This window comes from Sphingomonas flavalba (assembly GCF_047553045.1).
In the GTDB taxonomy this organism is placed as follows: domain Bacteria; phylum Pseudomonadota; class Alphaproteobacteria; order Sphingomonadales; family Sphingomonadaceae; genus Sphingomonas_L; species Sphingomonas_L flavalba_A.
In genome coordinates, this window is record NZ_CP180208.1 from 1 (window position 1) to 54234 (window position 54234).

The window sequence follows — 54234 nt, forward strand, 5'->3', positions numbered from 1 at the left end:
CGGCGAAGAAGCGAGCCAGGTCGGCGATCCACGTCGCGAAGTCCTCGACATGGCCGACCATCGGATCGGCCGACAGCCGACCGGACCCGCCCTGACCGCGCCAGTCGAATGATTCTATACCCCATCCGGCGGCGTGCCAGCGCGCGAACGCCTCGAAATATTTCTCCGGAATGTCGCCGCGACCGCCCTGAAACAGGATCGACCCGCGCGGCGGCACGGCGTTTGAATCCCAGCGGAAATGGCGCAGCGGCCAGCCGTCGGCGGCCGCCCACGGCGCCAGCGTCGCTCCTTCCGGAAGGCGTCGGCGGACTGAGTCGGACAGCGGAATCACCGGCGTTGGTTACGGTTTGGCAAGTCGTGGCGTCTAGAGCTTTAAGCATGTGGGGGGAATCACTGTCTCTGGCGCTTCTGGCCATCCTGGCGTTGCTGCTGCTGTGCGCGGCGGCCAACGACCTGCATGATCGGACGATCGCCAACGGCCTGAACATCGCGATTGCGCTGCTCGCGCCGGTCTACTGGTGGGCGTCCGGGCTGGCGCCCTGGCCCGACATGGCGATCCAGCTCGGGCTGGGCGCGGCGGTGTTCGCCATCTTCGCCATCGTCTTCATGCTCGGCGGCATGGGCGGCGGCGACGTCAAGCTGCTCGGCGCGCTGGCGCTGTGGCTGCCGTTGCTGTCCATCGTCCAGATGCTGATCGTCATGTCCATCGTCGGCGGCGTGCTCACTCTGGGCATGCTGGCGGTCCACAAGCTGCGGCGCGCAAGTACCGAACTTGAAATACCCTACGGCGTCGCAATTGCCGTCGCCGGGCTGTGGGTGATTACCGAACGATATTTTAACCAATTTACTTGATGAAACGTGCCGGGACCTTTGCGGTCCGCGCGGGAGGCGACTGAACGTCATGGATGGAAAGAAGATCGCTCTGCTGGTCGGTGCGCTTGTCATCGCGGTGATTACCGCCCTGATGGCACGCAGCCTGATGTCCGGCACCACGGCACCCACTGCTCAGGCAGCGGCGGTGCCCGATGATTCGCCGCAGGTTCTGGTGGCGACCAAGGCGTTGCCGATCGGTACGATCGTCGAACAGGACGCATTTCGCTATCAGCCCTGGCCGAAGGAGCTGATGCAGTCGGCCTACTTCGTCAAGGGCGAGGAAGGTGGCGATCCGCAGCAACTCGTCGGCCGTGTCGTTCGCTATGCGGTCACCGCCGGTCAGCCGCTGACTCAGGGCGCGCTGGTTAAGCCCGGCGATCGCGGCTTCCTGGCCGCGGCGCTTGGACCGGGCATGCGCGCGGTGACGGTGGCGGTGTCCGCGTCCAGCGGTGTCGCGGGCTTCGTGTTCCCTGGCGATCGCATCGATCTGGTGGTGACTCAGGAGGTGCGCGGCGGTGGCGATGGCCCGCCGCTCAAGACCTCGGAAACGTTCGTGCGCAATCTGCGCGTGCTCGCTACCGATCAGCGCACAGACAGCACCGACGAAGACGGCAAGACCAAGGTGCTCGCTTTCTCGACGGTTACGCTCGAGGCGACGCCGCGCATCGCGGAGAAGATCGCCGTCGCGCAGACGGTCGGCCAGCTGTCGCTGTCGCTGCGCTCGATCGCCGACAATGCTGCGGAGCTCGAGCGGGCGATCGCCGCCGGCGAGGTGACGGTGCCGGGCAACGGCGACCCGAAGGCGGAAAAGCAGATGCTGCTGCAGATCGCGTCGCGCCCGATCGAGTCCAATGACAGCTTCGTCACCGGCGCGGACGTGTCGCGGTTTCAACGCCGCACCGTACCGGCCAAGGAAAGCTCCGCCGGCAACGGCGCGGCGAACGGCGGCACCGGTATGATCGGTCCGCGCCCGGAAGGCCCGGTGGTCCGGGTGGCGCGCGGCAACACGATCACCGACGTCGCGGTGGGGGGTAAATAAGATGTTCGATCTGAAGACGCAGATGCGCCGCACCGTCGGTCCGGCGATTGCCGCCGCGCTGGCCGCCGCGACGATCGCGGCAAGCGCGCCGCTGTTCGCCGCGCCGACCACGCAGGCGCCGACCACCACCATGGACCTGTCGAAGGGCCGCGGCCGGCTGGTCAACCTGTCGGCGCCCATGAGCGACCTGTTCGTCGCCAACGACAAGGTGGCCGACGTCCAGGTCCGCTCGCCACGCCAGCTCTACATCTTCGGCAAGGATGCCGGCGAAACGACGATCTACGCGACGGCCAAGAACGGCGCGGTGGTTTTCTCGACCAACGTTCGCGTCGGCACCAACGTCGAGACGGTCGATCAGATGCTGTCGCTGGCCATGCCGGATGCCCGTATCGTCGTCACGCCGATGAACGGGCTGGTGCTGCTGACCGGCACCGTCGCCAACCCGGACGACGCGGCCGAGGCGGAACGCCTGGTCACCGCCTTCGTCGGCGAGGAAACGCAGGTGGTCAGCCGCCTGCGCAACGCGACGCCGCTGCAGGTCAACCTCCAGGTCCGCATCGCCGAGGTCAATCGCGATCTCGTCAAGGAAATCGGCGTCAATCTGCTCAGCCGCGACACGACCGGCGGGTTCCTGTTCGGCGTCGCCCAGGGGCGCAATTTTGGCTCGATCGGCAATACCGACCTGTCCGGCTTGCCGCAGCTCGACGCCTCGTCGATCTTCGGCCTGCCCAGCGGTTCGCTGAAGCTGCCGTTCGATCCGACGACCGGCCAGTTCATCACCAAGGCGGGCACTGCCTATGACATGGCGAAGCTCGGCCTTGGCGCTGGGAAAACCAGCATCGGCCTCGCCGGCCGGCTGTTCGGCCTCGACATCGCCTCGGCGCTGGACCTGGCCGAAACCGACGGCCTGGTGACAACGCTCGCCAACCCAAATCTGACGGCGCTGTCGGGTGAAACCGCCAGCTTCCTGGCCGGTGGCGAAATTCCGATCCCGATCAGCCAGGGGCTGAATCAGGTCACGATCGATTATAAGCAGTACGGTGTCAGCCTGGCGTTCACGCCAACGGTGCTGGCCGATGGTCGCATCTCCATGCGCGTCCGGCCGGAAGTGTCGCAGCTGACCAGCGCTGGCGCGGTGGTGCTGAACAGTTTCAGCGTGCCAGCCCTGACCACCCGTCGTGCCGAAACGACGGTCGAGCTGGGGTCCGGCCAGAGCTTCATGATCGGCGGGTTGCTTAGTGCCACGCACAACAACAGCGTCGATAAGGCGCCCGGGCTCGGCAACCTGCCGATCCTCGGTGCGCTGTTCCGTTCCACCCGCTTCCGGCGGCAGGAGACGGAACTGATGATCATCGTCACGCCCTATCTGGTCCGGCCGGTTTCGGCCAACCAGCTTGCGCTGCCGACCGACGGATACAAGGCGCCGACGGATGTCGAGCGCGTGCTGCTCGACAAGACATTCGACGGCAAGACCGGCGAGAAGCGGCCGGTGCCGACCATGGCGCCACCGACGACGTCCACCACCGTGCCGGCGCCGGTGCCCGCGCCGCAGGCGTCGGCCGCAGGCAGGGGCAAGCAGAACAGCCAGGCGGTGGCGCCCGGTTTCTCGTTCAAGTGATCCGCGGGGAGAACAGCATCATGCGTAGCCTTTCCACATCGACGCTGATCGTGCTCTCGCTCGGTCTTGGCGCCTGCGGCACCGGCAGCACCGGTTTCAACCAGGGGCTGGAGACCGTGCATCAGCCGGTGGTCAGCCGCACCGACTATGTCATCGACCTCGCCAGCGGCGGTGCCGGCCTGGCTCCGGGTGAGCGCGAACGGCTGGCTGGTTGGTTCGCTTCGATGCGGATCGGCTACGGCGATCGCATTTCGGTTGACGATCAGGCTGCCTATGGTGGCGCGAACGCGCGGGATGCGGTCGCCCAGCTTGCCGCCGAACAGGGATTGATGCTGGCCGACACCGCGCCGGTCACCGCGGGGGAAATCCCGCCGGGCGCCGTCCGTGTCGTTGTCAGCCGCACCCGTGCCGAAGTGCCGACCTGCCCCGACTGGGGCCGTGGTTCGACCGAGATGACTGGCTCAAACATGTCCAATTACGGTTGCTCGGTCAGCACCAACCTCGCCGCGATGGTCGCCAATCCGGAAGATCTGATCCACGGCCGTGATCCGGCCGGCGCCAATGACGCCAGCACCTCCGGCCGCGCGATCAAGCAGTATCGCGAACGCAAGCCAAGCGGCGACGGCGATCTGAAGTCCGAAACCACATCGAAAGGCAGCAACTGATGAACGCGCCCTGGAGTCCTTCGCGCGCGGGGAATTCGCGCGAACCGTTCATCGCCTTCGTCTGCGACGACGCTACCGCCGATCAGCTGCGGCCGATCGCGGTCGAACTCGGCTGGTCGGCCGACAAGGTCAACAAGGGCGGGCTACGCAACGCGGTGCAGACGCTGTCGGTGTCGGCTAGCCCGAGCGTGCTGTTCGTCGACCTGTCCGAATCGGGCGATCCGCTGAACGACATCAATGCGCTCGCCGAAGTGTGCGAGCCGGGCACGGTAGTGATTGCCGCCGGCCAGGTGAACGACGTGCGGCTTTACCGCGATCTCGTCGCCAGCGGCATTCAGGATTACCTGCTGAAACCGTTCAGCCCCGATCAGTTGCGCGACACCTTCGCGCAGGCGCAGGCGGCGTTCAATGCGCCGCGCAACGCCGAACCAGCGGCGGCTGAGCGTCCGCACCTGGTGGTTGCGGTCGTTGGTGCGCGTGGTGGTGTTGGTGCCTCGACGACGGCGACTTCGCTGGCCTGGCTGTTCGGCGAGAAGGGTGGTCGCTCGACCGCGCTGCTCGACCTTGACGTCCATTTCGGTACCGGTGCGCTAGCGCTTGACCTTGAGCCGGGCCGTGGCCTGACCGACGCGATCGAGAATCCAAGCCGTATCGACGGGCTGTTCATCGAACGTGCGATGGTAAAGTCGAACGAGAAGCTGGCGGTGCTGTCGGCGGAGGCGCCGATCCATCAGCCGATGGCGTCCGACGGCTCTGCGCTGTTCCAGTTGCAGGAAGAGATGAAGGCGGCGTTCGAATGCACCGTCGTCGATCTTCCGCGCCACATGCTGGTCCAGCATCCGCACTTGATCAGCGACATCAACAGCGTCGTCATCGTCACCGAACTGACGCTGGCGGCCGCGCGCGACGTCATTCGCCTGCTGGCCTGGTTGCGCGCCAACGCGCCGCAGGCGGTGCCGTTCGTGGTCGCAAACCGGGTGGCGGCGGCCGGTGTCGGCGAACTGGCGCGCAAGGACTTCGAAACCTCGATCGAGCGCAAGGTCGATTTCGTCGTCCCGTATGATGCCAAGGTCGCGGCCCAGGCGGCTAAGCTTGGTAAGCCGCTCGCTGAAGCGGGCAAGGGCGCGAAGGTCGGCCAGGCGCTGCAGGCGCTTGCCGCCCGGCTCGTCGCTTCGTTCGAGGATGGCGAGGAGAACGCGGCGCCTGAAGACGGCCGCAAGCCAAGCCTGCTCGGCAAGCTGGGTGGCCTGAAGGCGATGATGCCGAAGGCGAAGAAGAACTGAACCGTCGGGCGGCGCCACCGCGCCGCCGGGCGATAGCTTGGATGAATTGCTGATGGCCCTGCTTCCGCTGCTTCTGGTCCTGTTCGGCATGCTGTGCGTGTGCGCGATGCTGTTCGTCGCCTTCGCCGGGCCGTCGCTCGACAAGGTCCAGCGGCGGCGGATCGGCATGATCCGCGAACGGCACACCGGCAACGCCGGCGGCGTGGTAGAGGCGCAGATGCGCCGTATTCTTGCCGCACGAGAGACGCGGATGGACAGCGCGCTGGCCCGGTTCATTCCCAATCCGGAACTGCTGCGCAAACGGTTGGCGATGACCGGCAAGGACTGGAGCGTCGGCAAATATGCCCTCGCCTCGATCGGCCTGTTCGCGCTGGTTTTCCTGCTGCTCGAGTTGCGCGGTGCGCCGTTGCTGCTGGCGGTCGGGGTTGCGCTGTTTGTCGGTCTTGGCGTGCCGCATTTCGTCGTTGGCATGATGGTCAAGCGGCGGATCGGCAAATTCACCGCCCGCTTTCCCGATGCGATCGAACTGCTGGTCCGCGGCCTGCGCGCCGGCTTGCCGATCTCGGAAACGCTGACCGTGGTGTCGACCGAGGTGCCCGGCCCGGTTGGCGAGGAATTCCGCAACGTCAGCGACAAGATCAAGATCGGCCGGACGATGGACGCCGCACTGCAGGAAACGGCGGAACGCCTCGGCACGCCGGAATTCCAGTTTTTCGTCATTACCCTGGCGATCCAGCGCGAGACCGGCGGCAATCTGGCGGAAACCCTGTCCAACCTTGCCGACGTGCTGCGCAAGCGCGCACAGATGAAGCTGAAGATCCGGGCGATGTCGTCGGAATCGAAGGCGTCGGCCTATATCGTCGGCGCGCTGCCGTTCATCGTCTTCACGCTCGTCTACATCATGAACCCCAAATATCTTGGCGGCTTCTTCACCGACGAGCGGTTGATCATCGCTGGCTTGGGCGGGTTGGTATGGATGTCGATCGGCGGCTTCATCATGGCCAAGATGGTCAATTTCGAGATTTGAGCGGAGAAGGCGTTCATCATGGGTGAGATTCCTGCCGCTGGCCCGACGCTGCTGGGTGTCGACGTCCTCTGGGTCGCGACGCTGTTGTCGGCGGTCGCCACTTTCTTTGTGCTGGTCGCGCTCTATGCGGCGACGACGGTTCGCGATCCGATGGCCCGCCGGGTCAAGGCGCTGAACGACCGCCGCGAGCAGCTGAAGGCGGGCATTACCGCCCCGGCCTCCCGCCGCCGGGCGAAGCTCGGCGCCAAAAGCGCGACGACGCAGCGGATGCGTTCGTTCCTCGCCAGCCTGAAGGTGCTGCAGGACGAACAGTTGAAGGCAGCGCAGAAGAAGCTGATGCAGGCTGGCATCCGCTCCAAGGATGCGGCGGTCGCCGTCATCTTCGGCCGGCTGGTCATCCCGTTGCTCGCCGGTGGCTTCATCCTGCTGCTCGTCTACGGCATCGACTATTTCCCGACCTGGTCGCCGATGAAGAAGTTCCTGCTCGTCGCCGGCGTGCTGATCGGTTCGTACAAGGCGCCGGATATCTGGCTGAAGAACCAGATCGCCAAGCGCAGCACCGCGATCCGCAAGGGCCTGCCCGATGCGCTCGACCTGCTGGTGATCTGCGCCGAAGCCGGCCTGACCGTCGACGCGGCCTTCGGCCGGGTCGCGCGTGAGCTGGGGCGCGGCTATCCGGAACTGGGCGACGAATTCATGCTGACCTCGATCGAGCTCGGCTTCCTGACCGAACGCCGTCAGGCGTTCGAGAATCTTGCCAACCGCGTCGATCTGGAAGCGGTTCGCGGCGTCGTCACGACGATGATCCAGACCGAGAAATACGGCACGCCGCTCGCCTCGGCGCTGCGCGTGTTGTCCGCCGAATTCCGCAACGAGCGGATGATGCGGGCGGAGGAGAAGGCCGCGCGGCTGCCGGCGATCATGACCGTGCCGCTGATCTGCTTCATTCTGCCGGTGCTGTTCATCGTCATCCTCGGCCCGGCCGCCTGCTCGATCTCCGACTCGTTCCTGAACCAGCAATAGGGCGCGATACGGTCCCTGACGCGCGGGGGTGATACGGACGAGCTGCCTTTAACGATCCGAGTCGGGATGGGCTATTGCAGCCGCTCGACTTTCAGGCCTTTCGCTTTCAGCATTTCCAGCACCGAGTCCTTGCCGGCGAGGTGGCCGGCGCCAACGGCGACCATCACCGTGCCGGGTGTGGCGAGGCGCTGTTCGATCCATGCTGTCCACGCGGTATTGCGCTGGCGGATCAGGCGGTCCGCCAGGGTCAGCGACAGCTTCAGTTCCTCATCGAAGGTGACGGCGATGGTGCGAACATCACCCCGGCCCCAGGCCTTGATCATCCGGGTGACGTCGTCCGCCTCGCCCGAAGCCCCGTCGAGCATGCCGGTCAGCAGCTGGCGCTGCGCGTCTTCCGGCAGCGTGTCGAAATAGGCGAGTTGCTGCGCCGTCGTCTCCAGCCCCAATATCGGCTTGCCGGAATCGCCGAACAGCTTGCCGAGCTGCTTGTCGACGCCGTTGGCCGGGCTGGCCCCGGTCGCGGCGCTGCTCGCCCCGCCGATCGCCAGCGCCGCCGCCCAGGTCTTCAGCCGGTCGAGCTGCGCCGGCTTCAACCCGACTTTGTCGATCGCCGTCTGCAATGCGGCGCGCTTGTCTGCCGGCACCCGGTCCAGGATCGGTGGCAGGCCGGCGGCCGTCGCCACCGCGCGATAGGCCTCGGCATTGCCTGCGGCGTTGCTGACATCGGCGATCTCCATCACCAGCGTGTCGGAGCGGGCCAGCGCCGCGTCGAACTTCGCCGTGCGCCAGCGGTAATTCTTGGGCAGCATGTGGATGGTGCCGAACAGGTAGATCGTCGTGTCCGGATCGGACACGCGCCACAGGGCCGGACGGGCGTTTTCGGCCTGGCCGGAGCCGGCGCAGGCGGAAATCAGCAGCGCCGCGACCGGCGCGAGTAATCGGAACAGGCGGCTCATCTGCCCGTACGTAGCGCTACGAAGCTGAACCGCCGGCGACAACGCGCGGTTCAATCGCGCACCCGCGCCGTCATCATGCCGCGCGCGGCGAGCATCGTCTGCACGCTGTCCTTGCCGGCAAGATGCCCGGCACCGACCGCGACAAACACGGTGCCCGGCCGGCCGAGCCGCGCCTCGATCCAGCCTGCCCAGCGGGCATTGCGGTCGGTAAGCAGCCGCTTCGCGATCTCCGGATTCTCGGCCAGCGACTCGTTCATGATCGCGCCCAGCCGTTCCGAGTCGCCGGCCGCCCAGGCGTCGACCATCTTCGCCATTTCCTCTTTCAGCCGGGGCAGTTCCTCGACCGTGCTGTTCAGGAACGCGACCTGCAGCGGTTCCGGCAGCGAATCGAAATAGCCGAGCTGCTGGTCGAATGTCTCAAGCTCTCCGATCGGCTTGCCGGCGGCCCTGGCGGCGGCGGTCAGCGCCTTTTCAACCCCGGTTTCGGCCGAATAGCCAAGCGCCTGCAACGGCAGGATCGACAGGGTGGTGGCGACGAACCACGGCTCCATCCGCTCGAACGCCCCCGCCGGCACGCCAAGCGCGGCGAGCGCCGCCTGATAGGCCGGGCAGGCGACCGCCATCTTGGTGCAGAGCGGCGGACCGTCGGCATCGATCGCCCGCGCCAGCATCGTCCGTCCCGCGCTGCCGTCCTCCGGCGCGATCATCTCGATCACCAGCTCGTCGGCGGCGTCCAGGCCCGCCTTCACCTTACCGTGCAGCCAGTCGATGTCGGCGGGCAGGACATGGACGGTGCCGAACAGATAGATCGTCGTGTCCGCGTCCTTCACCACCCACAGCGCGGGGGTGGCGTTTCGCGCCGCCACCGGGGCGGCGAGCAGCATCAGCAGCAGGGCAAGAAGGCGTGTCATCGCCCCCGCCCATAGCCCGGCTTTGTCGCTTCGTCTTGCGCTTTGCTTGATTCCGCCGCCGCCATCCGCCAAAGCGGCGCCATATTTTGTGCGACCGCGAAAGAAACGATCTTGGCAGAGGCGAAGACGCCCAGTTTCCAGCAGATGATCCTGACGCTCCACGCTTATTGGAGCGCGCGCGGCTGCGTCATCCTCCAGCCTTACGACATGGAGATGGGCGCCGGCACCTTCCATCCGGCAACGACGCTGCGCGCGCTGGGGCCGGAACCGTGGAACGCCGCCTTCGTCCAGCCGAGTCGTCGCCCGACCGATGGTCGTTATGGCGAGAACCCCAACCGGCTGCAGCATTATTACCAGTATCAGGTGGTGTTGAAACCCAGCCCGCCCGATGTGCAGGATCTCTATCTCGGCAGCCTGGCGGCAATCGGCGTCGATGCCGCCGCCCACGACATCCGCTTCGTCGAGGATGACTGGGAAAGCCCGACACTCGGCGCCTGGGGGCTGGGCTGGGAAGTGTGGTGCGACGGCATGGAAGTGTCGCAGTTCACCTATTTCCAGCAGATGGGCGGTTTCGACTGCAAGCCGGTGGCGGCGGAGCTGACCTACGGGCTGGAACGGCTGGCGATGTACATTCAGGGCAAGGACAATGTCTACGACCTGGCGTTCAACGACACAGGCGTCACCTATGGCGACGTGTTCCTTGAGAATGAACGCCAGATGTCGACCTGGAATTTCGAGGTCGCCGATACCGACACGCTGTTCGACCTGTTCCGCAAGGCGGCGGCGGAGTGCGAGCGGTGCCTGGACGCGAAGCTGCCGATCCCGGCCTATGAGCAGGCGATCAAGGCCAGCCACGTCTTCAACCTGTTGAACGCCCGCGGCGTCATCTCCGTCGCCGAGCGGCAGGCCTATATCGGGCGCGTCCGCGACCTGACCAAGGGCAGCTGCGCCGGGTGGATGGAAAAACACGGGTGGGCGGCGTGACCGGTATCGGGCTGGTGCGTCCCTCGACTGCGCTCGGGATGGACGGGTCTTGGCTGATCCGATCAACCACAGCCGTTTCGCGCGCACCCCAACCGTCCATCCCGAGCGCAGTCGAGGGACGCACCCCGCCCCGCCAGCAGGAAGGCGCCCGTCATGGCTGATTTCCTGCTTGAGCTGCAGTCGGAGGAAATCCCCGCGCGGATGCAGGCGCGGGCGCGCGACGACCTTGCCCGTCTGTTCGCCGAGGAAGTCGGCAAGGCCGGGCTGGCCGCCGAGGCGATCGAGACCTTCGCCACCCCGCGCCGACTGGCGCTGATCGCGCGCGGCCTGCCGCTGGAAACGGCGGCGGTCAGCGAGGAATTGAAAGGCCCGCGCGTCGGCGCGCCGGATCAGGCGATCGACGGCTTCCTGCGCAAGACCGGGCTTGGCCGCGACGCGCTGGTCGAGCGCGACGGGGTGTGGTTCGCCCATGTCGAGACGCCCGGCCGCGCCACCGCGCAGGTGCTGGCGGAAGCGGTGCCGGCAATCGTCCGCGCATTCCCCTGGCCAAAATCGATGCGCTGGGGCACCGACTCGCTGTCGACCGAAAGCCTGCGCTGGGTGCGGCCGCTGCACGGCATCATCGCGCTGCTCGACGGCGCGGTGGTGCCGTTCGAGATCGCCGGGGTCGCCGCCGGCGACAGCACCGTCGGCCACCGGTTCCACAGCAGCGGCACGATCCGCATCGCCAGCGCCGCGACCTATGCCGATCAGCTGCGCGCCGCCCATGTCATCGTCGACGCCGGTGAGCGGGCGGCGATTATCGCGAAGGGCGCCGCCGCGCTGGCCGACGGTGCCGGGCTGAACCTGGTCGAGGACGCCGGGCTGCTCGCCGAAAATGCCGGGCTGACCGAATGGCCGGTGCCGCTGCTCGGCCGCTTCGACCCGGACTTCCTGACCGTGCCGCCGGAAGTGATCCAGCTCACCGCGCGGGTGAACCAGAAATATTTCGTTTGCCGCGACGCGGCGGGCACGCTGGCCAACGCCTTCATCTGCGTGGCGAATATCGAGGCGGCCGATGGCGGCGCCCGGATCGTCGAGGGCAACCGCAAGGTGCTCGCCGCCCGTCTGTCCGACGCGCGCTTCTTCTACGAGACCGACCTGAAGGTCCGGCTTGAGGATCAGTTGCCCAAGCTAGAAAAGATCGTCTTCCACGAAAAGCTCGGCACCGTCGCCGACAAGGTTGACCGGGTGGCGAAGCTCGCCCGCTGGCTGGTCGAGCAAGGCATCGTCGGCACATCCGCTCCGGCCAATTCCCCGCCCCCATCCGTCCATCCCGAGCGCAGTCGAGGGACGCAGGATGCCGGACTGGGTGCGTCCCTCGACTGCGCTCGGGATGGACGGGGACAGGCTGATTTGGCCGAGCGGGCGGCGCGGCTGTGCAAGGCCGATCTCGTCACCGGCATGGTCGGCGAGTTCCCGGAGTTGCAGGGCATCATGGGCGGCTACTACGCCGCCGCGCAGGGCGAGCCCGCCGAAGTCGCCGAAGCGATCCGCGACCACTACAAGCCGGTCGGTCAGGGTGACGCCGTGCCGACCGCGCCGGTGACGGTGGCGGTGAGCCTGGCGGATAAGCTGGATACACTATGCAGCTTCTTCGAGATCCAGGAGTACCCCACCGGCTCCAAAGATCCGTTCGCCCTAAGAAGGGCGGCGATCGCGATCATCAACCTTCTCGAGCGCAACGGGTTGAAGCTGCACATTGGCGAGGCGGTAAGGCAAGGTTGGCTGGGGCATTCGCCAGATAAGGCTTTGACTGACGCCGAGATTGCAAGGCGCGGAACAGCCATTCCCGTGACTGACTATCTCTGGAATTTCATGGTCGACCGCCTGAAGGTCCAGCAGAAGGAAGCCGGCGTCCGCCACGACCTGATCGACGCGGTGTTCGCGCTCGGCGGCGAGGACGATCTTGTCCGCCTGCTCGCCCGCGTCCATGCGCTCCAGGCCTTCGTCGCGACCGAGGACGGCGCCAACCTGCTCGCCGGTTATCGCCGCGCCGCCAACATCCTGAAGAAGGAAGGCGTCACCGACAGCGAATGGGCGGCACCCGACTATGCCACCGAGCCGGCGGAAGCGGCGCTGATCGCGGCACTCGATGCGGCCGAGCCACTGGCGGAGCGGGCGGTGGCGGCGGAGGATTTCGCCGGGGCGATGGCGGCGCTGGCCAGCCTGCGCGCGCCGATCGACGCCTTTTTCGACGCGGTGACGGTCAACGACGCCGATCCCGCGAAGCGTACCGCCCGGCTGGCGCTGCTCGCCCGCATCCGCGATGCGGTGCACCACGTCGCCGATTTCTCGCGGATCGAGAAATGAGCGCGCAGACATAACAATGACCGGGTAACCGGCGCGAAACCGCTTTTCGTATCGGCTTTGTTTGATTTCGCAGGGATGGGGTTGGAATGACGCAATATGTGTACCGCTTCGGCGGCGGTGTTTCGGACGGCGGCCAGGGCGACAAGAATCTGCTGGGCGGCAAGGGCGCCAACCTGGACGGCATGGCCTCGATCGGCCTGCCGGTGCCGCCGGGCTTCACCATCTCCACCGCGATGTGCACCCGTTATTATGAGGACGGACAGCACTTTCCCGACAGCCTGCGCGCGGAAGTCGCAGCCGGCCTGACCCATATCGAGGGGATCACCGGCAAGCGGTTCGGCGACGCGGCCGACCCGCTGCTGGTTTCCGTCCGTTCCGGCGCGCGGGTGTCGATGCCGGGGATGATGGACACTGTCCTGAACCTAGGCCTCAACGACCGGACGGTCGAGGGGCTGGCGGCGGTGTCTGGCGACGCGCGCTTCGCCTGGGACAGCTACCGCCGCTTCATCCAGATGTATTCGGATGTGGTGCTGGAACTGGACCACGGCGCGTTCGAGGAAGCACTTGAGGTGGCGAAGGAGGACAAGGGCCATTTCCTCGACACCGACATGACTGCCGATGACTGGCAGGCGCTGGTCGCCAGCTACAAGAAGATCGTCGAGCAGCAATGGGGCAAGCCGTTCCCGCAGGACGTGAACGACCAGCTGTGGGGTGCGATCGGCGCGGTGTTCGGGTCGTGGCAGTCGGAACGCGCCAAGGTCTACCGCCGGCTGAACGGCATCCCCGGCGACTGGGGCACCGCCGTCAACGTGCAGGCGATGGTGTTTGGCAACATGGGGGAAACGTCGGCGACCGGCGTCGCCTTCACCCGCGACCCGGCGACCGGCGAGCGCGCCTATTACGGCGAATTCCTGATCAACGCGCAGGGCGAGGACGTCGTCGCCGGCATCCGCACCCCGCAATATCTGACCCTGGCGGCGCGCGAGCGGGCCGGGGCCAAGGCGGCGTCGATGGAAGAAGCGATGCCGGAGACGTTTGCCGAGCTGGCCGGCGTCTTCGCGCTGCTCGAAGACCATTACCGCGACATGCAGGACATCGAGTTCACCGTCGAGCGCGGCAAGCTGTGGATGCTGCAGACCCGCAACGGCAAGCGCACCGCCGCCGCCGCGTTGAAGATTGCGGTCGACATGGCGAACGAGGGGCTGATCAGCCGCGACGAGGCGGTTGCCCGCGTCGACCCGGCGGCGCTCGACCAGTTACTCCACCCGACGCTGGACCCGGCGGCGCCGCGCGACGTGCTGACCAGTGGCCTGCCGGCCAGCCCCGGCGCCGCGTCCGGCACGGTGGTGTTCGACGCCGACACGGCGGAAAAGCACGCGGCGCAGGGCGAAGCGGTGATCCTTGTCCGTGTCGAAACCAGCCCGGAAGACATTCACGGCATGCACGCCGCCAAGGGTATCCTGACCGCGCGGGGCGGCATGACCAGCCACGCCGCCGTCGTCGCCCGCGGCATGGGCCGGCCCTGCGTCTCCGGCGCGGGTACGCTGGCGATCGACGCCAAGGCGCGGCTGTTCCGCGTCGGCGAGCGGACGATCAGGGAAGGCGAGACGATCACCATCGACGGCGCGTCCGGCGAGGTGATGGCCGGAGAAGTGGCGACGGTGCAGCCGGAGCTGGCCGGCGATTTCGGCACGCTGATGGCGTGGGCCGACGGCGCCCGCCGGCTGAAGGTGCGCACCAATGCGGAAACGCCGCATGACTGCCGCACCGCCCGCGATTTCGGTGCCGAAGGCGTCGGCCTGTGCCGGACCGAGCACATGTTCTTCGACGCCGGCCGGATCACCGCCGTGCGCCAGATGATCCTCGCCGACAGCGAGCAGGGCCGCCGCGCCGCGCTCGACAAGCTGCTGCCCGAACAGCGCGCCGACTTCACCGAGATTTTCGAGGTGATGACCAGCCTGCCGGTGACGATCCGCCTGCTCGACCCGCCGCTGCACGAATTCCTACCGCACGAGGAGGCGGAGTTCGCCGAGGTAGCGGAAGCAGCGTCGGTCGCCGTCGACGCGCTGAAGCGCCGCGCCGCCGAGCTGCACGAGGTCAATCCGATGCTCGGCCACCGCGGCTGCCGGCTGGGCGTGACCTATCCCGAAATCTACGAGATGCAGGCTCGCGCGATCTTCGAGGCGGCGTGCGATGTCGCCGCTAGGACCGGCAACGCGCCGATCCCGGAGGTGATGGTGCCGCTGGTCGCCACCCGGCGCGAGCTGGACCTGATGAAGGGGATCATCGACGACACCGCCAAGGCGGTGTTCGTCGAGAAGGGCCGCGAGATCGCCTATCTGGTCGGCACGATGATCGAGCTGCCGCGCGCGGCGCTGAAGGCGGGCGAGATCGCCGAGGTCGGCCAGTTCTTCAGCTTCGGCACCAACGACCTGACCCAGACGACGCTGGGCGTCAGCCGCGACGACGCCGGCCGATTCCTGACCAGCTATGTCGACAAGGGCATCTTCGCCCGCGACCCGTTCGTCAGCATCGACACCGAGGGCGTCGGCGAGCTGATCCGCATCGCGGTCGAGCGCGGCCGGGCGACCCGGCCGGATATCAAGCTCGGCATCTGCGGCGAACATGGCGGCGACCCGGCCTCGATCGCCTTCTGCGAAGGCGCCGGCCTCGACTACGTCAGCGCCTCGCCCTACCGCGTGCCGATCGCGCGGCTGGCGGCGGCACAGGCGGCACTGAAAAGCCGGGGCTGAACCGGCGTGTCCCGCCCGCCGCGGCCTCAGCCGTAGCGGGCGCGGACCTCGTCGATCTTGCCGGCGCGCAGCAATGCCGCCTGCTCGCGCCAATGCTCGTTCGCGATGCGGCCGGGCGCGAAGCCCAGCCGGCCTTCCAGCGCGGCTTCCTCCTCCGCCGACAGCGCCTCGATCGCACGGTAACTGTGGATGCCGGCCGCATTCAGCCGCGTCTCACCGGCTCGATCGATGTCGCGGATCAGGGTCAGGTCGTCGTGCCGCCCGGCCGCCGCCGCGCCGATCGCGCCGCCGGCGAGCGGATCGGCGCCGGGCACCTGCCGCTCCAGTTCGGCAATACGGGCATTGGCGGCGGCGATCCGCGCCTCATGGTCGGTACGCAACGCGGCATGCGCCTCCCGCTCCCGCGCCAGCGCCCGCTTCCACTTGCCCGATCCGCCGCGCACCAGCAGGCCGACGGCAAAGGCAAGCAGCAGCAGGAAGGTCACATAGACCCATTCGTCCGATGTCAGGCTCATCATCGCGCACTCTCCCTTCCGGAAGAGCGCGCGAGATGGCCGGACGTTCCCTTACCCGATCAGCGCGCGGCTATCAGGCCTGTTTGTCGCCCGGGGTCGGGGCGCCGGGCAGCGGCGGCACGGGGAGCGGGGGCGCGTCGGGGTCCAGTTCCGGCACGTCGGTGATACCACGGCCGACATAGCTGTGGCGGCGACTATAGCCGAAATAGATGAGCAGGCCGACAAGCCCCCACACCGGCAACACCAGAATCGCGACCAGCGGCAGCTTCACGTAAAGGCCAAGGCAACCGAAGATGGCGAGCGGCGCGACGAGGCCGATCAGCGGGGTACGGAACGGCCGGTGGCGATCCGGGTCGGTCTTGCGCAGCACCAGCACCGCGATCGCGACCATGGCGAAGGCGAACAGCGTGCCGGAATTGGAATAATCCGCCAGCTTGCCGACCGGCAGGAACGCCGCCGCGACCATCACGACGATGCCGGTGAAAATGGTGACGATATGGGGCGTGTGATACCGCGGGTGTACGCTGGCCAGCTTGGCTGGCAGCAGCCCGTCGCGCGCCATAACGAAGAACACGCGGGTCTGGCCGAACATCATCATCAGAACCACTGACGGCAGGGCGATAAAGGCGGCAAGACCGATCAGGTTGCCGACTTTTACCCAACCGGCGCTGCGCAGCACGTGGGCCAGTGCCTCCTTGGAGCAGGCGAGCGGTTCGTTCAGGCCGCTGGCGACGATCTGTGCGCAGCGCTGGGCCAGTTCCGGCGTGCCCGGCGACAATATCTCGCCACCAAGGCCGCGCACCGGCTGCGCGCCGATCGCGCCGATCGCGCCAGCTGACACCAGCAGGTAGAAGACGGTGCAGATCAGCAGGCTGCCGATCAGGCCGATCGGCACGTTGCGCTGCGGGTTCTTTGTTTCTTCCGCTGCGGTCGACACCGCGTCGAAGCCGACATACGCGAAGAAGATCGACGATGCCGCGCCGACGACGCCAATCGTCCCCCAGCCGTTCGGCAGGAATGGAATGAACTCGTCCTGCTTGATGACCGGAATGGTGAGGGCGATGAACAGTGCCAGCGCCGCGACCTTGATCGCGACCAGAACAGCGTTGACCCGCGCGCTTTCCGTTGTGCCGATGATAAGCAGCCAGGTGACGAGGCCGGCGATCACCACCGCCGGCAGGTTGATCATGCCGCCCTGGCTTGGCCCGACGGCCAGCGCTGCGGGAATGGTTATGCCAAAAGCGCTGTTCATCAACCCGACGAAATAGCCGGACCAGCCGACTGCGACCGCGCTGGCGCCCACCGCATATTCGAGGATCAGCGCCCAGCCGACCATCCACGCCATCAATTCGCCCATCACCGCATAGGTGTAGGTGTAGGCGGAGCCGGCAACCGGCACCATCGACGCCAGTTCGGAATAACACAGCGCCGCGACCGCGCAGACGAAGCCGGCGATGACGAAGCTGATCATCATCCCCGGCCCGGCCTTCTGCGCCGCTTCGGAGGTAAGGACAAAAATGCCGGTGCCGATGACCGCGCCGACGCCGAGCATGGTCAGCTGAAAGGCGCCGAGGCTCCGGCTCAGACCCTTCTTCTCGGCGGTCGCGAGAATGGCGTCGAGCGGTTTGACGCGTCCGAAGATCATTAAGTGGTTCCCCCATGAATGGCGGGGAACCCCCGCACAATTATGTTGCGCGGAAGCGTAGAGGCTAATCCGGCTGGCGCAATAGTCTTGAAGTTGTTTTCGTGGCCCGGGCCGGGCCTAGGGCGCCAGCATTGGCCCCAGTGGGCGCCCGCCGAAAAGGTGGACGTGCAGGTGCGGCACTTCCTGGTGACCGTGCTGGCCGACATTGGCGAGCAGGCGATAACCGGGCGCGACCAGGCCCTGTTCGCGTGCGACAAGCCCGACGGCGCGGATGAAGCCGGCGATCGCCGCATCGCTCGCCTGCGCGGAGAAATCGTCCCACGACACGTAGCGGCCCTTGGGGATCACCAGAATATGGGTCGGCGCCTGGGGATTGATGTCATGGAACGCCAGGGCGTGCTCATCCTCATAGACCCGGCGGCACGGCAGTTCGCCGCGCAGGATGCGGGCAAAGACGTTCGTATCGTCATAGGGTTGCGTCGCGTCGATCGGCATGGCTGTTCCCTTGCGTTTCAGCTCCGGCTCAGGCCTGTTTGCGGTGCTCGCCCTTGACCCAGCGGACCGTGCCCGAACTGGCGCGCATGACGACGCTCTCGGTGGTCATGACCCCGCCCTTCAACCGCTTCACCCCGTCGAGCAGCGACCCGTCGGTCACGCCGGTGGCGGCAAAGATGCAGTCGCCTTGCGCCAGATCGGTCAGGTCGTAGATCTTGTTGAGGTCGGTGATCCCCCATTTGCGCGCACGCGCCCTCTCATCGTCGTTGCGGAACAGCAGCCGCCCCTTGAACTGTCCGCCGACGCAGCGCAACGCCGCCGCGGCCAGCACGCCTTCCGGCGCGCCGCCGGAACCGATGTAGATGTCGATCGTCGTGTCAGGATTGGTGGTCGCGATCACGCCGGCAACGTCCCCGTCCGGGATCAACATGATGCCGCAACCAAGCGCACGCAGCTCGGCAATCAGTTTCTCGTGGCGGGGCCGGTCGAGCACGCAGGCGATGATTTCGCTCGGCGCGACGCCCTTGGCGGCGGCAACCGCGCGCACATTGTCCGACGCCGACTTGTCGAGGTCGATGACTCCGTCGGGATAGCCGGGGCCAACCGCCAGCTTCTCCATATACACGTCCGGCGCGTTCAGCAGGCAGCCTTCCTCGGCAATGGCCAGAACCGCCAGCGCGTTCGGCCCGGCCTTGGCGGTGATCGTCGTCCCTTCCAGCGGGTCGAGCGCGATATCGATGCATGGCCCCTTGCCGATCGCCGAACCGACCTTCTCGCCAATATAGAGCATTGGCGCCTCATCCCGCTCGCCCTCGCCGATCACCACGGTGCCATCCATGTACAGGCTGTTCAGTGCCTCGCGCATCGCCTCGACGGCGGCGGCGTCGGCGGCCTTCTCGTCGCCCCGGCCGACCAGCGTCGATGCCGCGATCGCCGCCGCCTCGGTGACGCGGACCATTTCCAGCACCAGCACCCGGTCGAGCACGTGACTGGCGGCGATTGAGGGGGGATTGGCCATTGTAAATTCCTCTTGGTTTTGCTGGGGCGATAGGCGAGCCTTGCGGCAATGTCGAGAATTGCGCTGCGGGTTCGCGATCGTGCCTGCCCTGTCCGTCCTCCCCGGTCGATGGCGCCAAATGTGCCGCACGCAGAAGGCACAAGCGCATCCGCCGCCCCGATTCGCCAGGGCTGCTGCGGCACGCTGGTCAGCAACCGCTGTCGCGGCGGACTTGCCTGTTTGCGCTCGCGTCAGCTGTCGTTCGGCGGGCGGGCCGTATCTACAACCCGGACGCGGCAGGTTCGCCGTCGATACCCCGCTGCGCTAAGGCGCGGGCGAATATATCCGCCGTTGGGGGTTCCACCGCCGCCCGGCTCTTGCCATGGGGGCATGATGACCGGGTCTGACGACACCAGAATGCCGCCGTTCGGCGAGTTTGTCGCGATCGTCGCCGCGTGCATGGCGATGACCGCGCTGTCGATCGATTCGATGATGGCGGCGTTGCCGGCGATCGGCGAGGCGCTGGCTGTGGAACAGCCCAACACCCGCCAATGGGTCATCGGCGCCTTCGTCCTGGGCATTGGTGTCGGCCAGATCATCCACGGGCCGCTGTCCGACCGCTTCGGCCGGCGGCGGGTGTTACGGGTCAATCTTGTTCTGGCCGCTCTGTTCAGCCTTCTGGCGGCGCTGGCGCAGGATTTCACGCTGCTTATCGTCGCGCGGGTGGCGGCAGGTGTCGCGGTCGCTGCCTGCCGGGTGCTGGCGATATCCATCGTCCGCGACCGGTTCAGCGGGCGCCAGATGGCCCGGGTGGTCAGCCTCGCCTACATCGTGTTCATGGCGGTGCCGATCCTGGCGCCGACGATCGGGCAACTGATCCTGCTCGTCGCCGAATGGCGGTGGATTTTCGCGGTGCTGGCGGTCGCGACTTTCGGCCTGTTCCTGTGGACCGGCCTGCGCCTGCCGGAAACCCTGCCCCCGGAACGACGGCTTGCGCTGTCTTTTCCGACGATCGCCGCTGGCTGGCGGACGGTGCTGAGCGAGCGGATGTCGGTCGGCTACACGCTGGCGCTCGCCCTGCTGTCCGGGGCGCTATTCGGCTTCATTAACTCGGTTCAGCAGATTTTCTCGGATACATTCGCGTCGCCACGCCTGCTCGGCCCTGTCTTCGCGGCAATGGCCGGGACGATGGCGGTAGCGGCGGTGTTCAATTCCCGCTTCGTCATCCGGATCGGCACACGCCGGATTTCGCACGGAGCACTGCTCGTCTTCATTGCGCTGGCGGCGCTGCACCTGGCGCTTGCCATGCTCGACCGGGAAACGCTGGTCAGCTTCGCGTTTGTCCAGGCTCTGATGATGGGGTGCTTCGGGCTGGCCAGCGCCAATTTCGGCGCGATGGCGATGGAACATATGGGCGGACTCGCCGGTACCGCAGCGAGCGTGCAGGGTTTTGTCGCAACGCTGGTCGGCGGTGCGATCGGCATCGCCATGGGGCAGGCGTTCGACGGCACCACCGTTCCGCTTGCGCTCGGCTTCCTGCTGTGCGGGGTCAGCGCATTCGTGGCGGTGTTCGTCACCGAACGTGGCCGGTTGTTCGAACCGCATATGGGCTGATCGCGTCGCCCCGGAACCGGTGGCTCGCGTTATCGTTTCAGCCCTGAAACAACAGGCGAGGCATGGTTATGGACAGGCTATTCGAGCGGCTGGCGACGATGGTGGCCGCCTGGGCCGGGCGGCCTGGGGCGTTCGTGATGGCGCTGTCGGTGGTTGTCGCCTGGGGAGCAAGCGGGCCGCTGTTCGGCTATTCCGACACTTGGCAGCTGGTGATCAATACCGGCACGACGATCGTCACCTTCCTGATGGTGTTTCTGATCCAGAACGCCCAGAACCGCGACGCCAGCGCGATCCAGGCCAAGCTCGACGAACTGATCCGCGCCGTCGAAGGCGCCCGCAACGCCTTCATCGGTATCGAACATCTCGGCGAGGCTGAACTGGAGGAGATTCGCCGCGACATTGAGCGGGCTTACGGCGCGGAAGACGCCGCGAGCCTCCATACCCGCACGCTGGAACGCCTGATCCGCCGGCGTTGAAACCGTGCCGGCCGGCGCCGGTCAGCGCAGCGTCGCGACGATGCGGTCGAACACCGCGATATGGATCGGCTTCTCGAAATGACAGCCGGTAACGACGCCGTCACTCCACGCCACTTTTGCAAATAGCGGGGCCAGCCCGGGCAGGATCAGCCACAGGTGGTCGCCGGTATGCAGGCGCGATACGAACTCGGTCCGAAACCCGGACGTCGACAGGTCGATCAGCCTCACGTCGATCGGCTTTCCGCCGGCCAGACGCAGTTTGACATCGGCCGACACGGCGGCCCTGTCGGTCACCCGGTTCTGCGTGTCGGCGGTGTCGCTTCCGTTATCCATCGTCAACGTCGGTCGGTCCCTGTCTGTGGTCTGGTCTGGATTGGCCGCATACTGCCACGGATCGTCCGCCGGAGCACTCTCGTTTACCCTTTTTCTACCATAATGCCGCGTTCGGCGGTCGCTCCGCCGTCACCTTACCGATCGTTCATTCTCCGGCCATCGGTCTCTCATCGGGCAAGCGCTAGATCGCACTGGTCGGACCAGTCTCCTCCAGTCGGTTCGATTGCCGCGGAACGGCACCCGGCACCCCCGTTTCCGGGTGCCGTTCCGCGCTACGGGGCGCGGCAAGATGACCAGGCCGATTTTCTTCGATGCGAGCGGCCGGCGTCGCAAATGGCTGCTGCGCGGCCTGTTCCTGCTTCTGCTGCTGATCGCCGCCGCCGCCGCCGTGCTCGGCGTGACCATCGCTGCGGTGCCGGTCCCCGATCCGCTGCCGCTGGGGGCGGAACGCCCGCAGCCCCGGCCGTTGCCCGCCCAGATCGCTCATATCCGCCGCCGGCTAACCCGCGGCGTCCACGCTGCCGGGCGCGGGCTTGGCCTGTGGCTGCCGGCGACTCCGCCGCCGCGTGCTGCCGGCAATCCGCTGACCGCGGCCTTCTATGTGTCGTGGGATGATGCCAGTCGCGCGTCGCTGCGCCACCATGTCGGCCAGCTCGACTGGGTGGTGCCGGGCCTCGCCTCCGTCACCGGCGCCGACCACCGGTTCGTCTACACCCATGATCGCGCCTTTTCGCGGATCATGGCCGGGCAGATCCACCGGCCGAAGGTGCTGCCGATGGTCCAGAACAGCGCCGCCGGCCATTGGGACGGGGCGGGCGCCGCCGCGCTGTTCGCCGATGCGGCAGCTCGTGCCCGCCTGCTGGATGGTGTCGCGGCGATGGTCGCGGCCGAGCACGGCGCCGGCATCGTCTTCGATTTTGAGGATCTGCCGCCGGCGGCGCAGCGCCCCTATCGCCGGTTCCTGGCCGAGGCGCGGGCGCGGTTCGCCCCGCAGGGGCTGATCGTTGCCGCGACCGTGCCGGTCGGCGACGCGGACTGGGACATCGCCGCCTATGCGCGGGTCGCCGACCGGCTGCTCGTCATGGATTATGACGAGCATTGGCTTGGCGGAACGGCGGGGCCGATCGCCTCCCAGCCGTGGTTCGTCGCCCAGTTGCGCGCGGCGATGCGCGCCGCCGGGCCAAAGGCGATTTTGGCGATCGGCAGCTACGCCTATGACTGGCACGGTACCGTCGATGCGCTGACCGTCGAGGAGGCATGGCTTGTCGCCCATGACAGCGGCGCCGCGATCGCGTTCGATCCGGCAAGCGGCAACCCGACCTTCGCCTATGCGGAAAGCGGCGTGCCGCACCGGGTGTGGATGTTGGATGCGGCAACCGTCTGGAACCAGCTCCGTGCCGCACGCGTCGCCGGGGTCGGCGGCGTCGCATTGTGGCGGCTCGGCAGCGAGGACCCCGGTGTCTGGCCCGCGCTTGCCGCCTACGGCCACGCCCGCCCGCCGGATCTGTCGGCGATCACCCCGGTCGGCAATGTCGATGTCGAGGGCAATGGCGAGATTGTCCACATCGACAGCGCGCCGACCACCGGTCATCGCACGGTGGTCAGCGATGCCGACGGCCTGATCCGCGACGAGCACTACGGCACGCTGCCTACGCCTTACGTGGTGCGCCGGACCGGCTACCGCCCCGGGGTGGTCGCGCTGACCTTCGATGACGGCCCCGATGCGGACTGGACGCCGAAGATTCTGGCCATCCTCAAGCAGAAGCAAGTGCCGGCGACCTTCTTCGTCATCGGCGAAAACGCGATGGAGCATCCGCTACTGCTCGGCGACATATTGGCGCAGGGCAGCGAGATCGGCAGCCACAGCTACACCCACCCCAACCTCGCGCTCGAATCGCCGCGCGGCATGCGGATCGAGCTGAACGCCACCCAGCGGCTGATCGAGGCCTATACCGGCCGGTCGATGCGGCTGTTCCGCGCCCCCTATTTCGGCGATGCCGAGCCGACGACGGCGGATGAGCTCGGCCCGGCGCTGCAGGCGCAGCAGGCCGGCTATGTCAATGTCGGCCTGCATGTCGATACGGAGGACTGGCGGACGCCCGGCGTCGCCGCGATCGTCCGCAATGCGATCGCTCAGGTGACGGCGGGCAATGACGAACGTTCCGGCCAGATCGTACTCCTCCATGACGGCGGCGGGGTGCGGGCGCAGACGGTGGCGGCGCTGCCGGCGATCATCGACGGCCTCAGGGCGCGCGGCTACCGCTTCGTTCCCGTCTCGGCGCTGGCCGGGTTGAGCGCGGCGCAGGCGATGCCGCCGGTCACCGGGTCCGACCTCGCCGCCGTTCGCGCCGACGTCGGCATCTTCCTGGCGGTCGCGGCGCTCGGCTGGCTGCTCAAATGGCTGTTCTTCGTAGCGATCACATTGGGCATCGGCCGGGCGGTGCTGATCGCGGTGCTGGCGGTGCGGTCCAACCTGCCCGGCAATCGGCGGGTGCCGCCGCCGGTCGATCCCGGCCGGTTCGTCTCGGTCATCATCCCCGCCTACAACGAAGCGCGGGTGATCGCCGCCTCGGTCCGGCGGGTGCTCGCCAGCCGCGATGTGCGGATCGAGGTGATCGTTGTCGACGACGGCTCGACCGACGGCACCAGCGCGATCGTCGCCACCGGCTTCGCCGATGAGCCGCGGGTGCGGCTGCTGGCGCTGGAGAATGGCGGCAAGGCGACCGCGCTCAACCGTGCGCTGGCGCTGGCGCAGGGGGAGATCGTCGTCGCCCTCGACGCCGATACCCAGTTCGAACCGGACACCATCGCCCGGCTCGTCCGCTGGTTCGCCGACCCGGCGATCGGCGCCGTCGCCGGCAACGCCAAGGTCGGCAACCGGGTCAACCTGGCGACCCGCTGGCAGTCGGTCGAATATGTCACCGCGCAGAATCTGGAACGCCGCGCGCTCGACCGCTTTGGCGCGATCACCGTCGTGCCGGGCGCGGTCGGGGCGTGGCGCCGCGCCGCGCTCGATGCGGTCGGTGGCTATCCGGTCGATACGCTGGCCGAGGATCAGGACCTGACCATCGCCATCCAGCGGATCGGCTGGACCGTCGCTTATGATGCCGATGCCGTGGCGTGGACGGAGGCGCCGCAGGGGTTCCGTGCCCTTGCCCGCCAGCGCTTCCGCTGGGCGTTCGGCACGTTGCAATGCCTGTGGAAGCATCGCGCGGTGCTGCGCACCGGGCGGCCGCAGGGGCTGGCGCTGGTCGGCCTGCCGCAGGCGTGGCTGTTCCAGATCCTGTTCGCGCTGATCTCTCCGGTCATCGACCTGGCGCTGGTGGCCAGCGCGGTCGCGACGGTCGCGCGCGTGCAGCAGCACGGTTGGGTGCAGACCCATACCGACGTGATCCGCATGGCCGTATACTGGCTGGCGTTCACCGCGATCGACGCGGTCTGCGGCTGGATCGCCTATCGGCTTGACCCGCGTGAGCGGCGCTATCCATTGCTGCTGCTGCTCGCCCAGCGCTTCGTCTATCGCCAGTTGATGTATTCGGTCGTGATCCGCGCCGTGGCTGCCGCCGTCGGCGGACCGCGGGTCGGCTGGGGCAAGCTGGACCGTACCGGTACGGTCGCGGCGCCGGTCTAGCGCGCCTATCCGGTCACCGACATCCGGATCCGCAGCCCCGGCGCGTTGTCTTGCAGCGTCAATGTCCCACCGTGCAGCCGCGCCACCGCAGCGACCAGAGCGAGGCCAAGGCCGGCACCGCCGACGTGGCGCGCGGCATCCAGCCGGCCGAAGCGGCGAACCGCTTCGGCGCGGCGTTCGACGGGAATGCCGGGTCCGTCATCGGCGATGACGATTTCCGCGCCGTCGGCGGTCGGCGCCGCGGCCAGTCGGATGTGGCCGGCGCCGTATTTCACGGCATTATCGACCAGGTTGGCAATAGCCTGGCCGAGCAACTCGCGATGGACGGGTATGCGTAGCGGCGGTGCGGGGTCCTGGCTGATGGTGAAACCGCGTTCCTCGACCAGCGGGCCATACACCTCGACAAGATCGCCAAGCATCCGGGTCAGGTCGGTCCCGGCGAATCGGTCGCGACCGATGCCGGCCTCGGCGCGGCTGATCTGCAATGCCGTCGACAGCATGGCGAGGAGGGTGTCGGCTTCCGCCAGCGCGGTTGCCAGTGCCGCCTGCTCGCCGCTGTCGCTGGTTTCGCCCAGCGCGCGCTCTAGCGTCGCCTTCAGCCGGGTGAGCGGGGAACGCAGGTCGTGCGCCAGCCCATCGGTGACGATCCGCAATTCACTGACCAGCGTTTCGATCCGTTCCAGCATCACGTTGATCGACAGGCCGACCGCCTCGAACGCGTCGCCGCTGCCGTCCGGCACCACCCGGTGCGACAGGTCGCCGGCGCCGACGGCGCGCGCCGTCGCGGCGATGTTGCGCAGCCGCCCGTCGATCAGCCGCGCCGCCGCCCAGGCGCCGATCAGCGCCAGTGGCAGCGCCAGCAGCAGCGCGCTGAGCAGCGCGGCTTCGACGACGCGGTTCAGTTTAAGGCTGCTTTCGACGACATGACCGGCCAGCAGGCGGCCGCCGTCTGGTAATGCCGCCGACACCAGTTCCATCCGCTCCGGCTGGGCGCCGCCGACGCGGAACAGGTCGATCGTGCGCCATGGCGCCCCTGGCGTGACGTTTGGCGGCCAGGCGCCAAGATTGCCGGCGATCGGCCGCCCGTCCGCGCGGGCGAGGAGCAGCACCGTGTCAGCGTTGCCGACGCTGTCCAGCCGGGCGCGAATCGCTGCTACCAGTGCCGGGCCGCCGCCTTCTCCGTAGGTCGACAGCAGGTCGTCGCGTAGCGCCACGGATAGCGCGCGGCTGTCGCCAATCAGTTCGTCGAGAATAAGTTGCCGAACGGTCATCAATATCGCGCCGGCGGACAGCAATTGGAGGATGAAGACCAGCGCCGCGAAACGGAACGACGCCGAACGGGCGATCGCGGACAGGCCGCGCGCCGGCGTCAATCGCCGAGACCCAGACGGTAGCCGGCGCCGCGCACCGTGTGCAGCAATGGGCGTGGGTGGCCTTCGTCCAGCTTCTTGCGCAGCCGACTGACATGCACGTCGATCACGTTGGTGCCGGGGTCGAAATGATAATCCCAAACCCCTTCGAGCAACATCGTGCGGGTGACGACCTGTTCCTGATGGCGCAGCAGATATTCGAGCAGCTTGAACTCGCGGGGCTGGAGATCGATGGGCGCGCCGCCACGCCGGACCTTGCGCGCCAGCAGGTCCATTTCCAGATCGTCGCAGGCCAGCCGGGTCTCCGGTGTCGCGCCACCGGGCCGACGCCGGAGCAGCAGCCTTAGCCGGGCAAGCAGTTCGGCAAAGGCGAATGGTTTGGTCAGATAGTCGTCCGAACCGGCGGTCAGCCCGCCGACGCGGTCGTCGACCGAGGCAAGCGCCGACAGCAGCACCACCGGCGTCTCGACCCCGGCGGCGCGCAGCGCGGCGAGGACGGCCATCCCGTCCATGCCGGGCAGCATGCGGTCGAGGATGATCGCGTCGTGGCCGCCGCCGGTCGCGTGGAACAGGCCGTCGCGGCCGTCGTCGGCGATGTCGACGACAAAGCCCTCCTCTGTCAGCCCCTTGGCGATGTAGGCCGACGTTGCGGCGTCGTCTTCGATCAGCAGGATTCTATGCGCCATGCGCGCCCACTCCATTCACGCGGCGATCGATCTGCACGTCGATCTGTTGATCGCCGCGTCTGAGGTGCAGCGTCAATACCGGATTGCCGTCCTGGTCGACCGTGCGGGCAAGGTCGCGCAGCGAGGCGACGGCCCGTCCGTTGATCGCCTCGATCCGGTCGCCGACGCGCAGGGCGCGGGGCGCCGCGCCGCCGGTCGTGCGCAGGCTGGTGACGAGCAGGCCGGGGCCGTCCGTCCGCGCCGCCGGCTCCAGCGTCACGTCCGGCAGGGCGCCGAAGCCTGCCGATGGCGAATGCTGCCCGGCAATGTGAAGGTGGATCAGCCGGCTTGCCACGGCGATGCCCAGAAGCAGCAGCATCGCGCTTCCCAGCCTGCGCGCGGCGGTCATTCCCCATTGTCTCCCATGGACCCGCCTCAGGATGCGGCCGGCCGCCTGTCGTCGAGATGGGCAGGGTATGACCAAAGTTTCACACAACCAAAAGCTTCACACGGGCGCGGCTTCGGTTGCGACGGCGGAGAAGTGCCGGCGCGCTTCCTCATAGGCGGGGGGCAGCGCGATGCGCGCCGGGTCGTACCAGGGCATATGCATGCGCAGGGCGCGCGGCAGGAAATGGCGCAGGTAAAGCCGGTTGAACGCATTGCGGTCGGCGCGCGCGGCCGGGCCGTCATAGGCGGCCATCGTTTCCGCGTCCGCCTTGCGCATCAGCCGGGCGAAGCGCAGGCCCCAGCGGATAAAATGGGCTTGCGCGCGCGCGCCGGCGATCACCCGTCGGTGCCAGCCGCCGATGACATGGCGATAGACGTCGAAGGCGACGCTGCGATGCTCCAACTCTTCCATCACGTGCCATTTCGCGAGGTCGGCCAGCGGGCTGTCGACCCGGTCGAACGCGCCGAGCTGAAGCTGGGTGCAGGCGGTGGCGCAGGTCAGCGCCTCGAAACCCTCGGCATAGGCCAGGTTGAACGCCAGTGGCCGCGCCTTGGTGAAGCCGCGATACTCGGCGTCCAGCTCCGCCTCCAGCGTCTTCAACGCGGCAAAGCCGGGGCGCAGCGACCGGATCACGTCATTGGCGCGGGCGTGTTGGCGGTGGTGCTCGCCCTCCTGCGCGCAGAAGCCGCGGATCGCGACCTTCAGCGCCGGGTCGGTGACGTGCGGCAGCGCCTGGCCCATCGTCCGGATCAGATATGGTTCCAGATAGGGCAGCATCATCCAGGTGCCGAGGAACAGATAGGACCCGGCGGGATCGTTGCGAATAAACACCCGCTCCATGTCGGCGGAGAAGAGAAAAGCCATCCGCCGCACGGTGATCGTCCTGTCGCTGTCCGCCATCCATCCACCATCCCGAACCCGCCGCCGGAGAATTATAGACGGTTGCGGACGCCAGCGTCCATGCGTCCCACACGGAAACGGGCGCCGGCCCACCCCGGCCGGCGCCCGTCGCTTCGTCGCGTCGCCGGTCAGGCGAGCGCGGGCGGTCGCCGTCGGTCGCGCAGAGCCCCGCCGACCAGCTCGAAGCCGGTGATCGGCGCATAGGCGTCACAGGCGATGCCGCCGCCGATGCCGACAAGGGTGGTCGAGTTGGCCTGAACCAGGAAGGTCCAGCCCCTCCGCGCCGCCGGCCTGCCCGCCAAGCGCAGGGGGCAAGCGTAGGACGTGGCGGCCGTCGTCGTTCGCCGCGGCGGCTTGCGGCGGAATACTGGAACGTGCATCCATGCGTGTCGGGACGGGGGGACGAAAACATGCGTTTTTTCATGCTGATGTTGGCCGCGCTCGCTGCTGCTCCGGCCGGGGGCGAAACGATCGTGGTCACCGCAGACCATATGGTCGATGTGCTGGCCGGACGGGTGATCGCCGATCCGGTGGTGGTCATCACCGACGGGCGGATCGCGTCGGTCGGCGGCACGCCGCATATCCCGGCCGACGCAAAGCGAATCGCCCTGCCGGGCAAGACGATTCTGCCCGGCCTGATCGACATGCATGTCCACCTGACCGGGCTGGCCGAAATCGGCGGCTATCGCGGTCTGCAATATAGTGACAGTTTCTGGAGCGCGGTCAGTGTAGCCAATGCGAAAAAGACGCTGGAGGCGGGCTTCACCGCAGTCCGCAATCTTGGCGCGGCGGGCTTTCAGGATGTCGGCCTGCGCCAGGCGATCGACGCTGGCTACGTGCCGGGGCCGCGGATCACCACCGCCGGCTATGCCATTGGCGCGACCGGCGGGCATTGCGATGAAACCGGACTGCCGCCGGGGATGGATCGTGTCGCGCCGACCGTCGTCGACAGCCCGCAGGCCGGGCGGCAGAAGGTGCGCTGGCTGCACAAATATGGCGCGCGCGTGATCAAGATCTGCGCGACCGGCGGCGTCTTCTCGCTCGGCGATTCCGTCGGTGGTCAGCAACTGAGCGCGGAGGAGATGAAGGCGATCGCCGACGAAGCGCATATGCTGGGCCTGAAGGTCGCCGCCCATGCCCATGGCGATGCCGGCATCCGCGCGGCGATCGCGGCCGGTATCGACACGATCGAACATTGTAGTCTGGCCGACGACGCGACGATCGCGCTGGCGGCCAGGACCCGCACCTGGTTCTCGATGGATATCTACAACGACGACTATATTCTCGCGACCGGCGAGGCCAACGGGACCTTGCCGGAAAGCCTGGAGAAGGAGCGCATGATCGGCCGCCTCCAACGTGAAACATTTCGCCGCGCCGTCCGCGCCGGGGTTCCGATGCTGTTTGGGACAGATGCCGGCGTCTATCCGCATGGCGACAATGCAAAGCAGTTCACCAAGATGGTCGAATGGGGGATGACCGCGATGCAGGCGATCCAGTCGGCGACACGCAACGCTGCCGAGGCATTGGGCCGCACCGACGACGTTGGTGCGATCGCGGTCGGTCGCTATGGCGACATCATCGCTGTCGACGGCGATCCGCTCCGCGATATCCGCCTACTGCAGAAGGTGACCGTGGTCATCAAGGGCGGCGAACTGATCAAGCGGGCCGATTGAACGGGGAGCGGCGACGATGCTCCCGCCCGATCGAGACCGCATCCGCCGCGATTTCCACGCCTGTGTGAATATGTCGGCGACGGAATTGGCGGCGTGGCTGGGCACCGACGAAAGCTGGCGTGTCGGCTGGAAGGGCGATGGTGGAAGCGGCGAAAGCGTAGGCCACGCCGCCGGCCGCAATATCGTTGCCCTGCTGCGTAAACCGGTGGAAGCGCTGGATGACGCTGACTATGCCCATATGCGCAAGGCGGTCGGCGTGTGCCGGCGCCATCTCGCGCAGCCGCCCGACAACAAGGTGACGTCGCGCTGGCGCTATGCTTTGATGAACTGGGGCCATGATCCGTTGAAGGATTGATCGCCCCGGTATGCGGCGGGCAGTATCGGGAAAGGATCGCGGGTGACGGTAGGGCGGACGGTTGTCGTCGGTTGTCTGCTGATCGCGGCGGCACTGCTGGTCGGCCTGTGGATCACCCTGTCGGGAACGCCGGCCTTTGATTCGGCGATCATCCGCTCCATCGCCCCCTGGCGCGCGTCGGCGGTGCCGTGGCTGGCGCTGACCCATGTTGGCGATGGCTGGCCGCGCAGCCTCGTTGGCATCGGCATTGCCGCGCTGTTTGCGTGGAAGGGCCGCCGCCGGGCGGCGGCGGCGCTGGTCGGCACGATGGTCGCGATCGCCGCCGTCAACAGCGGGCTTAAACTGCTGTTCGCGCGCCCGCGCCCGGACTTGCTCGCCCATCTCGATCGGGTATCGGACCTCAGCTTTCCAAGTGGCCACTCCGCCAACAACATGGCGTTCTGGCTGCTGCTCGCGCTGTTGATCGATCGCCGGCTGGCCCTGCCTGCCATGGCCGTTGCCGGGCTGATCGGGGTGTCGCGAATCGTTGTCGGCGTGCACTGGCCAAGCGACGTGCTGGCCGGATGGCTGCTCGGCGCGGGTTTCGCGCTGATCGGCTGGGCCTCGGCAGAACCGGAGTCCAGGCGGGCTTGGTCGCCTCAAAGGCAAACTATGTTGTAATCGTGGCGCAAAAGCGCACCTCAGCGCGATGGTCGCGTCCGCTCGCCCCGCATCACGGTTTTTCGACCGCTTCGGCCTGCAGGTGCTGGTCGGAATGCTGCTTGGTCTTGTGCTTGGCCTGGTTGCGCGCGGTATGCCGGCGGGCAGCTGGCTCGTGGTGGGACTCGATACCACAGGCAGTATCTTCATCCAGTTGCTGAAAGTGCTGGTGCCGCCGCTGGTGTTTACCGCCATCGTCGCCAGCATCGCCAATCTGCGGAGCCTGAACAATGCCGGTCGGCTGGTTGCCCAGACGCTGTTGTGGTTCGCGCTGACCGCGCTGGTCGCGGTCAGCATCGGGCTGGTACTCGGCACCATACTCCAGCCCGGCCTGCGCGGCGGTGTCGACGCGGCTGCCGCGGTTGCCCCGCGAGAGGTGGGGACCTGGCTGGATTTCCTGAAAGGGCTGGTGCCAGCGAACTGGCTCGGTCTGGGGGTGTCGACCGCGCTGGCCGACGGCGGTGCGACAACGACGCTGTCGTTCAATGTGCTGCAGATCGTCGTCATCTCGATTCTGGTCGGGGTGGCCGCGTTGCGCACGGGCGCGGCGGGAGAACCCTTCCTCGCTTTCAACCAGTCGGCGCTGGCGATCGTCCGCAAGCTGCTGTGGTGGGTGATCCGGCTGACGCCGATCGGCACGATCGGCCTGTTCGGGCGGGCGGTCGCGCTTTACGGTTGGGACTCGCTCGCCCGCCTCGGCTGGTTCGCCGCCGCCGTCTATATCGGTCTCGCCCTGGTCATCGCCGTCGTCTACCCGACGATCCTCGCGCTTCACGGCCTCAATCCGCTGCGTTTCTTCGAGAAAGCGTGGCCGGCGATCCAGCTTGGCTTCGTCTCGCGTTCGTCGATCGGCACCATGCCGGTGACAGAGGCAGTGACCGAGCGCGGGCTAGGCGTCCCGCGCGGTTACGCCGCGTTTGCCATTCCGCTTGCCGCGACGACGAAGATGGATGGCTGCGCCGCCATCTATCCTGCCATCGCCGCGCTGTTTGTCGCGCAATACTTTGGGCTGCCGCTAGGCGTGACCGACTATTTTCTGATCGTCTTTGTTTCAGTCGTTGGCTCGGCGGCGACGGCGGGACTGACCGGGGCGATCGTCATGCTGACTCTGACGCTGACCACGCTGGGGCTCCCGTTGGAAGGGGCCGGCCTGCTCCTCGCCATCGACCCGATTCTCGACATGGGGCGGACGGCGGTCAACGTCGCCGGTCAGGCGGTCGTCGCGACCGTCGTCGCCAAGCGCGAGGGGATACTGGACGAAGCGGCCTACGCCGCCGCACCCGACGGCGCGCCGCTGGCGCTTGGCGCCTGACCGGGCCTGAACGGGGGGTGGCCCGGCCGCCCGGTTGACCGTTTCCGACTCCATCGCTATAGGCCGCCCTCGCCCGCGGACTCGTCATCGGAGACGTGCGCGGATTGGCGGGCGCGCTTGAACATTGCCGGGTCATGCGAGGGCCAAGGGGCCGAACGGTCCCGAGGCTCTTTTGTGTTGGTTCGTTTTCGGGCTCCGGCAAAGTAACCGCTTGAAAGGTGAAGGCTTCATGCCGACGATTAATCAGCTGGTCCGCAAGGGCCGCGATCCGCAGAAGGCCAATTCGAAGGTCCCTGCGATGGAGGCGAACCCGCAGAAGCGCGGCGTTTGCACCCGCGTCTACACGACGACTCCGAAGAAGCCGAACTCGGCGCTTCGCAAGGTTGCCAAGGTCCGTCTGACCAACAGCCGCGAAGTCATCAGCTACATTCCCGGTGAAGGCCACAACCTTCAGGAGCACTCTGTGGTGCTGATCCGTGGCGGCCGCGTGCGCGACTTGCCTGGCGTGCGCTACCACATTCTGCGCGGCGTGCTTGACACCCAGGGCGTCAAGGACCGCAGGCAGAGCCGCTCCAAGTACGGCGCCAAGCGCCCGAAGTAAGATCAGGCCTTTCAACGAAGGATTCAGCCAATGGCTCGTCGTCGTCGTCCCGAGAAGCGGGAGATTTTGCCCGATCCGAAGTTCGGGGATATCGTTCTCTCCAAGTTCATGAACAGCGTCATGCTCGACGGCAAGAAGGCCGTCGCCGAGGGCATCGTCTATGGCGCGCTCGACACCGTCGAGGCGCGCGCCAAGAAGGACCCTCTGCAGGTTTTTCATGATGCGCTCAACAATGTGAAGCCGGGCATCGAGGTCCGCAGCCGCCGTGTCGGCGGTGCGACCTACCAGGTCCCGGTGGAAGTCCGTCCCGAGCGTTCGCAGGCGCTGGCGATCCGCTGGCTGATCGCGGCGGCGCGCGCGCGCAGCGAGCATACGATGGCCGCGCGGCTGTCGGGCGAGTTGATGGACGCTTCGGCGAATCGCGGCAACGCGGTGAAGAAGCGTGAGGATACGCACCGCATGGCCGAGGCGAACCGCGCCTTCAGCCATTACCGCTGGTAAAACAGTCACCACCTGGCCGGGGCGGCGCCACCGCCGCTCCGGCATCGGAGTTTCAGATCATGGCCCGCAGCCATCCGCTCGAGAAATATCGCAACATCGGCATCATGGCGCATATTGACGCCGGCAAGACGACGACGACCGAGCGCATCCTCTATTACACCGGCAAGTCCTACAAGATCGGCGAGACCCACGAGGGGACCGCGACGATGGACTGGATGGAGCAGGAGCAGGAACGCGGGATCACGATCACGTCGGCCGCGACGACCTGCTTCTGGCGCGACCACCGCGTCAACATCATCGACACGCCCGGCCACGTCGACTTCACGATCGAGGTCGAGCGTTCGCTGCGCGTGCTCGACGGCGCGGTCGCCTGCTTCGATGGTGTCGCCGGTGTCGAGCCGCAGTCGGAAACGGTGTGGCGTCAGGCGGAAAAATATCACGTTCCGCGGATGTGCTTCGTCAACAAGCTCGACCGCACCGGCGCCAATTTTGAGCGCTGCGTCGACATGATCCGCGACCGCCTGGGAGCCCGCCCGCTGGTCCTTTATCTTCCGATCGGCATCGAGAGCAGCTTCAAGGGGCTCGTCGACCTGGTCGAGAACCGGGCGATCATCTGGCTCGAAGAGAGCCTGGGCGCCAAGTTCGAAATCACCGGAATTCCCGATGACCTGAAGGACGCGGCCGCGGCCGCCCGCCAGGCGCTGATCGAGGCCGCCGTCGAGCAGGACGACGCCGCGATGGAAGCGTTTTTCGACGGGCAGGAGCCGGACGCCGACACGCTGCGCAAGCTGATCCGCAAGGGTACGCTGAACTTCTCGTTCGTGCCGGTGCTGTGCGGCTCCGCGTTCAAGAACAAGGGCGTGCAGCCGCTGCTCGACGCGGTCATCGACTATCTGCCGTCGCCGCTCGACATTCCGCCGGTCGACGGTGTCAAGCTGGACGGTGAGACCCACGATACCCGCCCGGCGTCGGACGATGCGCCGTTCTCCGCGCTGGCGTTCAAGATCATGAACGACCCGTTCGTCGGCACACTGACCTTTGCTCGCGTCTATTCCGGCAAGCTGGAGGCGGCTTCGACCGTCTCCAACTCGGTCAAGGACAAGAAGGAAAAGGTCGGCCGCATGCTGCTGATGCATGCGAACAGCCGCGAAGATATCCAGGAAGCCTATGCCGGCGACATCGTTGCGCTGGCCGGACTCAAGGACACGACCACCGGTGACACGCTGTGTGCGCAAAACGCGCCGATCATCCTGGAGCGCATGGAGTTCCCGGAGCCGGTGATCGAGGTCGCGGTCGAGCCGAAGACCAAGGCTGACCAGGAGAAGATGGGCGTCGCGCTCAACCGCCTGGCGCGCGAGGATCCGTCCTTCCGCGTGACCAGCGATGCCGAGAGCGGCCAGACCATCATCAAGGGGATGGGTGAGCTCCACCTCGAGATCCTGGTCGACCGCATGAAGCGCGAATTCAAGGTCGAGGCGAATGTCGGCGCGCCGCAGGTTGCCTATCGCGAATATCTCGCGAAGCCGGTGGACATCGACTACACCCACAAGAAGCAGTCGGGCGGCTCCGGCCAGTTCGGCCGCGTCAAAGTGTCGCTGGTTCCGGGCGAGCGCGGTTCGGGCATCCAGTTCTTCGACGAGGTCAAGGGCGGCAATATTCCCAAGGAATATATCCCGTCGGTCGAAAAGGGCATGCGCGAGACGGCGGCGACCGGTTCGCTGATCGGTTTCCCGATCATCGATTTCGAGATCCACCTGACCGACGGCGCCTATCACGACGTCGACTCGTCGGCGCTGGCGTTCGAGATCACCGGCCGCGCGGCGATGCGCGAGGCGGCGCAGAAGGCAGGCATCAAGCTGCTCGAGCCGATCATGAAGGTCGAGGTGGTGACGCCGGAAGATTATCTGGGCGACGTCATCGGCGACCTCAACTCGCGGCGCGGCCAGATCCAGGGCACCGACACGCGCGGCAACGCGACGGCGGTTGAAGCGATGGTCCCGCTTGCCAATATGTTCGGCTATGTGAACCAGCTGCGCTCGTTCACGCAGGGGCGCGCGCAGTACACGATGCAGTTCTCGCATTATGACGAAGTGCCTGCCAACGTCGCCGACGAGGTGAAGGCGAAGCTGGCATAACGCTGGATTTATGGTTATGGGCGCCTCCGCCTCGGGCGGTTCGCTCGGAAAACGGATCTGAAAGAAGGTAGGAAAAATGGCGAAAGCGAAGTTCGAGCGGACCAAACCGCACTGCAACATCGGCACCATCGGTCACGTCGACCACGGCAAGACGTCGCTGACGGCGGCGATCACCAAGGTGTTGGCGGAAACCGGCGGCGCGACGTTCACCGCCTACGACAACATCGACAAGGCGCCGGAAGAGCGTGAGCGCGGCATCACGATCGCCACCAGCCACGTCGAGTACGAGACCGGCAAGCGCCACTATGCGCACGTCGACTGCCCGGGCCACGCCGACTATGTGAAGAACATGATCACCGGCGCCGCGCAGATGGACGGCGCGATCCTGGTGGTGTCGGCCAGCGATGGCCCGATGCCGCAGACCAAGGAGCACATCCTGCTGGCCAAGCAGGTTGGCGTGCCGACCATGGTCGTGTTCATGAACAAGGTCGATCAGGTCGACGACGAGGAAATCCTGGAGCTCGTCGAGCTGGAAATCCGCGAGGAACTGTCGAAGCGCGATTTCGACGGCGACAATATTCCGATCATCCGTGGCTCGGCGCTCGCCGCGCTCGAGGACAGCAACGACGAGATCGGCAAGAACGCGATCCTGAAGCTGATGGAAGCGGTCGACGAGTGGATCCCGCAGCCGGAGCGTCCGCTGGACAAGCCGTTCCTGATGCCGATCGAAGACGTGTTCTCGATTTCGGGTCGCGGCACCGTCGTCACCGGCCGCGTCGAGACCGGCGTCGTCAAGGTTGGCGAAGAAGTCGAGATCGTCGGCATCAAGGACACCAAGAAGACCGTCGTCACTGGCGTCGAAATGTTCCGCAAGCTGCTCGATCAGGGCGAGGCGGGCGACAACATCGGTGCGCTGATCCGCGGCGTCGGCCGTGATGAGGTGGAACGTGGTCAGGTTCTGGCCAAGCCGGGCTCGATCACGCCGCACACCGAGTTCAGCTCGGAAGTCTACGTGCTGTCGAAGGACGAAGGTGGCCGTCACACGCCGTTCTTCGCCAACTACCGCCCGCAGTTCTACTTCCGCACCACCGACGTCACCGGTGAGGTCGTCCTCCCCGAGGGCACCGAGATGGTGATGCCGGGCGACAACGTTCAGCTGAACGTCAAGCTGATCGCGCCGATCGCCATGGATCCGGGCCTGCGCTTCGCGATTCGCGAAGGCGGCCGGACCGTCGGCGCCGGGGTTGTCGCCTCGATCAACAAGTAATAACAGGTCGTCGGCCGCCCGATTCCGCTTAATGGGGAATCGGGCGGCCTCTCTTGTGAAGCCCGACAATACGGGCATGGCTCTTTCGCATCGGTAGTGGACATGGAAACCCAGAATATCCGCATTCGCCTCAAGGCGTTCGATCATCGCGTGCTTGATCAGGCGACCGGCGACATCGCCGATACCGCGCGTCGTACCGGCGCGCTCATTCGCGGGCCCATTCCGCTGCCGACGCGCATCGAGAAGTTCACGGTCAACCGTGGCCCGCACATCGACAAGAAGTCGCGCGAGCAGTTCGAGGTCCGCACCTACAAGCGGATGCTCGACATCGTGCAGCCGACTCCGCAGACCGTCGACGCGCTGATGAAGCTCGATCTCGCTGCGGGTGTTGATGTCGAGATCAAACTGGCCTAAGAGGCCGCCTCCGCCGAACGATTGATTCGGTTGGCGGGCTTTCGCCGCGGCGTCTGTCGCGGTGGGGAAGCAGGGATACCGGCCAGCTTGCTGGCGACCGAGTCCCCGTCTTTCGCTTTGATGTTGAAGCGGAAAACCGGCCCTGACGGGGGCGCGCGATATTTGGGCTGGCTCTGATCCCGGATCAGGGCCTTTTTCATTGGCACGCTCGCGGGCAACCCCGTGAGCCTCTGTTCGGAAGGATGTGGATCATGCGCACTGGCGTGATCGCGAAGAAGATGGGCATGACCCGCCTGTTCCAGGAAGATGGCCGCCACGTGCCGGTCACCGTCCTGCAGCTCGACAAGGTTCAGGTCGTCGCGCGCAAGGAAGCGGATCGGGACGGTTACGTCGCCGTCCAGCTCGGCGCCGGCGTCGCCAAGGTCAAGAATGTCGCCAAGCCGCAGCGTGGCCATTTCGGCAAGGCCGAAGTGGAGCCGAAGGCCCGGCTGACCGAGTTCCGCGTGTCCGAAGACGCGCTGCTCGATGTTGGCGTGGAGCTGTCGGCTGACCATTATGTCGCCGGCCAGCTGGTCGATATCTCGGGTCAGACGCAGGGCAAGGGTTTTGCCGGCGCGATGAAGCGCTGGAACTTCGGCGGTCTGCGTGCCAGTCACGGCGTCTCGGTTTCGCATCGCTCGCACGGTTCAACCGGGCAGCGGCAGGACCCGGGTCGCGTGTTCAAGAACAAAAAGATGGCCGGCCATATGGGCGACCGTCAGCGCACCCAGCAGAATCTGGAGATCGTCCGCACCGATGCCGAGCGCGGGCTGCTCTTCGTCAAGGGGTCGGTGCCCGGTCACAAGGGGGCCTGGCTGATCGTCAAGGATGCGGTGAAGGTGCCGCGCCATGCTGACGCGCCCTATCCGGCCGGCCTGAAGGCCGCCGCCAACAGCAATCAGGATGCTCCCGCCGATACGCCGGCCCCGGTCGACACCGCTGCGGAAGCCACCGAAGGCCAGGAGGGCTAAGCCATGAAGGTCAAGGTTCAGACCCTCGACGCCAAGGCGAGCGGCGATATCGAGCTGAAGGACGAGATTTTCGGTCTCGATCCGCGCGCCGACATCCTGCATCGCGTCGTCACCTGGCAGCTTGAGAAGCGCCGGGGTACCGCGCGCGCCGCGCGCGAGCGCAGCGATGTCGCCCGTACCGGCAAGAAGTTCGGCCGGCAGAAGGGCGGCGGCACCGCCCGTCACGGCGATCGTCGCGCGCCGGTGTTCATCGGCGGCGGTAAGGCGCATGGCCCGCGCGTCCGTGATTTCAACCCGTCGCTGAACAAGAAGGTTCGCGCGCTCGGTTTGAAAATGGCGCTGTCGGCCAAGGCGAAGGATGGCAAGCTGATCGTTCTCGATGCGCTGGCGGTGAAGGGCGGCAAGACCAAGGCACTCGCCGCCGACCTCGCCAAGCTCGGCTTCGGTCGCACGGCGCTGGTCATCGACGGCGACACGGTCGACACCAGCTTCGCGCTGGCGTCCGGCAACCTCGTCGGCGTCAATGTGCTGCCGACGATCGGCGCCAACGTCTATGACATTCTGAAGCATGATACGCTGGTGCTGACCCGCGCCGCGGTCGAAAAGCTGGAGGCGCGCCTCAATGGCTAAGAAGAAGGACGCGGCCGCGGTCGACCTCCGTCATTACGACGTGGTCGTTGCGCCCCACATCACCGAGAAGGCGACGATGCTGACCGAGCATAACGCGGTGGTCTTCAAGGTCGCTGCCGATGCTTCGAAGCCGCAGATCAAGGCTGCGATCGAGGCGCTGTTCGGCGTGACGGTGACCGGCGTCAACACGCTGGTCCAGAAGGGCAAGTCCAAGCGGTGGAAGGGGCGGCCCTACACCCGTTCGGACATCAAGAAAGCGATCGTGACGCTGGCTGAAGGTCAGTCGATCGACGTGACGACGGGAATCTGAAGCGATGGCGCTGAAGCATTATAATCCGACGAGCCCGGGCCAGCGCGGCCTCATTCTCGTCGACCGGGCGTCGCTCTGGAAGGGCAAGCCGGTCAAGGCGCTGACCGAAGGCAAGCGCAAGACGGGTGGCCGCAACAACAAGGGCCATGTCACCTCGCGTGGCATCGCCGGCGGGCACAAGCAGCGCTATCGCATCATCGATTTCAAGCGCCGCAAGTGGGATATGCCGGCGGTGGTCGAGCGGATCGAATATGACCCGAACCGCACCGCCTTCATCGCGCTGATCAAGTATCAGGACGATACGCTCGCCTACATCATCGCGCCGCAGCGCCTGGGCGTCGGTGACGCGGTGGTCGCCGGCAAGAAAACCGACGTGAAGCCAGGCAACGCGATGGAACTGGGCCAGATGCCGGTCGGCACCATCGTCCACAACGTCGAGATGAAGCCGGGCAAGGGCGGTCAGATCGCCCGTTCGGCCGGCACCTATGTGCAGGTCGTCGGCCGTGACCGCGGCATGGTCATCGTTCGCCTGAACTCGGGCGAGCAGCGGTATATTCGTGCGGATTGCATGGCGACGGTCGGCGCGGTGTCGAACCACGACAACGCCAACCAGAATTTCGCCAAGGCTGGCCGTAGCCGCTGGATGGGGCGGCGTCCGCTGACCCGCGGCGTTGCGAAGAACCCGGTCGATCACCCGCATGGCGGCGGCGAAGGCCGCACTTCCGGCGGCCGCCACCCGGTCACCCCGTGGGGCAAGCCGACCAAGGGTGCGCGCACCCGCCATAACAAGGCGACGGACAAGATGATCATCCGGTCGCGCCACGCGAAGAAGAAGAGGTAAGTCATGGCCCGTTCCATCTGGAAAGGTCCGTTCGTCGACCTGCATCTGCTGAAAAAAGCGGAAGTGGCTCAGGAGACGAGCGCGCGCGCCCCGATCAAGACCTGGTCGCGCCGGTCGACGATCCTGCCGCAGTTCGTCGGGCTGACCTTCAACGTCTATAACGGCCGCAAGTTCGTGCCGGTATCGGTGAACGAGGACATGGTTGGCATGAAGCTCGGCGAATTTGCGCCGACCCGGTATTTCCCGGGCCACGCCGCCGACAGGAAGGGCAAGCGCTAATGGGCAAGCCAGCAGCACCGCGTCGCGTTGGCGATAACGAAGCGCTCGCCGTCGGCAGCGCCATTCGTGGCAGCGCGCAGAAGCTGAACCTGGTCGCGGGCCTGATCCGCGGCAAGAAGGCCGGCGACGCGCTCAACATTCTCGCTTTCTCGCCGAAGGCAATGGCGGTCGATGTCCGCAAGGTTCTGGCCTCGGCCATCGCCAATGCGGAGAACAACCACAATCTCGACGTCGACGCCCTCGTCGTCGCCGAGGCGTCGGTCGGCAAGGCGATCACGATGAAGCGTTTCGCCACCCGCGGTCGCGGCAAGTCGACCCGCATCCTGAAGCCGTTCAGCAAGGTCCGGATCGTCGTGCGCGAGCAGGAAGAGGCATAAGCATATGGGTCAGAAATCCAATCCGATCGGCCTGCGCCTCCAGATCAACCGCACCTGGGACAGCCGCTGGTTCGCCGAAGGCCATGATTACGGCCGGCTGCTGCTGGAGGATCTGAAGATCCGCCGGCACATCATGAAGACGCTGCCGCAGGCGGCGATCTCCAAGGTGGTGATCGAGCGCCCGGCCAAGCTGTGCCGCGTGTCGATCTTCGCTGCCCGTCCGGGCGTGATCATCGGCAAGAAGGGCGCGGACATCGAAAAGCTGCGCAAGACGCTCGGCGCGATGACCTCGTCGGACGTGTCGCTGAACATCGTCGAGATCCGCAAGCCTGAAATCGACTCGCGCCTCGTTGCGCAGGGTGTCGCCGATCAGCTCGAACGCCGCGTTGCCTTCCGGCGCGCGATGAAGCGGGCGGTGCAGTCGGCGCTGCGTCTCGGCGCCGAAGGCATCCGCATCACCTGCGGCGGCCGGCTTGGCGGGGCGGAAATCGCCCGCACCGAATGGTATCGCGAAGGGCGGGTGCCGTTGCACACGCTGCGCGCGAACGTCGACTATGCCGAGGCGGAAGCCCACACCGCCTATGGCGTGTGCGGCGTCAAGGTCTGGATCTTCAAGGGTGAGATTCTGGGGCACGACCCGCTCGCCCAGGATCGGCTGATGATGGAGGCTCAGACCTCCGGCGTCCGCCCGGCCCGATAAGGAACGCGAAAGATGCTGCAACCGAAGCGCACGAAATTCCGCAAGGCCCATAAGGGCCGCATCCACGGCAATGCCCGCGGCGGCACCGATCTGAACTTCGGGTCTTACGGCCTGAAGGCGCTTGAGCCGGACCGGATCACCGCGCGGCAGATCGAGGCGGCCCGCCGCGCGATCACCCGCCACATCAAGCGTCAGGGGCGCTTGTGGATTCGCGTATTCCCGGACGTGCCGGTGTCGTCGAAGCCGGCGGAAGTCCGCATGGGCTCCGGCAAGGGCGCGCCGGAATTCTGGGCTGCCCGGGTCAAGCCCGGCCGTATCCTGTTCGAGCTGGGCGGCGTGCCTGGCCCGATCGCGGCGGTGGCCTTCGCCCGCGCGGCGATGAAGCTGCCGATCAAGACGAAGGTGGTCGCCCGGCTTGGCGACTTCAGCCACCTGGGAGCCGAGTGATGGGCAAGACGACCGAGGATCTGCGGGCCAAGACCGACGATCAGCTGAGCGAGCAGCTCGGCGAGCTGAAGCGCGAGGCGTTCAACCTGCGCTTCCAGGCGGCGACCAGCCAGCTTGAGAAGCCGTCGCGCGTCCGCACCGTGCGGCGTTCGATCGCCCGTATCAAGACTGTCCAGAACGAGCGCGCGCGCTCGGCGGCCAAGTAAGGAAGACGAGACATGCCGAAGCGCGTGCTGACCGGACTGGTAGTGTCCGACAAGACCGACAAGACGGTGGTCGTCCGGGTGGAGCGCAAGGTCAAGCACCCGCTCTACGGCAAGATCATTCGTCGTTCGAAGAAGTATCACGCCCATGACGAGGGCAACGCCTATCACGAGGGCGACACGGTCCGTATCGAAGAGACCGCGCCGATCTCGAAGCTGAAGACGTGGAAGGTCGTCGACCGGATCGAGGTCGGCAAGACCCCGGAGGCGGTTGAAGTCTAGGTTTTGCGCTCCCGCCCAGGCGGGGCCAAATGTTACGGGAAACGGGCCGGCGCGGATGCGGCGGTCGATGAGAAGGAAGCGGATCCATGATCCAGATGCAGTCCAATCTCGATGTCGCCGATAATTCGGGCGCGAAGCGGGTGCAGTGCATCAAGGTGCTGGGCGGGTCGAAGCGGCGCTTTGCGGGTGTCGGCGACATCATCGTCGTGTCCGTCAAGGAAGCGGCGCCGCGCGGCAAGGTGAAGAAGGGCGATGTGCATCGCGCGATCATCGTCCGCACCGCCAAGGACATTCATCGGCCGGACGGTTCGACCATCCGGTTCGATTCGAACGCGGCGGTGCTGGTCAACAAGAACGAGGAGCCGATCGGCACCCGTATCTTCGGGCCGGTCGTCCGCGAACTGCGTGCGAGGAAGCACATGAAGATCATCAGTCTCGCGCCGGAGGTGCTGTAAAATGGCCGCGGCCAAGATCAAGAAAGGCGATATCGTTGTCGTCCTGTCCGGCAAGGACAAGGGGCGCAGCGGTGAGGTGACGAAGTCGCTGCCGAAGGATGGTAAGGTCATCGTCGCCGGCATCAACGTCGCCGTGCGCCACCGCAAGCCGGACCAGGCCAACCCGCAGGGTGGGCTGGAACGGCGCGAAGCGCCGCTGCATGTGTCGAAGGTCGCCGTCGCCGATCCCAAGACGGGCAAGGCGACCCGCGTCCGTTTTGAAGTGCGAGACGGCAAGAAGGTCCGCGTGGCCGTGAAGTCCGGGGAGGTCATCAGTGGCTGACGCTTATGTTCCGCGCCTGAAGCAGCAGTATGACGCCAGCATCGCCAAGGCGATGATGGCGAAGTTCGGCTACAAGAACGCGCTGGAGATTCCGCGCATCTCGAAGATCGTGCTCAACATGGGCGTCGGTGAGGCGACCCAGGACAAGAAGAAGGTCGAGACGGCCGCTTCCGAGATGGAGGCGATCGCCGGCCAGAAGCCGGTCATCACCAAGGCGAAGAAGTCGGTCGCCAGCTTCAAGCTGCGCGAAGGCATGCCGATCGGCGTCAAGGTGACCCTGCGCCGCGAGCGGATGTACGAGTTTCTCGACCGGCTGATCACAATCGCGCTGCCGCGCGTTCGCGACTTTCGCGGGTTGAACCCGAAGTCGTTCGACGGCCGCGGCAATTACGCGATGGGCCTGAAGGAGCAGCTGGTGTTTCCGGAGATCAACTATGACCGCATTGATACGGTGCGTGGCATGGACGTGATCGTGGCGACGACGGCGAAGACGGACGAAGAGGCGCGCGAGCTGCTGCGCCTGTTCGGTTTCCCGTTCCCGCAGGATGCCGAGCAGGCCAAGGCGGCCTGACCGATTTCCCCGGTCACGGCCGGGGAGCTGAAACTAAGGACTCCGGCCCGGCCGGAACGGTAAGTAGGAAAAGAGAACTTAAGTCATGGCGAAACTGAGTTCGATCAACAAGAACGAGCGGCGGAAGAAGCTCGTGAAGCAGTATGCCGGCAAATACGCCCGGCTGCGTGCGATCGCGGACGACGAGTCGAAGGACGAGACCGAGCGGCTGATCGCGCGTCTGAAGATGGCTGAACTGCCGCGCAACGCGAACCCGACCCGGATTCGCAACCGTTGCGAGGTGACCGGTCGTCCGCGCGGCTATTACCGCAAATTCCGCCTTTGCCGTGTGCAGCTGCGTGATCTGGCCAACAAGGGCCTGATCCCGGGTGTCACGAAGTCGAGCTGGTAAGGGGCCCAAGACATGGCATTGACCGATCCCCTGGGTGATCTGCTCACCCGCATCCGCAACGGCCAGCGCGCGCGCAAGGACAGCGTCGTTTCGCCCGGATCGAAGCTGCGCGCCCGCGTGCTCGATGTGCTGCAGCGCGAAGGCTATATTCGCGGCTACAGCGAGGAAGAGGTGGGCGGCCACAGCGGCCTGCGCATCGAACTGAAATATTTCGAGGGCCAGCCGGCGATCCAGCATGTCGCCCGCGTGTCCAAGCCGGGTCGCCGTGTCTATTCCGGCTCGAAGGAACTGCCGCGGGTCCGCAACGGCCTGGGCATCACCATCGTGTCGACGCCGCGTGGTGTTCTGTCCGACGCAGAGGCGCGGGACCAGAATGTCGGCGGCGAAGTGCTGGCGGAGGTGTTCTGATGAGCCGCATCGGTAAGAAGCCGGTCGTCGTGCCCGCCGGCGTCAGCGCGTCGATCGACGCCGGGACGCTGTCGGTCAAGGGGCCGAAGGGTACGCTGTCGATGGCGATGGTCGACGACATCAGCTATGGCATCGAGGACGGCCAGATCGTCGTCGCTCCGGCGAACGAGACCAAGCGCGCGCGCGCCTTCTGGGGCATGCACCGCACTCTGGTGCAGAACCTCGTCACTGGCGTGACCGAAGGGTTCAGCAAGACGCTTGAGATCAACGGTGTCGGCTACCGTGCGAACCTTCAGGGCAAGAACCTGAAGCTGCAGCTTGGCTTCAGCCACGACGTCGATTTCGCGGTGCCGGAAGGCATCACGATCGTGACGCCGGATCAGACGACGGTACAGATTTCCGGCATCGACAAGCAGAAGGTTGGTCAGATCGCCGCCGAGATCCGCCGCTGGCGTAAGCCGGAGCCGTATAAGGGCAAGGGCATCAAGTATCGCGGCGAGTTCATCTTCCGCAAGGAAGGGAAGAAGAAGTAAGATGGCAAAGCTTTCCCTTTTCGCCCGTCGCCGTCAGCGCGTCCGCACCTCGCTCCGCGCGCGCGGCGGTTCGCGTCCCCGGTTGTCGATCCATCGTTCGGGCCGGCATATCTATGCGCAGGTCATCGACGACAGCGCGGGCCGGACGGTCGCGGCCGCCTCGACTTTGGACAAGGATGTCCGGGGCAAGGCCGGCGCCACCGCCGAAGCGGCCGCCGATGTCGGCAAGCGCGTTGCCGCTGCCGCCAGGAAGGCGGGCGTCACCCAGGTGGTGTTCGATCGCGGCGGCTTCCTGTTTCACGGACGCGTCAAGGCGCTGGCGGATGCCGCGCGTGAAGGCGGATTGGAGTTCTGATGATGGCTGACGAGACCCAGAACCAGCCGGGAGCGGCGGTCGAGGCTGCAGCGACGGCGCCGGCACCCGAAGGGCGGCAGGGACGCGGTTCGCGCGGCGGGCGCGGCGGGCGTGGTGGTCGCGAAGGCGGCAATCGCGGTCGGCGCGACGATCGGCGCGGCGGTGCCCAGGAAGAGGGCGGCGAGGAGCTGATCGAGAAGCTGGTCCACATCAATCGCGTCTCCAAGACGGTGAAGGGTGGTAAGCGCTTCGGTTTCGCGGCGTTGGTCGTCGTCGGCGACGGCCATGGCCGGGTTGGCTTCGGCCATGGCAAGGCGCGTGAAGTGCCGGAAGCGATCTCGAAGGCAACCGCGTCCGCGCGCAAGAAGATGGTGCGCGTGCCGCTGCGCGAAGGCCGCACGCTCCATCACGACGGCGCCGGTCGTTTCGGTGCCGGTCGGGTTTACGTCCGCTCGGCGCCGCAGGGCACGGGCATCATTGCCGGCGGCCCGATGCGCGCGGTGTTCGAAAGCCTGGGTGTTGCCGACGTGGTAACCAAGTCGATAGGCACGTCGAACCCGTACAACATGATCCGGGCGACCTTCGAGGCGCTCGGCGACCAGACCAGCCCCAAGGCGGTGGCGCAGCGGCGCGGCAAGAAGATTGCCGATCTGCTTGGCCGTGGCGGGGCGGACAAGGCGACGGCCCAGGCCGACGCCGAAGCGATCACGGAGTGACGAGCGTGGCGAAGATCAGGATCAAGCAGGTCGGTTCGCCGATCCGCCGGACCAAGGACCAGCGCGCGACGCTGATCGGCCTTGGGCTGAACCGACTGCACAAGGTTTCGGAGCTGGAAGACAGCGCCGAAGTCCGCGGCATGATCCGCAAGGTGCAGCACATGGTCGAGGTGCAGGGCTGACACCCTGGTCGCGCGGGGCGTCGTCCCGCCGCCTTATTCTTTGACCTGGCGCGATAAAAGCGAAAGCGAGTGCAAGACATGAAACTGAACGACATCCGCGACAATTCGGGCGCCCGCAAGGGCCGGATGCGCGTCGGCCGGGGCATCGGCTCCGGCAAGGGCAAGACCGCCGGGCGTGGCCAGAAGGGTCAGAAGAGCCGGGAAGGCGTCTCGATCAAGGGCTTCGAAGGCGGCCAGATGCCGCTCCACATGCGGTTGCCGAAGCGTGGTTTCAACAACATCTTCGCCAAGGATTATGCCGAGGTGAATCTCGGCGTAATCCAGAAGCTTGTTGACGCGAAGACGCTGGATGCCAAGGCCGTTGTCGACCATGCCGCGCTGAAGGCGGCGGGGGTCGCCCGCGGCGGCAAGGACGGCGTTCGTATTTTGGGCAAGGGAACGTTCTCCGCGAAGCTGGCGTTCAACGTCGCCGGCGTGTCGAAGGGCGCGCGCGAGGCGATCGAGAAGGCCGGCGGTTCCGTCGAGGTGATTGTCGTTGTGCCGGCTGCCGAGAAGGCTGCGGCCAAGAAGAACAGCGTCCGCGACGCGAAGAAGGCCAAGGGCTGAAGCGCGTCCCGTCGCGTCTGTCGCGTTCGGGCTTAGACAAGCGCGACGCCGACACTATATGAGGCGGCGGGGGGCAGGGATGCCTTCCGCCGTCTTTTCGTTTCGAGCATCCGGTCGCATCGGACCGGCACAGATTTCGAGGAACAGTCCGTGGCATCAAGAGCCGATTCGGTGACGCCCAGCCTGAACCTGTCCAAATTCGGGCAGGCGACGGAGCTGAAGAAACGGCTTTGGTTCACGATTGCCGCTCTGGTGGTGTTCCGCCTGCTCAGCTTCGTGCCGCTGCCGGGTATCGATCCGACCGCACTGTCCGCTCTCGCCGAGCAGACCAAGGGCGGTGTACTCGACTTCCTCAACACTTTCTCCGGCGGTTCGCTCAGCCGCATGTCGCTGGTCGCGCTAGGGGTGATGCCGTACATCACCGCGTCGATCGTCGTTCAGCTCGCCAGTTCGTTGTCGCCGACCCTGGCGGCGATCAAGAAGGAAGGCGAGAGCGGGCGCAAGCGGCTGAACCAGTACACCCGCTACGGCACCGTCGGTCTAGCCGCGATCCAGGGCTATTTCATTGCCGTCGGATTGGAGAGTTTTGGCGCGTCTCAAGGACTGGCGGCGGTCGTCGATCCCGGCATGCTTTTCCGCATATCGGCGGTGATCAGCCTTGTCGGCGGCACGATGTTCCTGATGTGGATCGGCGAGCAGATTACCAGTCGGGGCGTCGGCAACGGCGTGTCGCTGATCATCATGGCCGGCATCATCGCCGAATTGCCGACGTCTTTCTCCAACCTGTTCGAGGGCGGGCGGACCGGCAACATCTCCGGCTTGTTGATCACCGGCGTGCTGGTGATGGCCCTGGGCCTGGTCGCAATCATGTGCTTCGTCGAGCAGGGGCAGCGCCGCGTGCTGATCCAGTATCCGAAGCGTCAGACCCAGCGCGGGATGATGCAGGCCGATCGCAGCCACCTGCCGTTGAAGATCAACACCGCGAACGTCATTCCGCCGATCTTTGCATCGTCGTTGCTGCTGATGCCGCTGACGATTACGCAGTTTGCCGGTCAGCGCGTCGCGGGCGAGAGCATGTGGGGCGACTTTGTCATCTCGCTGAACCAGTATCTGCAGCACGGTTCGCCGATGTATATGCTGCTTTATGGCGGCGGCATCCTGTTCTTCACGTTTTTCTACACCGCGGTCGTGTTCAATCCAGAGGAGACGGCCGACAATCTGAAGCGGAACGGCGGGTTCATTCCCGGCATCCGCCCCGGCAAGAATACGGCTGATTATCTCGATTACGTGCTGACCCGGATCACGGTGATCGGCGCGATCTATCTGACGCTGATCTGCCTGGTGCCGGAATATCTGATCGCCAGCGCCGGCATTCCCTTTTATCTGGGCGGCACCAGCCTGCTGATCGTCGTCAACGTCACGGTCGACACGGTTGCCCAGATGCAGAGCCACATGCTGGCTCATCAGTATGGCGACCTGATCAAGAAGGCGAAGCTGAAGGGCGGCAAGTTGCGTTGAATGCATTGGCGGTGATGGGGGACATACGCTCGTGAATATCATCCTGCTTGGTCCGCCGGGGGCGGGGAAGGGGACCCAGGCGAACCGCCTCGTCGAGGAACGGGGCATGGTGCAGCTTTCGACCGGCGACATGCTGCGCGCGGCGGTTAAGGCGGGCACGCCCGTTGGCCTGAAGGCGAAAGCCATCATGGAGTCGGGCGGCCTGGTGTCCGATGCGGTGGTTTCCGAACTGATCGGTGACAAGCTCGATTCGCTGCCGTCTGGTGCCGGGGCGATCTTCGACGGGTATCCCCGCACCGCCGCTCAGGCCGAGTCGCTTGATACCATTCTCACCGAACGCGGCCGTCAACTCGATCACGTCATCGAACTGGTGGTGGATGAGGACGCGCTGGTCGATCGCATAGAGGGGCGTTTTACCTGCGCCAAATGCGGCGAGGGGTATCACGACCGCTACAAACAGCCGAAGGTCGCCGGGGTGTGCGATGTCTGCGGTGCGGTGGAATTCAAGCGCCGGCCCGACGACAATGCCGAAACGGTGCGTACCCGCCTTGCGGAATACCGCGCCAAGACCGCGCCGATCCTGCCGATTTATGAGACGCGTGGGCTGGTCTCCCGCGTCGATGGCATGGCGGACATCGGCGAGGTCAGTGCCGCGATCGAGGCGATCCTCGACAGGGGGTGACCGACGCTTCGCATCATTAACGCGATTTCATTGCCGGCCCAGAAACGCGCCATGGGACCTGGGGCATAAGGTCACTGCGCATCGGGGTCTTCCCGGCCGCGCATGATGACTCCCATCGTGTTGTTACCTGCGGCGGACCCAGCGTGGTCCGCCGCTTCTGTCCATGCCGGACCCGACGGGCGGAACCCCTTATGCTGGCGACGAAACCTGCTTTGGGCTGCTTGACAGCGGCCGCTGGCTCTCCTAGATCGCCCGCACCCCGAAACCACGGTCATCCCGGCGGCGAATCCGTTCGCGCGCCGGGTGTGTGCGTTTCCCCGGGGGATGACGCGTTGAGATGGGTCGGCCAGCCAATCGGCCCGTGGAGCAGGAGAAAAATCTACATGGCACGTATCGCGGGGGTGAACATCCCCACCAACAAGCGCGTTGTCATCGCGCTGACCTACATCCACGGCATCGGCCGGACCAAGGCGGTTGAGATCGCCGATAAGCTCGGCATTGCGCATGAGCGCCGGGTGCAGGACCTGTCGGATCAGGAAGTTCTGCAGATCCGCGAGACCATCGACGCTGACCACACGGTTGAGGGCGACCTGCGTCGCCAGACCGCGGTCAACATCAAGCGGCTGATGGATCTGGCCTGCTATCGCGGCCTGCGCCATCGCAAGGGCCTGCCGGTGCGCGGCCAGCGGACCCACACCAACGCCCGTACCCGCAAGGGCAAGGCGAAGCCGATCGCGGGCAAGAAGAAGTAAGGGCGCGTCCTGCGGGACGTTTTCAGGCTTCTTCCCTTCCGTGGAGACCAAGGTCTCCATAGGCACCACGGAATTTCAGGTCAGGATTTGAGATGGCACGTGAACCTCAGCGCATCAAACGGCGCGAGCGCAAGAACATCACTGCCGGCGTCGCTCATGTGAACGCCAGCTTCAACAACACGATGATCACCATCACCGACGCCCAGGGCAATGCGATCAGCTGGTCCTCGGCCGGGATGATGGGCTTCAAGGGCAGCCGCAAGTCGACGCCTTACGCCGCGCAGGTCGCGGCGGAAGATGCCGGCAAGAAGGCTGCTGATCACGGCGTCCGCACCCTTGAGGTCGAAGTGAAAGGCCCCGGCTCCGGCCGCGAGTCGGCGCTGCGTGCGCTGCAGGCGGTCGGCTTCCAGATCACCTCGATCCGCGACGTGACGCCGATCCCGCATAACGGCGTTCGCCCGTCGAAGCGCCGCCGCGTCTAATCGTGGCCGTCGGCGGCCCGCTTTGGGCCGTCCCGTTTGTTACCGGCCGGGGCGGACGCGCCCCCGCCCAACTGCCCGAGGGGAATACCGTGGCTGTGAATTCCAAAAACTGGCAGGAACTGAAGAAGCCGAACGGCCTTGAGAAGAAGCCGGGCGGCGACGGTAAGCGCAAGGCGACCTTCGTCGCCGAGCCGCTTGAGCGCGGGTTTGGCCTGACGCTCGGCAATGCGTTGCGCCGTGTGCTGCTGTCGTCGCTTCAGGGCGCTGCCGTCACCTCGATCAAGATCGAGAATGTGCTGCACGAATTCTCGTCGCTTGCCGGCGTCCGTGAGGACGTGACCGACATGGTGCTGAACGTGAAGCAGGTGGCGCTGCGTATGCAGGGCGAAGGGCCGAAGCGGCTTCAGCTGTCGGCAACTGGTCCCGGCCCGGTCACCGCCGGAGACATCGCGGTTTCGGGCGACATCGAGGTGATGAACCCCGAACTGGTCATCTGCCATCTCGACGATGGTGCGACGCTGAACATGGAACTGACCGCCGATGTCGGCAAGGGCTATGTCGCGGCGGTCGCCAATCGTCCGGCGGATGCGCCGATCGGCCTGATCCCGATCGACGCGCTCTACTCGCCGGTTCGTCAGGTTGCCTACAAGGTCGAGAATACCCGCGTCGGGCAGGAGCTCGATTATGACAAGCTGACGCTGACCATCGATACCGACGGCACGGTCACGCCGGAGGACGCCGTTGCCTATGCGGCGCGCATTCTGCAGGATCAGCTCCAGCTGTTCGTCCACTTTGACGACGGCCTGGCCCCGGCCACCGGCACGATTGGTCACGCCGCTCCGGCCCAGACCGATCAGGCGGGTGATTCGAACCAGCTCAACCGCTATCTGCTGAAGAAGGTCGACGAGCTCGAACTGTCGGTGCGTTCGGCCAACTGCCTGAAGAACGACAACATCATCTACATCGGCGATCTGGTTCAGAAGACCGAGGCGGAGATGCTGCGCACCCCGAATTTCGGTCGCAAGTCGCTGAACGAGATCAAGGAAGTGCTGTCGTCGATGGGGCTGCGCCTCGGCATGGAAATCCCCGGCTGGCCGCCGGAGAATATCGAGGAAATGGCGAAGAAGCTGGAACAGGACATCATGGGCTGATCGCCCGGTCTGTTCCGCTTGCAGGGGTTTCGGCGGTGCCCCGTTTCTTCACCGCCTGGTCCAGGGTGCCTGACACGGCCCTCGAACGAACGGAGTAACGACTATGCGCCATCGTGTTGGCGGACGGAAGCTGCAGCGGACCTCGTCGCATCGCGCCGCCTTGTTCCGCAATCTCGCGGCTGCGCTCATCAAGCATGAGCAGATCACCACGACGACTGCGAAGGCGAAGGAGCTTCGTCCCTATGTGGAGAAGCTGGTGACGCTCGCCAAGAAGGGCGGCCTGTCCAACCGCCGCCTCGCCCACAGCCGGCTGCTGGACGATACGCAGTTGAAGAAGCTGTTCGATGTGATCGGCCCGCGCTACGCGGATCGCAACGGTGGATACACCCGCATCGTCAAGGCCGGCATCCGCCCGTCCGACGCCGCACCGATCGCGATCATCGAATTCGTCGACCGCGACGTCAGTGCCAAGGGCCAGGATTCCGGCCCGGTGCAGGGCGAAGAGATCGACGAAGCCGCCTGATCCGGCTTCGTTCGGCGTCTCCATGCCGGCACGGCTTGAGTGAAAGGCCGCGGGTGCTACGCTCGCGGCCTTTCTCATGCCCGGAAAGGCAAGCATGCGCCGCTCATTCCTTCTTGCTCTGTTACTTGGCAGCCCGATGACCCAGCTTGCCGCCGCTGTACCCGCTTACCCGGTCACCGCGCGTGACGCGGTTGTCGATACGTTGTTCGGCGTCGCGGTCGCCGATCCTTATCGCTGGCTCGAAAACGATGTGCGCACCGACACCAGGGTGCGGCAATGGGTGGGCGCGCAGAATGCGGTGACCAATGGCTATCTGGAAACCCTGCCTGGGCGTGCGGTTTTCCGTCAGCGGCTTACCGCCCTGCTCGACTATGAGCGTTTCGGTCTGCCGCGAAAGAAAGGCGGCCGCTATTTCTATACCCATAATAGCGGCCTGCAGAATCAGGCGCCGCTCTACGTCCGCGATACCATCGAAGCCCCGGGCCGTCTGCTGCTGGACCCGAATGCGTGGGCGGCGGATGGCGCGACCGCGCTGGCGGACTGGCAACCGTCGGAAGACGGCCGCCATGTCGCCTATGCGGTGCAGGACGGCGGCAGCGACTGGCGGACGATCAAGGTGCTCGACGTCGCTACGGCCCAGCCGACCGCCGATACTGTCGCCTGGGTGAAGTTCTCCGGCATCGCATGGGCCGCCGATGGCTCCGGTTTTTACTATTCGCGCTTCGCGGCGCCGGCGGCCGGGGATGAGTTTCAGGCGCCCAACGAGAATCAGGCGGTCTATTTTCACCGCCTCGGCACGTCGCAAGAGCAGGATCGCAAGGTCTACGCGACGCCCGACCGGCCGAAGCTCGGCCATCATGCCCAGGTGTCCGACGACGGGCGCTGGCTGGTCATCACCTCGTCCGAAGGGACGGACGACCGCTACGAGATCACCGTTCTGGATCTGCGCCGGCCCGACGCACCGCCGCGCACGCTGATCCCCGGCCTGGTCAACAACTGGTCGTTCATCGGCAGTGTCGGCAAGAAGCTGTATTTTGTTACCAATGCCGCCGCGCCGAAGCTGAAGGTGGCGATGATCGACCTGGCAGAGCGTGACGTGCGGCCGGTGGTGCTGGTGGCGGAGGACATGGCGACGCTGGACGGCGCCGCCCTCGTCGGCGACACGCTGATCCTGTCCTATCTGGTCGATGCGAAAAGCGAGGTCCGTCGCTACAGCCTGACGGGTAAGCCGCTTGGCGCGATTGCGCTGCCGGGCATCGGCAGCGCCGGTGGCTTCAATGGCAAGGCCGGCGACCCCGAAACCTTCTTCGCCTTCACCAGCTTCGCCACGCCGACCACGATTTATCGCTATGACGCGCGCAGCGGGCGGCAGGTGCCGTGGGCGGTGCCCAAGGTGGCGTTTGATCCGGCCGATTATAGTGTCGAGCAGCGCTTCTTTGCGTCGAAGGACGGCACCAGGGTGCCGATGTTCGTCGTCCACAAGAAGGGGCTGGACCTGTCGGCGGGCGCGCCGACGTTGCTCTACGGCTATGGCGGGTTCAACATCTCGCTGCCGCCGGCCTTCTCGACGACGCGGCTGGCGTGGATGGAGCAGGGCGGGGTGCTGGCCGTCGCCAACCTGCGCGGCGGCGGTGAATATGGCAAGGAATGGCACGATGCCGGCCGTCTTGCCAACAAGCAGAACGTGTTCGACGACTTCATCGCCGCCGGGGAATATCTGATCGCCGAAGGCTTCACGACCAGGGCGAAACTGGCGATTCAGGGCGGGTCCAACGGCGGCCTGCTGGTCGGCGCGGTGGTCAACCAGCGGCCCGACCTGTTCGCCGCCGCGCTCCCCGCTGTCGGCGTCATGGACATGCTGCGCTTCGATCGCTTCACGGCTGGCCGCTATTGGGTCGACGATTATGGTTATCCGGCGAAAGAGGCGGACTTCCATGTGCTGCGCGCCTATTCGCCCTATCACAACATCGTTGGTGGG

Annotated in this window: 61 protein-coding genes and 1 pseudogene (1 of these 62 only partly in view); 49 read left to right on the forward strand and 13 right to left on the reverse strand. The window is 66.2% G+C overall.

Translation table 11 applies throughout. From position 1 onward, the window contains the following. Positions 1-64: 64 nt before the first annotated feature. A pseudogene (locus ACMT1E_RS00005) lies at positions 65-331 on the reverse strand (alpha/beta hydrolase); the annotation flags it as partial. 47 nt (positions 332-378) lie between these two features. Between ACMT1E_RS00005 and ACMT1E_RS00010 the strand changes: the two are divergent. From ACMT1E_RS00010 to ACMT1E_RS00040, 7 genes are read left to right on the forward strand one after another with little or no spacing between them, the layout of a single operon-like run. Beyond that, entirely contained in the window at positions 379-852 is a 474-nt protein-coding gene (locus ACMT1E_RS00010) for a prepilin peptidase (RefSeq protein ID WP_414901379.1), read from the forward strand. Positions 853-901: 49 nt separating this feature from the next. Continuing rightward, positions 902-1912, forward strand: a complete 1011-nt coding sequence (gene cpaB / locus ACMT1E_RS00015) for a Flp pilus assembly protein CpaB (RefSeq protein WP_414901381.1) — start codon at positions 902-904, stop codon at positions 1910-1912. A gap of 1 nt (position 1913) precedes the next feature. Beyond that, a complete protein-coding gene (locus ACMT1E_RS00020) occupies positions 1914-3530 on the forward strand; it encodes a type II and III secretion system protein family protein (protein ID WP_414901382.1) in 1617 nt (538 codons plus the stop codon). Between the two features lie 20 nt (positions 3531-3550). Then, entirely contained in the window at positions 3551-4195 is a 645-nt protein-coding gene (locus ACMT1E_RS00025; protein WP_414901384.1) for a CpaD family pilus assembly protein, read from the forward strand. Next, positions 4195-5478: a pilus assembly protein CpaE gene (locus ACMT1E_RS00030; RefSeq protein ID WP_414901386.1), complete on the forward strand. Its 1284-nt coding sequence runs from the start codon at positions 4195-4197 to the stop codon at positions 5476-5478. The genes ACMT1E_RS00025 and ACMT1E_RS00030 overlap by 1 nt, the downstream gene beginning before the upstream one ends. 52 nt (positions 5479-5530) lie before the next feature. Beyond that, complete coding sequence (locus ACMT1E_RS00035; RefSeq protein WP_414901388.1) at positions 5531-6505, forward strand: type II secretion system F family protein; 975 nt, start codon at positions 5531-5533, stop codon at positions 6503-6505. An 18-nt stretch (positions 6506-6523) separates the two neighbouring features. Continuing rightward, positions 6524-7528, forward strand: coding sequence for a type II secretion system F family protein (locus ACMT1E_RS00040; protein WP_414901390.1), 1005 nt, complete (start codon positions 6524-6526; stop codon positions 7526-7528). Between the two features lie 71 nt (positions 7529-7599). On the opposite strand, the gene ACMT1E_RS00045 is transcribed toward ACMT1E_RS00040, so the two are convergent. Further along, entirely contained in the window at positions 7600-8484 is an 885-nt protein-coding gene (locus ACMT1E_RS00045) for a TraB/GumN family protein (protein WP_414901391.1), read from the reverse strand. 50 nt (positions 8485-8534) lie between these two features. Next, a complete protein-coding gene (locus tag ACMT1E_RS00050; protein ID WP_414901392.1) occupies positions 8535-9395 on the reverse strand; it encodes a TraB/GumN family protein in 861 nt (286 codons plus the stop codon). A gap of 144 nt (positions 9396-9539) precedes the next feature. Here ACMT1E_RS00050 and ACMT1E_RS00055 point away from each other — a divergent pair, with 144 nt between their 5' ends. The 3 genes from ACMT1E_RS00055 (at position 9540) to ppdK (ending at position 15484) form a co-directional block, all read left to right on the forward strand. Beyond that, a complete protein-coding gene (locus ACMT1E_RS00055; protein ID WP_414903479.1) occupies positions 9540-10379 on the forward strand; it encodes a glycine--tRNA ligase subunit alpha in 840 nt (279 codons plus the stop codon). 153 nt (positions 10380-10532) lie between these two features. Next, the gene (gene glyS / locus ACMT1E_RS00060; RefSeq protein WP_414901393.1) at positions 10533-12731 is read left to right on the forward strand and encodes a glycine--tRNA ligase subunit beta; all 2199 of its coding nucleotides are present in this window, start codon (positions 10533-10535) and stop codon (positions 12729-12731) included. Positions 12732-12817: 86 nt separating this feature from the next. Continuing rightward, complete coding sequence (gene ppdK, locus ACMT1E_RS00065) at positions 12818-15484, forward strand: pyruvate, phosphate dikinase (protein WP_414901394.1); 2667 nt, start codon at positions 12818-12820, stop codon at positions 15482-15484. A 26-nt stretch (positions 15485-15510) separates the two neighbouring features. Here ppdK and ACMT1E_RS00070 read toward each other — a convergent pair whose 3' ends face one another. The 4 genes from ACMT1E_RS00070 to glpX all read right to left on the reverse strand — a co-directional run bounded on the left by ACMT1E_RS00070 (position 15511) and on the right by glpX (position 19157). Continuing rightward, on the reverse strand, positions 15511-16002 hold the full coding sequence (locus ACMT1E_RS00070; protein ID WP_414901396.1) for a hypothetical protein: 492 nt from the start codon (positions 16000-16002) through the stop codon (positions 15511-15513). A 70-nt stretch (positions 16003-16072) separates the two neighbouring features. Beyond that, a complete protein-coding gene (locus ACMT1E_RS00075; RefSeq protein ID WP_414901397.1) occupies positions 16073-17644 on the reverse strand; it encodes an amino acid permease in 1572 nt (523 codons plus the stop codon). A 117-nt stretch (positions 17645-17761) separates the two neighbouring features. Next, positions 17762-18139 (reverse strand): histidine triad nucleotide-binding protein, encoded by a 378-nt coding sequence (locus ACMT1E_RS00080; protein WP_414901399.1) that lies wholly within the window; start codon positions 18137-18139, stop codon positions 17762-17764. A gap of 28 nt (positions 18140-18167) precedes the next feature. After that, a complete protein-coding gene (gene glpX, locus ACMT1E_RS00085; RefSeq protein ID WP_414901400.1) occupies positions 18168-19157 on the reverse strand; it encodes a class II fructose-bisphosphatase in 990 nt (329 codons plus the stop codon). Between the two features lie 372 nt (positions 19158-19529). Between glpX and ACMT1E_RS00090 the strand changes: the two genes are divergently transcribed. Together ACMT1E_RS00090 and ACMT1E_RS00095 are read left to right on the forward strand one after the other, a co-directional pair. Further along, positions 19530-20750 (forward strand): MFS transporter, encoded by a 1221-nt coding sequence (locus ACMT1E_RS00090; protein WP_414901402.1) that lies wholly within the window; start codon positions 19530-19532, stop codon positions 20748-20750. A 68-nt stretch (positions 20751-20818) separates the two neighbouring features. Next, the gene (locus ACMT1E_RS00095; protein ID WP_414901404.1) at positions 20819-21226 is read left to right on the forward strand and encodes a low affinity iron permease family protein; all 408 of its coding nucleotides are present in this window, start codon (positions 20819-20821) and stop codon (positions 21224-21226) included. Positions 21227-21247: 21 nt separating this feature from the next. On the opposite strand, the gene ACMT1E_RS00100 is transcribed toward ACMT1E_RS00095, so the two are convergent. Continuing rightward, on the reverse strand, positions 21248-21559 hold the full coding sequence (locus ACMT1E_RS00100) for a PilZ domain-containing protein (protein WP_414901405.1): 312 nt from the start codon (positions 21557-21559) through the stop codon (positions 21248-21250). Between the two features lie 289 nt (positions 21560-21848). On the opposite strand from ACMT1E_RS00100, the gene ACMT1E_RS00105 reads away from it, so the two are divergent. After that, entirely contained in the window at positions 21849-25190 is a 3342-nt protein-coding gene (locus ACMT1E_RS00105) for a glycosyltransferase (RefSeq protein WP_414901407.1), read from the forward strand. Between the two features lie 5 nt (positions 25191-25195). Here ACMT1E_RS00105 and ACMT1E_RS00110 read toward each other — a convergent pair whose 3' ends face one another. The 5 genes from ACMT1E_RS00110 to ACMT1E_RS00130 all read right to left on the reverse strand — a co-directional run bounded on the left by ACMT1E_RS00110 (position 25196) and on the right by ACMT1E_RS00130 (position 28875). Next, the gene (locus ACMT1E_RS00110) at positions 25196-26563 is read right to left on the reverse strand and encodes an ATP-binding protein (protein WP_414901409.1); all 1368 of its coding nucleotides are present in this window, start codon (positions 26561-26563) and stop codon (positions 25196-25198) included. Next, positions 26560-27246 (reverse strand): winged helix-turn-helix domain-containing protein, encoded by a 687-nt coding sequence (locus tag ACMT1E_RS00115; RefSeq protein WP_414901411.1) that lies wholly within the window; start codon positions 27244-27246, stop codon positions 26560-26562. Before ACMT1E_RS00115 ends, ACMT1E_RS00110 begins: the two co-directional genes overlap by 4 nt. Beyond that, on the reverse strand, positions 27236-27634 hold the full coding sequence (locus ACMT1E_RS00120) for a PDZ domain-containing protein (protein ID WP_414901412.1): 399 nt from the start codon (positions 27632-27634) through the stop codon (positions 27236-27238). The genes ACMT1E_RS00115 and ACMT1E_RS00120 overlap by 11 nt, the downstream gene beginning before the upstream one ends. 96 nt (positions 27635-27730) lie before the next feature. Beyond that, entirely contained in the window at positions 27731-28573 is an 843-nt protein-coding gene (locus tag ACMT1E_RS00125) for a metal-dependent hydrolase (protein ID WP_414901414.1), read from the reverse strand. Positions 28574-28701: 128 nt separating this feature from the next. Further along, complete coding sequence (locus ACMT1E_RS00130) at positions 28702-28875, reverse strand: hypothetical protein (protein WP_414901416.1); 174 nt, start codon at positions 28873-28875, stop codon at positions 28702-28704. Positions 28876-28995: 120 nt separating this feature from the next. Here ACMT1E_RS00130 and ACMT1E_RS00135 point away from each other — a divergent pair, with 120 nt between their 5' ends. The 36 genes from ACMT1E_RS00135 to ACMT1E_RS00310 form a co-directional block, all read left to right on the forward strand. Next, the gene (locus ACMT1E_RS00135; protein ID WP_414901418.1) at positions 28996-30246 is read left to right on the forward strand and encodes an amidohydrolase family protein; all 1251 of its coding nucleotides are present in this window, start codon (positions 28996-28998) and stop codon (positions 30244-30246) included. Positions 30247-30262: 16 nt separating this feature from the next. Continuing rightward, positions 30263-30601 (forward strand): DUF3140 domain-containing protein, encoded by a 339-nt coding sequence (locus tag ACMT1E_RS00140; protein ID WP_414901420.1) that lies wholly within the window; start codon positions 30263-30265, stop codon positions 30599-30601. Between the two features lie 42 nt (positions 30602-30643). Continuing rightward, positions 30644-31261 carry a phosphatase PAP2 family protein gene (locus ACMT1E_RS00145; RefSeq protein ID WP_414901421.1) on the forward strand — a complete coding sequence of 206 codons (618 nt, stop codon included), beginning with the start codon at positions 30644-30646 and terminating at the stop codon, positions 31259-31261. 28 nt (positions 31262-31289) lie between these two features. Continuing rightward, the gene (locus ACMT1E_RS00150) at positions 31290-32612 is read left to right on the forward strand and encodes a dicarboxylate/amino acid:cation symporter (protein ID WP_414901423.1); all 1323 of its coding nucleotides are present in this window, start codon (positions 31290-31292) and stop codon (positions 32610-32612) included. Between the two features lie 229 nt (positions 32613-32841). Beyond that, on the forward strand, positions 32842-33213 hold the full coding sequence (gene rpsL, locus ACMT1E_RS00155) for a 30S ribosomal protein S12 (RefSeq protein WP_414901425.1): 372 nt from the start codon (positions 32842-32844) through the stop codon (positions 33211-33213). Between the two features lie 30 nt (positions 33214-33243). After that, the gene (gene rpsG, locus ACMT1E_RS00160) at positions 33244-33714 is read left to right on the forward strand and encodes a 30S ribosomal protein S7 (protein WP_136161927.1); all 471 of its coding nucleotides are present in this window, start codon (positions 33244-33246) and stop codon (positions 33712-33714) included. Positions 33715-33773: 59 nt separating this feature from the next. Next, positions 33774-35849 (forward strand): elongation factor G, encoded by a 2076-nt coding sequence (fusA, locus tag ACMT1E_RS00165; protein ID WP_414901428.1) that lies wholly within the window; start codon positions 33774-33776, stop codon positions 35847-35849. Positions 35850-35925: 76 nt separating this feature from the next. Beyond that, positions 35926-37116, forward strand: a complete 1191-nt coding sequence (gene tuf / locus ACMT1E_RS00170) for an elongation factor Tu (protein ID WP_414901430.1) — start codon at positions 35926-35928, stop codon at positions 37114-37116. A gap of 102 nt (positions 37117-37218) precedes the next feature. After that, positions 37219-37530, forward strand: coding sequence for a 30S ribosomal protein S10 (rpsJ, locus tag ACMT1E_RS00175; RefSeq protein ID WP_034161642.1), 312 nt, complete (start codon positions 37219-37221; stop codon positions 37528-37530). Between the two features lie 251 nt (positions 37531-37781). Then, positions 37782-38540, forward strand: a complete 759-nt coding sequence (rplC, locus tag ACMT1E_RS00180; RefSeq protein WP_414901433.1) for a 50S ribosomal protein L3 — start codon at positions 37782-37784, stop codon at positions 38538-38540. A 3-nt stretch (positions 38541-38543) separates the two neighbouring features. After that, positions 38544-39170, forward strand: a complete 627-nt coding sequence (gene rplD / locus ACMT1E_RS00185; protein ID WP_414901435.1) for a 50S ribosomal protein L4 — start codon at positions 38544-38546, stop codon at positions 39168-39170. Beyond that, complete coding sequence (locus ACMT1E_RS00190; RefSeq protein WP_414901436.1) at positions 39163-39480, forward strand: 50S ribosomal protein L23; 318 nt, start codon at positions 39163-39165, stop codon at positions 39478-39480. Before rplD ends, ACMT1E_RS00190 begins: the two co-directional genes overlap by 8 nt. 4 nt (positions 39481-39484) lie before the next feature. Further along, a complete protein-coding gene (gene rplB, locus ACMT1E_RS00195; RefSeq protein WP_414901438.1) occupies positions 39485-40321 on the forward strand; it encodes a 50S ribosomal protein L2 in 837 nt (278 codons plus the stop codon). Positions 40322-40324: 3 nt separating this feature from the next. Beyond that, positions 40325-40600, forward strand: a complete 276-nt coding sequence (gene rpsS / locus ACMT1E_RS00200) for a 30S ribosomal protein S19 (RefSeq protein ID WP_136161920.1) — start codon at positions 40325-40327, stop codon at positions 40598-40600. Continuing rightward, on the forward strand, positions 40600-40977 hold the full coding sequence (gene rplV, locus ACMT1E_RS00205) for a 50S ribosomal protein L22 (protein ID WP_414901440.1): 378 nt from the start codon (positions 40600-40602) through the stop codon (positions 40975-40977). Before rpsS ends, rplV begins: the two co-directional genes overlap by 1 nt. 4 nt (positions 40978-40981) lie before the next feature. After that, a complete protein-coding gene (gene rpsC, locus ACMT1E_RS00210; RefSeq protein WP_414901441.1) occupies positions 40982-41677 on the forward strand; it encodes a 30S ribosomal protein S3 in 696 nt (231 codons plus the stop codon). A gap of 12 nt (positions 41678-41689) precedes the next feature. After that, the gene (gene rplP / locus ACMT1E_RS00215) at positions 41690-42124 is read left to right on the forward strand and encodes a 50S ribosomal protein L16 (protein WP_414901442.1); all 435 of its coding nucleotides are present in this window, start codon (positions 41690-41692) and stop codon (positions 42122-42124) included. Next, positions 42124-42330 carry a 50S ribosomal protein L29 gene (rpmC, locus tag ACMT1E_RS00220; protein ID WP_414901443.1) on the forward strand — a complete coding sequence of 69 codons (207 nt, stop codon included), beginning with the start codon at positions 42124-42126 and terminating at the stop codon, positions 42328-42330. The genes rplP and rpmC overlap by 1 nt, the downstream gene beginning before the upstream one ends. A gap of 12 nt (positions 42331-42342) precedes the next feature. Further along, on the forward strand, positions 42343-42609 hold the full coding sequence (gene rpsQ, locus ACMT1E_RS00225; protein WP_136161915.1) for a 30S ribosomal protein S17: 267 nt from the start codon (positions 42343-42345) through the stop codon (positions 42607-42609). 86 nt (positions 42610-42695) lie between these two features. Beyond that, positions 42696-43064, forward strand: a complete 369-nt coding sequence (rplN, locus tag ACMT1E_RS00230) for a 50S ribosomal protein L14 (protein ID WP_414901444.1) — start codon at positions 42696-42698, stop codon at positions 43062-43064. A 1-nt stretch (position 43065) separates the two neighbouring features. Continuing rightward, positions 43066-43386 carry a 50S ribosomal protein L24 gene (gene rplX / locus ACMT1E_RS00235; RefSeq protein WP_414901446.1) on the forward strand — a complete coding sequence of 107 codons (321 nt, stop codon included), beginning with the start codon at positions 43066-43068 and terminating at the stop codon, positions 43384-43386. Continuing rightward, positions 43379-43957, forward strand: coding sequence for a 50S ribosomal protein L5 (gene rplE, locus ACMT1E_RS00240; protein ID WP_414901447.1), 579 nt, complete (start codon positions 43379-43381; stop codon positions 43955-43957). The genes rplX and rplE overlap by 8 nt, the downstream gene beginning before the upstream one ends. Positions 43958-44042: 85 nt before the next feature. After that, positions 44043-44348 carry a 30S ribosomal protein S14 gene (gene rpsN / locus ACMT1E_RS00245; protein WP_414901449.1) on the forward strand — a complete coding sequence of 102 codons (306 nt, stop codon included), beginning with the start codon at positions 44043-44045 and terminating at the stop codon, positions 44346-44348. 12 nt (positions 44349-44360) lie between these two features. Further along, complete coding sequence (rpsH, locus tag ACMT1E_RS00250; protein ID WP_414901451.1) at positions 44361-44756, forward strand: 30S ribosomal protein S8; 396 nt, start codon at positions 44361-44363, stop codon at positions 44754-44756. Continuing rightward, on the forward strand, positions 44756-45289 hold the full coding sequence (gene rplF, locus ACMT1E_RS00255; RefSeq protein WP_414901453.1) for a 50S ribosomal protein L6: 534 nt from the start codon (positions 44756-44758) through the stop codon (positions 45287-45289). The genes rpsH and rplF overlap by 1 nt, the downstream gene beginning before the upstream one ends. Before the next feature lies 1 nt (position 45290). Next, positions 45291-45644, forward strand: a complete 354-nt coding sequence (gene rplR, locus ACMT1E_RS00260; protein ID WP_414901454.1) for a 50S ribosomal protein L18 — start codon at positions 45291-45293, stop codon at positions 45642-45644. Between the two features lie 2 nt (positions 45645-45646). Next, entirely contained in the window at positions 45647-46360 is a 714-nt protein-coding gene (gene rpsE / locus ACMT1E_RS00265; protein ID WP_414903480.1) for a 30S ribosomal protein S5, read from the forward strand. Between the two features lie 5 nt (positions 46361-46365). Beyond that, positions 46366-46542 (forward strand): 50S ribosomal protein L30, encoded by a 177-nt coding sequence (rpmD, locus tag ACMT1E_RS00270; protein ID WP_414901455.1) that lies wholly within the window; start codon positions 46366-46368, stop codon positions 46540-46542. Between the two features lie 78 nt (positions 46543-46620). Next, the gene (rplO, locus tag ACMT1E_RS00275) at positions 46621-47148 is read left to right on the forward strand and encodes a 50S ribosomal protein L15 (RefSeq protein WP_414901456.1); all 528 of its coding nucleotides are present in this window, start codon (positions 46621-46623) and stop codon (positions 47146-47148) included. A gap of 150 nt (positions 47149-47298) precedes the next feature. After that, positions 47299-48666: a preprotein translocase subunit SecY gene (gene secY, locus ACMT1E_RS00280; protein WP_414901458.1), complete on the forward strand. Its 1368-nt coding sequence runs from the start codon at positions 47299-47301 to the stop codon at positions 48664-48666. Positions 48667-48697: 31 nt separating this feature from the next. Next, complete coding sequence (locus ACMT1E_RS00285; protein WP_414901460.1) at positions 48698-49348, forward strand: adenylate kinase; 651 nt, start codon at positions 48698-48700, stop codon at positions 49346-49348. A gap of 383 nt (positions 49349-49731) precedes the next feature. Then, positions 49732-50100, forward strand: a complete 369-nt coding sequence (rpsM, locus tag ACMT1E_RS00290; RefSeq protein WP_414901461.1) for a 30S ribosomal protein S13 — start codon at positions 49732-49734, stop codon at positions 50098-50100. Positions 50101-50192: 92 nt separating this feature from the next. After that, a complete protein-coding gene (gene rpsK / locus ACMT1E_RS00295) occupies positions 50193-50582 on the forward strand; it encodes a 30S ribosomal protein S11 (protein ID WP_136161901.1) in 390 nt (129 codons plus the stop codon). A gap of 89 nt (positions 50583-50671) precedes the next feature. Then, positions 50672-51733, forward strand: a complete 1062-nt coding sequence (locus ACMT1E_RS00300) for a DNA-directed RNA polymerase subunit alpha (protein ID WP_414901462.1) — start codon at positions 50672-50674, stop codon at positions 51731-51733. A gap of 103 nt (positions 51734-51836) precedes the next feature. Continuing rightward, entirely contained in the window at positions 51837-52256 is a 420-nt protein-coding gene (gene rplQ / locus ACMT1E_RS00305) for a 50S ribosomal protein L17 (protein ID WP_136161899.1), read from the forward strand. A 94-nt stretch (positions 52257-52350) separates the two neighbouring features. Further along, on the forward strand, positions 52351-54234 hold the 5' portion of the coding sequence (locus ACMT1E_RS00310) for a prolyl oligopeptidase family serine peptidase (RefSeq protein ID WP_414901464.1). The gene runs 246 nt beyond the window's last position; 1884 of the gene's 2130 nt are visible here — the first part of the coding sequence; the start codon lies at positions 52351-52353; its stop codon lies off the right edge, out of view.

What these genes read in the sequence shown, in the direction of transcription:
- ACMT1E_RS00010 (WP_414901379.1), top strand. Translation starts at nt 379, where the DNA reads ATGTGGGGGGAATCACTGTCTCTGGCGCTTCTGGCCATCCTGGCGTTG.
- cpaB (WP_414901381.1), top strand. Translation starts at nt 902, where the DNA reads ATGGATGGAAAGAAGATCGCTCTGCTGGTCGGTGCGCTTGTCATCGCG.
- ACMT1E_RS00020 (WP_414901382.1), top strand. Translation starts at nt 1,914, where the DNA reads ATGTTCGATCTGAAGACGCAGATGCGCCGCACCGTCGGTCCGGCGATT.
- ACMT1E_RS00025 (WP_414901384.1), top strand. Translation starts at nt 3,551, where the DNA reads ATGCGTAGCCTTTCCACATCGACGCTGATCGTGCTCTCGCTCGGTCTT.
- ACMT1E_RS00030 (WP_414901386.1), top strand. Translation starts at nt 4,195, where the DNA reads ATGAACGCGCCCTGGAGTCCTTCGCGCGCGGGGAATTCGCGCGAACCG.
- ACMT1E_RS00035 (WP_414901388.1), top strand. Translation starts at nt 5,531, where the DNA reads ATGGCCCTGCTTCCGCTGCTTCTGGTCCTGTTCGGCATGCTGTGCGTG.
- ACMT1E_RS00040 (WP_414901390.1), top strand. Translation starts at nt 6,524, where the DNA reads ATGGGTGAGATTCCTGCCGCTGGCCCGACGCTGCTGGGTGTCGACGTC.
- ACMT1E_RS00045 (WP_414901391.1), bottom strand. Translation starts at nt 8,484, where the DNA reads ATGAGCCGCCTGTTCCGATTACTCGCGCCGGTCGCGGCGCTGCTGATT.
- ACMT1E_RS00050 (WP_414901392.1), bottom strand. Translation starts at nt 9,395, where the DNA reads ATGACACGCCTTCTTGCCCTGCTGCTGATGCTGCTCGCCGCCCCGGTG.
- ACMT1E_RS00055 (WP_414903479.1), top strand. Translation starts at nt 9,540, where the DNA reads ATGATCCTGACGCTCCACGCTTATTGGAGCGCGCGCGGCTGCGTCATC.
- glyS (WP_414901393.1), top strand. Translation starts at nt 10,533, where the DNA reads ATGGCTGATTTCCTGCTTGAGCTGCAGTCGGAGGAAATCCCCGCGCGG.
- ppdK (WP_414901394.1), top strand. Translation starts at nt 12,818, where the DNA reads ATGACGCAATATGTGTACCGCTTCGGCGGCGGTGTTTCGGACGGCGGC.
- ACMT1E_RS00070 (WP_414901396.1), bottom strand. Translation starts at nt 16,002, where the DNA reads ATGATGAGCCTGACATCGGACGAATGGGTCTATGTGACCTTCCTGCTG.
- ACMT1E_RS00075 (WP_414901397.1), bottom strand. Translation starts at nt 17,644, where the DNA reads ATGATCTTCGGACGCGTCAAACCGCTCGACGCCATTCTCGCGACCGCC.
- ACMT1E_RS00080 (WP_414901399.1), bottom strand. Translation starts at nt 18,139, where the DNA reads ATGCCGATCGACGCGACGCAACCCTATGACGATACGAACGTCTTTGCC.
- glpX (WP_414901400.1), bottom strand. Translation starts at nt 19,157, where the DNA reads ATGGCCAATCCCCCCTCAATCGCCGCCAGTCACGTGCTCGACCGGGTG.
- ACMT1E_RS00090 (WP_414901402.1), top strand. Translation starts at nt 19,530, where the DNA reads ATGACCGGGTCTGACGACACCAGAATGCCGCCGTTCGGCGAGTTTGTC.
- ACMT1E_RS00095 (WP_414901404.1), top strand. Translation starts at nt 20,819, where the DNA reads ATGGACAGGCTATTCGAGCGGCTGGCGACGATGGTGGCCGCCTGGGCC.
- ACMT1E_RS00100 (WP_414901405.1), bottom strand. Translation starts at nt 21,559, where the DNA reads ATGGATAACGGAAGCGACACCGCCGACACGCAGAACCGGGTGACCGAC.
- ACMT1E_RS00105 (WP_414901407.1), top strand. Translation starts at nt 21,849, where the DNA reads ATGACCAGGCCGATTTTCTTCGATGCGAGCGGCCGGCGTCGCAAATGG.
- ACMT1E_RS00115 (WP_414901411.1), bottom strand. Translation starts at nt 27,246, where the DNA reads ATGGCGCATAGAATCCTGCTGATCGAAGACGACGCCGCAACGTCGGCC.
- ACMT1E_RS00120 (WP_414901412.1), bottom strand. Translation starts at nt 27,634, where the DNA reads ATGACCGCCGCGCGCAGGCTGGGAAGCGCGATGCTGCTGCTTCTGGGC.
- ACMT1E_RS00125 (WP_414901414.1), bottom strand. Translation starts at nt 28,573, where the DNA reads ATGGCGGACAGCGACAGGACGATCACCGTGCGGCGGATGGCTTTTCTC.
- ACMT1E_RS00135 (WP_414901418.1), top strand. Translation starts at nt 28,996, where the DNA reads ATGCTGATGTTGGCCGCGCTCGCTGCTGCTCCGGCCGGGGGCGAAACG.
- ACMT1E_RS00140 (WP_414901420.1), top strand. Translation starts at nt 30,263, where the DNA reads ATGCTCCCGCCCGATCGAGACCGCATCCGCCGCGATTTCCACGCCTGT.
- ACMT1E_RS00150 (WP_414901423.1), top strand. Translation starts at nt 31,290, where the DNA reads ATGGTCGCGTCCGCTCGCCCCGCATCACGGTTTTTCGACCGCTTCGGC.
- rpsL (WP_414901425.1), top strand. Translation starts at nt 32,842, where the DNA reads ATGCCGACGATTAATCAGCTGGTCCGCAAGGGCCGCGATCCGCAGAAG.
- rpsG (WP_136161927.1), top strand. Translation starts at nt 33,244, where the DNA reads ATGGCTCGTCGTCGTCGTCCCGAGAAGCGGGAGATTTTGCCCGATCCG.
- fusA (WP_414901428.1), top strand. Translation starts at nt 33,774, where the DNA reads ATGGCCCGCAGCCATCCGCTCGAGAAATATCGCAACATCGGCATCATG.
- tuf (WP_414901430.1), top strand. Translation starts at nt 35,926, where the DNA reads ATGGCGAAAGCGAAGTTCGAGCGGACCAAACCGCACTGCAACATCGGC.
- rpsJ (WP_034161642.1), top strand. Translation starts at nt 37,219, where the DNA reads ATGGAAACCCAGAATATCCGCATTCGCCTCAAGGCGTTCGATCATCGC.
- rplC (WP_414901433.1), top strand. Translation starts at nt 37,782, where the DNA reads ATGCGCACTGGCGTGATCGCGAAGAAGATGGGCATGACCCGCCTGTTC.
- rplD (WP_414901435.1), top strand. Translation starts at nt 38,544, where the DNA reads ATGAAGGTCAAGGTTCAGACCCTCGACGCCAAGGCGAGCGGCGATATC.
- ACMT1E_RS00190 (WP_414901436.1), top strand. Translation starts at nt 39,163, where the DNA reads ATGGCTAAGAAGAAGGACGCGGCCGCGGTCGACCTCCGTCATTACGAC.
- rplB (WP_414901438.1), top strand. Translation starts at nt 39,485, where the DNA reads ATGGCGCTGAAGCATTATAATCCGACGAGCCCGGGCCAGCGCGGCCTC.
- rpsS (WP_136161920.1), top strand. Translation starts at nt 40,325, where the DNA reads ATGGCCCGTTCCATCTGGAAAGGTCCGTTCGTCGACCTGCATCTGCTG.
- rplV (WP_414901440.1), top strand. Translation starts at nt 40,600, where the DNA reads ATGGGCAAGCCAGCAGCACCGCGTCGCGTTGGCGATAACGAAGCGCTC.
- rpsC (WP_414901441.1), top strand. Translation starts at nt 40,982, where the DNA reads ATGGGTCAGAAATCCAATCCGATCGGCCTGCGCCTCCAGATCAACCGC.
- rplP (WP_414901442.1), top strand. Translation starts at nt 41,690, where the DNA reads ATGCTGCAACCGAAGCGCACGAAATTCCGCAAGGCCCATAAGGGCCGC.
- rpmC (WP_414901443.1), top strand. Translation starts at nt 42,124, where the DNA reads ATGGGCAAGACGACCGAGGATCTGCGGGCCAAGACCGACGATCAGCTG.
- rpsQ (WP_136161915.1), top strand. Translation starts at nt 42,343, where the DNA reads ATGCCGAAGCGCGTGCTGACCGGACTGGTAGTGTCCGACAAGACCGAC.
- rplN (WP_414901444.1), top strand. Translation starts at nt 42,696, where the DNA reads ATGATCCAGATGCAGTCCAATCTCGATGTCGCCGATAATTCGGGCGCG.
- rplX (WP_414901446.1), top strand. Translation starts at nt 43,066, where the DNA reads ATGGCCGCGGCCAAGATCAAGAAAGGCGATATCGTTGTCGTCCTGTCC.
- rpsN (WP_414901449.1), top strand. Translation starts at nt 44,043, where the DNA reads ATGGCGAAACTGAGTTCGATCAACAAGAACGAGCGGCGGAAGAAGCTC.
- rpsH (WP_414901451.1), top strand. Translation starts at nt 44,361, where the DNA reads ATGGCATTGACCGATCCCCTGGGTGATCTGCTCACCCGCATCCGCAAC.
- rplF (WP_414901453.1), top strand. Translation starts at nt 44,756, where the DNA reads ATGAGCCGCATCGGTAAGAAGCCGGTCGTCGTGCCCGCCGGCGTCAGC.
- rplR (WP_414901454.1), top strand. Translation starts at nt 45,291, where the DNA reads ATGGCAAAGCTTTCCCTTTTCGCCCGTCGCCGTCAGCGCGTCCGCACC.
- rpsE (WP_414903480.1), top strand. Translation starts at nt 45,647, where the DNA reads ATGGCTGACGAGACCCAGAACCAGCCGGGAGCGGCGGTCGAGGCTGCA.
- rplO (WP_414901456.1), top strand. Translation starts at nt 46,621, where the DNA reads ATGAAACTGAACGACATCCGCGACAATTCGGGCGCCCGCAAGGGCCGG.
- rpsM (WP_414901461.1), top strand. Translation starts at nt 49,732, where the DNA reads ATGGCACGTATCGCGGGGGTGAACATCCCCACCAACAAGCGCGTTGTC.
- rpsK (WP_136161901.1), top strand. Translation starts at nt 50,193, where the DNA reads ATGGCACGTGAACCTCAGCGCATCAAACGGCGCGAGCGCAAGAACATC.
- rplQ (WP_136161899.1), top strand. Translation starts at nt 51,837, where the DNA reads ATGCGCCATCGTGTTGGCGGACGGAAGCTGCAGCGGACCTCGTCGCAT.